Annotated in this window: 50 protein-coding genes and 1 tRNA gene (1 of these 51 running past the window's edge); 29 read left to right on the top strand and 22 right to left on the bottom strand. The window is 64.1% G+C overall.

The annotated features are described in order from the left end of the window. The 3 genes from H7A12_00005 to H7A12_00015 all read right to left on the bottom strand — a co-directional run. On the bottom strand, positions 1–1539 hold a 1539-nt coding region (locus H7A12_00005; GenBank protein MCP5319211.1), incomplete at its 3' end, for a TonB-dependent receptor. A gap of 39 nt (positions 1540–1578) precedes the next feature. Beyond that, positions 1579–1782, bottom strand: coding sequence for a hypothetical protein (locus tag H7A12_00010; protein MCP5319212.1), 204 nt, complete (start codon positions 1780–1782; stop codon positions 1579–1581). Positions 1783–1857: 75 nt separating this feature from the next. Continuing rightward, the gene (locus tag H7A12_00015; GenBank protein ID MCP5319213.1) at positions 1858–3333 is read right to left on the bottom strand and encodes a DUF853 family protein; all 1476 of its coding nucleotides are present in this window, start codon (positions 3331–3333) and stop codon (positions 1858–1860) included. A 476-nt stretch (positions 3334–3809) separates the two neighbouring features. On the opposite strand from H7A12_00015, the gene H7A12_00020 reads away from it, so the two are divergent. Continuing rightward, the gene (locus H7A12_00020) at positions 3810–4397 is read left to right on the top strand and encodes a DUF882 domain-containing protein (GenBank protein ID MCP5319214.1); all 588 of its coding nucleotides are present in this window, start codon (positions 3810–3812) and stop codon (positions 4395–4397) included. Positions 4398–4419: 22 nt separating this feature from the next. Further along, positions 4420–5703: an MgtC/SapB family protein gene (locus H7A12_00025; GenBank protein MCP5319215.1), complete on the top strand. Its 1284-nt coding sequence runs from the start codon at positions 4420–4422 to the stop codon at positions 5701–5703. A 42-nt stretch (positions 5704–5745) separates the two neighbouring features. Here H7A12_00025 and H7A12_00030 read toward each other — a convergent pair whose 3' ends face one another. The 5 genes from H7A12_00030 to H7A12_00050 form a co-directional block, all read right to left on the bottom strand. Beyond that, a complete protein-coding gene (locus tag H7A12_00030; GenBank protein MCP5319216.1) occupies positions 5746–7914 on the bottom strand; it encodes a YgiQ family radical SAM protein in 2169 nt (722 codons plus the stop codon). Positions 7915–8003: 89 nt separating this feature from the next. Further along, positions 8004–8960, bottom strand: coding sequence for a flagellar motor protein MotB (gene motB / locus H7A12_00035; GenBank protein MCP5319217.1), 957 nt, complete (start codon positions 8958–8960; stop codon positions 8004–8006). Next, positions 8957–9808 (bottom strand): flagellar motor stator protein MotA, encoded by an 852-nt coding sequence (gene motA, locus H7A12_00040; protein MCP5319218.1) that lies wholly within the window; start codon positions 9806–9808, stop codon positions 8957–8959. The genes motB and motA overlap by 4 nt, the downstream gene beginning before the upstream one ends. A gap of 218 nt (positions 9809–10026) precedes the next feature. Next, a complete protein-coding gene (folE, locus tag H7A12_00045; protein MCP5319219.1) occupies positions 10027–10587 on the bottom strand; it encodes a GTP cyclohydrolase I FolE in 561 nt (186 codons plus the stop codon). Positions 10588–10637: 50 nt separating this feature from the next. Next, on the bottom strand, positions 10638–12101 hold the full coding sequence (locus H7A12_00050; GenBank protein ID MCP5319220.1) for a wax ester/triacylglycerol synthase family O-acyltransferase: 1464 nt from the start codon (positions 12099–12101) through the stop codon (positions 10638–10640). A gap of 170 nt (positions 12102–12271) precedes the next feature. On the opposite strand from H7A12_00050, the gene H7A12_00055 reads away from it, so the two are divergent. Next, a complete protein-coding gene (locus H7A12_00055) occupies positions 12272–12676 on the top strand; it encodes an STAS/SEC14 domain-containing protein (protein MCP5319221.1) in 405 nt (134 codons plus the stop codon). Between the two features lie 47 nt (positions 12677–12723). Here H7A12_00055 and bioA read toward each other — a convergent pair whose 3' ends face one another. Both bioA and H7A12_00065 read right to left on the bottom strand, forming a co-directional pair. Next, on the bottom strand, positions 12724–14034 hold the full coding sequence (gene bioA / locus H7A12_00060; GenBank protein MCP5319222.1) for an adenosylmethionine--8-amino-7-oxononanoate transaminase: 1311 nt from the start codon (positions 14032–14034) through the stop codon (positions 12724–12726). Positions 14035–14038: 4 nt separating this feature from the next. Next, the gene (locus H7A12_00065) at positions 14039–14632 is read right to left on the bottom strand and encodes an arylesterase (protein ID MCP5319223.1); all 594 of its coding nucleotides are present in this window, start codon (positions 14630–14632) and stop codon (positions 14039–14041) included. A gap of 22 nt (positions 14633–14654) precedes the next feature. Between H7A12_00065 and H7A12_00070 the strand changes: the two genes are divergently transcribed. Continuing rightward, on the top strand, positions 14655–15344 hold the full coding sequence (locus tag H7A12_00070) for an ATP-binding cassette domain-containing protein (protein ID MCP5319224.1): 690 nt from the start codon (positions 14655–14657) through the stop codon (positions 15342–15344). Beyond that, a complete protein-coding gene (locus H7A12_00075) occupies positions 15338–17803 on the top strand; it encodes an ABC transporter permease (protein MCP5319225.1) in 2466 nt (821 codons plus the stop codon). Before H7A12_00070 ends, H7A12_00075 begins: the two co-directional genes overlap by 7 nt. Here the strand turns inward: H7A12_00075 and H7A12_00080 are convergent, their stop codons facing one another. After that, complete coding sequence (locus H7A12_00080; GenBank protein MCP5319226.1) at positions 17804–18595, bottom strand: flagellar brake protein; 792 nt, start codon at positions 18593–18595, stop codon at positions 17804–17806. It abuts the gene before it with no gap. Positions 18596–18693: 98 nt separating this feature from the next. On the opposite strand from H7A12_00080, the gene H7A12_00085 reads away from it, so the two are divergent. Together H7A12_00085 and H7A12_00090 are read left to right on the top strand one after the other, a co-directional pair. Beyond that, the gene (locus tag H7A12_00085) at positions 18694–19479 is read left to right on the top strand and encodes an SDR family oxidoreductase (GenBank protein MCP5319227.1); all 786 of its coding nucleotides are present in this window, start codon (positions 18694–18696) and stop codon (positions 19477–19479) included. Between the two features lies 1 nt (position 19480). Then, positions 19481–20353 carry a hypothetical protein gene (locus H7A12_00090; protein MCP5319228.1) on the top strand — a complete coding sequence of 291 codons (873 nt, stop codon included), beginning with the start codon at positions 19481–19483 and terminating at the stop codon, positions 20351–20353. A 51-nt stretch (positions 20354–20404) separates the two neighbouring features. Here H7A12_00090 and H7A12_00095 read toward each other — a convergent pair whose 3' ends face one another. Further along, the gene (locus H7A12_00095) at positions 20405–21385 is read right to left on the bottom strand and encodes a malate dehydrogenase (GenBank protein MCP5319229.1); all 981 of its coding nucleotides are present in this window, start codon (positions 21383–21385) and stop codon (positions 20405–20407) included. A 178-nt stretch (positions 21386–21563) separates the two neighbouring features. Between H7A12_00095 and ttcA the strand changes: the two genes are divergently transcribed. From ttcA to H7A12_00155, 12 genes are all read left to right on the top strand, one after another. Continuing rightward, entirely contained in the window at positions 21564–22403 is an 840-nt protein-coding gene (gene ttcA / locus H7A12_00100) for a tRNA 2-thiocytidine(32) synthetase TtcA (GenBank protein ID MCP5319230.1), read from the top strand. A 147-nt stretch (positions 22404–22550) separates the two neighbouring features. Continuing rightward, positions 22551–22907 carry a flagellar hook-basal body complex protein FliE gene (gene fliE / locus H7A12_00105; GenBank protein ID MCP5319231.1) on the top strand — a complete coding sequence of 119 codons (357 nt, stop codon included), beginning with the start codon at positions 22551–22553 and terminating at the stop codon, positions 22905–22907. A gap of 34 nt (positions 22908–22941) precedes the next feature. Further along, a complete protein-coding gene (gene fliF, locus H7A12_00110) occupies positions 22942–24642 on the top strand; it encodes a flagellar M-ring protein FliF (GenBank protein MCP5319232.1) in 1701 nt (566 codons plus the stop codon). Beyond that, complete coding sequence (fliG, locus tag H7A12_00115) at positions 24629–25648, top strand: flagellar motor switch protein FliG (GenBank protein MCP5319233.1); 1020 nt, start codon at positions 24629–24631, stop codon at positions 25646–25648. The genes fliF and fliG overlap by 14 nt, the downstream gene beginning before the upstream one ends. Before the next feature lie 22 nt (positions 25649–25670). Further along, positions 25671–26456 carry a hypothetical protein gene (locus H7A12_00120; protein MCP5319234.1) on the top strand — a complete coding sequence of 262 codons (786 nt, stop codon included), beginning with the start codon at positions 25671–25673 and terminating at the stop codon, positions 26454–26456. Between the two features lie 98 nt (positions 26457–26554). Further along, positions 26555–27856: a FliI/YscN family ATPase gene (locus H7A12_00125; GenBank protein ID MCP5319235.1), complete on the top strand. Its 1302-nt coding sequence runs from the start codon at positions 26555–26557 to the stop codon at positions 27854–27856. Continuing rightward, positions 27853–28308: a flagellar export protein FliJ gene (gene fliJ, locus H7A12_00130; protein ID MCP5319236.1), complete on the top strand. Its 456-nt coding sequence runs from the start codon at positions 27853–27855 to the stop codon at positions 28306–28308. Before H7A12_00125 ends, fliJ begins: the two co-directional genes overlap by 4 nt. 149 nt (positions 28309–28457) lie before the next feature. After that, positions 28458–30320: a flagellar hook-length control protein FliK gene (locus H7A12_00135; protein ID MCP5319237.1), complete on the top strand. Its 1863-nt coding sequence runs from the start codon at positions 28458–28460 to the stop codon at positions 30318–30320. Between the two features lie 138 nt (positions 30321–30458). Then, positions 30459–30965, top strand: a complete 507-nt coding sequence (locus tag H7A12_00140) for a flagellar basal body-associated FliL family protein (GenBank protein ID MCP5319238.1) — start codon at positions 30459–30461, stop codon at positions 30963–30965. 38 nt (positions 30966–31003) lie between these two features. Beyond that, positions 31004–31972 carry a flagellar motor switch protein FliM gene (gene fliM, locus H7A12_00145; GenBank protein MCP5319239.1) on the top strand — a complete coding sequence of 323 codons (969 nt, stop codon included), beginning with the start codon at positions 31004–31006 and terminating at the stop codon, positions 31970–31972. Positions 31973–31997: 25 nt separating this feature from the next. Beyond that, a complete protein-coding gene (gene fliN, locus H7A12_00150) occupies positions 31998–32351 on the top strand; it encodes a flagellar motor switch protein FliN (GenBank protein ID MCP5319240.1) in 354 nt (117 codons plus the stop codon). Positions 32352–32359: 8 nt separating this feature from the next. After that, positions 32360–33847 carry a glutamate--tRNA ligase gene (locus tag H7A12_00155; protein ID MCP5319241.1) on the top strand — a complete coding sequence of 496 codons (1488 nt, stop codon included), beginning with the start codon at positions 32360–32362 and terminating at the stop codon, positions 33845–33847. Here the strand turns inward: H7A12_00155 and H7A12_00160 are convergent. The 5 genes from H7A12_00160 to H7A12_00180 all read right to left on the bottom strand — a co-directional run bounded on the left by H7A12_00160 (position 33823) and on the right by H7A12_00180 (position 41145). Beyond that, complete coding sequence (locus tag H7A12_00160) at positions 33823–36966, bottom strand: efflux RND transporter permease subunit (protein ID MCP5319242.1); 3144 nt, start codon at positions 36964–36966, stop codon at positions 33823–33825. The genes H7A12_00155 and H7A12_00160 overlap by 25 nt on opposite strands. 2 nt (positions 36967–36968) lie before the next feature. Continuing rightward, positions 36969–38294, bottom strand: a complete 1326-nt coding sequence (locus H7A12_00165; GenBank protein ID MCP5319243.1) for an efflux RND transporter periplasmic adaptor subunit — start codon at positions 38292–38294, stop codon at positions 36969–36971. Continuing rightward, positions 38291–39523 (bottom strand): TolC family protein, encoded by a 1233-nt coding sequence (locus H7A12_00170; protein ID MCP5319244.1) that lies wholly within the window; start codon positions 39521–39523, stop codon positions 38291–38293. The genes H7A12_00165 and H7A12_00170 overlap by 4 nt, the downstream gene beginning before the upstream one ends. Before the next feature lie 332 nt (positions 39524–39855). Next, positions 39856–40323 carry a hypothetical protein gene (locus H7A12_00175; protein ID MCP5319245.1) on the bottom strand — a complete coding sequence of 156 codons (468 nt, stop codon included), beginning with the start codon at positions 40321–40323 and terminating at the stop codon, positions 39856–39858. A gap of 27 nt (positions 40324–40350) precedes the next feature. After that, positions 40351–41145: a glucose 1-dehydrogenase gene (locus H7A12_00180; protein ID MCP5319246.1), complete on the bottom strand. Its 795-nt coding sequence runs from the start codon at positions 41143–41145 to the stop codon at positions 40351–40353. A 173-nt stretch (positions 41146–41318) separates the two neighbouring features. Between H7A12_00180 and H7A12_00185 the strand changes: the two genes are divergently transcribed. From H7A12_00185 to H7A12_00215, 7 genes are all read left to right on the top strand, one after another. Then, positions 41319–41394: transfer RNA gene (locus H7A12_00185), tRNA-Ala, on the top strand. Between the two features lie 134 nt (positions 41395–41528). Further along, complete coding sequence (locus H7A12_00190) at positions 41529–42908, top strand: DNA repair exonuclease (GenBank protein MCP5319247.1); 1380 nt, start codon at positions 41529–41531, stop codon at positions 42906–42908. Further along, positions 42905–45538, top strand: coding sequence for an AAA family ATPase (locus H7A12_00195; GenBank protein ID MCP5319248.1), 2634 nt, complete (start codon positions 42905–42907; stop codon positions 45536–45538). The genes H7A12_00190 and H7A12_00195 overlap by 4 nt, the downstream gene beginning before the upstream one ends. 406 nt (positions 45539–45944) lie before the next feature. Next, on the top strand, positions 45945–46199 hold the full coding sequence (locus H7A12_00200) for a type II toxin-antitoxin system Phd/YefM family antitoxin (protein MCP5319249.1): 255 nt from the start codon (positions 45945–45947) through the stop codon (positions 46197–46199). Then, on the top strand, positions 46199–46624 hold the full coding sequence (locus tag H7A12_00205) for a type II toxin-antitoxin system VapC family toxin (protein ID MCP5319250.1): 426 nt from the start codon (positions 46199–46201) through the stop codon (positions 46622–46624). Before H7A12_00200 ends, H7A12_00205 begins: the two co-directional genes overlap by 1 nt. A gap of 190 nt (positions 46625–46814) precedes the next feature. After that, positions 46815–47045, top strand: coding sequence for a hypothetical protein (locus tag H7A12_00210; protein ID MCP5319251.1), 231 nt, complete (start codon positions 46815–46817; stop codon positions 47043–47045). Further along, positions 47042–48061: a Fic family protein gene (locus H7A12_00215; protein MCP5319252.1), complete on the top strand. Its 1020-nt coding sequence runs from the start codon at positions 47042–47044 to the stop codon at positions 48059–48061. The genes H7A12_00210 and H7A12_00215 overlap by 4 nt, the downstream gene beginning before the upstream one ends. Positions 48062–48100: 39 nt before the next feature. Here the strand turns inward: H7A12_00215 and H7A12_00220 are convergent, their stop codons facing one another. Beyond that, positions 48101–49198: an ankyrin repeat domain-containing protein gene (locus H7A12_00220; protein ID MCP5319253.1), complete on the bottom strand. Its 1098-nt coding sequence runs from the start codon at positions 49196–49198 to the stop codon at positions 48101–48103. A 126-nt stretch (positions 49199–49324) separates the two neighbouring features. Here H7A12_00220 and H7A12_00225 point away from each other — a divergent pair, with 126 nt between their 5' ends. Then, positions 49325–49669: an IS66 family insertion sequence element accessory protein TnpB gene (locus H7A12_00225; GenBank protein MCP5319254.1), complete on the top strand. Its 345-nt coding sequence runs from the start codon at positions 49325–49327 to the stop codon at positions 49667–49669. After that, positions 49663–50019 carry an IS66 family insertion sequence element accessory protein TnpB gene (gene tnpB, locus H7A12_00230; protein MCP5319255.1) on the top strand — a complete coding sequence of 119 codons (357 nt, stop codon included), beginning with the start codon at positions 49663–49665 and terminating at the stop codon, positions 50017–50019. The genes H7A12_00225 and tnpB overlap by 7 nt, the downstream gene beginning before the upstream one ends. Before the next feature lie 1502 nt (positions 50020–51521). On the opposite strand, the gene H7A12_00235 is transcribed toward tnpB, so the two are convergent. The 4 genes from H7A12_00235 to H7A12_00250 all read right to left on the bottom strand — a co-directional run bounded on the left by H7A12_00235 (position 51522) and on the right by H7A12_00250 (position 56390). Next, the gene (locus H7A12_00235) at positions 51522–53393 is read right to left on the bottom strand and encodes an ankyrin repeat domain-containing protein (protein MCP5319256.1); all 1872 of its coding nucleotides are present in this window, start codon (positions 53391–53393) and stop codon (positions 51522–51524) included. Positions 53394–53475: 82 nt separating this feature from the next. Further along, on the bottom strand, positions 53476–54645 hold the full coding sequence (locus tag H7A12_00240) for a TIGR02221 family CRISPR-associated protein (GenBank protein MCP5319257.1): 1170 nt from the start codon (positions 54643–54645) through the stop codon (positions 53476–53478). A gap of 15 nt (positions 54646–54660) precedes the next feature. Then, entirely contained in the window at positions 54661–56232 is a 1572-nt protein-coding gene (locus H7A12_00245; GenBank protein ID MCP5319258.1) for a CRISPR-associated DxTHG motif protein, read from the bottom strand. Then, the gene (locus H7A12_00250) at positions 56217–56390 is read right to left on the bottom strand and encodes a hypothetical protein (protein MCP5319259.1); all 174 of its coding nucleotides are present in this window, start codon (positions 56388–56390) and stop codon (positions 56217–56219) included. Before H7A12_00250 ends, H7A12_00245 begins: the two co-directional genes overlap by 16 nt. Positions 56391–56609: 219 nt before the next feature. On the opposite strand from H7A12_00250, the gene H7A12_00255 reads away from it, so the two are divergent. Then, positions 56610–57671, top strand: partial view of an IS1634 family transposase gene (locus tag H7A12_00255; GenBank protein ID MCP5319260.1) — the 5' portion only. 579 nt of this gene lie beyond the right edge of the window; only the first 1062 of its 1641 coding nucleotides appear in the window; the start codon lies at positions 56610–56612; the stop codon falls past the right edge of the window.

The following is a 57671-nucleotide window of genomic DNA, read 5'->3' on the forward strand; positions in this document are numbered from 1 at the left end:
GTCCCCGTGCCAGCCGAACTCGATGCTGTCGATACGTTCCGGGTCGATGTTGGCCACGAGCTGACCGGCCTGCAGCCGGTACAGCTCTGCCGACTCGGGGGGCCGCAGGCCGTGCGTGTAGATGAAGGAGATTCGCTGCGTTTCACCGAGAGCCTGGATGGCGGACAGACTGAAAGCGGGTTCGGTGAATTCGTCGTGGCGGTCCGCAGGGCGTGAATAGCGGCAGGGTTGCGGACGAGCCAGCGTGCCACACGGGCGGCCATCGTCGCGTGTGGCGCCGTCGATCATGCGGTTGTCGTAGTCGTACCGCTGCTGCTCCAGGCGTGCGCCGAGCTGTATGCGCGTGCCGCTCACGGGCTCCCAGTCGAGCTGGGTGAATGCCGCGAGATTGCGACCCTCGACCTTGTAGTCGTACTGCTTTCCCTTGGGCAGCACGGGGCTGGCTACCGCGTTGGCCTGGGTCTGTTCGACGCGACTTCGACTCCACTCGCCGTCGAAGCCTGCCAGCAGTCGCAGGTCTTTGCCGAGCGTGCGATGCCAGTCGCCCTGCCAGCCGGTGCTGTCGAAACCGTTTTCCTCCAGAGGCTGGCCGAGCAGGAAGTGCTGCAGGAAACGCATGCGCTGGTAGCGCAGGAACGGGGTGAACGAGAGTTCACCGCCGAATGCATCGAGCGTGAAGCGTCCGTACCAGCGCGCGGTACGGTTGTCGCGAAACGCTTCCGGATTGGGGTTTTCACGCAGGCGATGGCGATCACGGTAGGCGTTCCTGCCGATGACGTAGCCGGCGGTTTCCTGCTTCTGGTTGCCGAGGCTGAGTAGTGACTGCAGCTTTATTTCTGACCAAGCATGATCGTGCCGGTAGACGAGTTTCTGCAGATCGTAGCCCGAATCGTGCTTGTAGCCACCGTCGTAGGTGGTGTTGAGGCTGAGTCGCCACGCGTCGTCGCTGTCACCCTGTCCGTAGCTTGCGAGCAGGCGGGCGTAATCGTGTGGACCGGCGCCGACGCTGATGCTGGCGGCGCGTCCGATCGGCGGTGGCATGCTGATCACATTGATCACGCCGTGTTGTGCGTTGCCGCCATGGACTGCATTGCCCGGACCACGCAACACCTCGATGCGTTCGGCCTGTTCGTAATCGACCTCGGACAGTTCGTTCGCGTTGCATACCCCGGATGGGCGCAGCGGCAGACCGTCCTCGGCAAAATAGAAAGCGCCGCAGCTGCCCGGGCCAGTGAATACCGGCGAGCGGATTGCCGTGAGGTGTTCCTGTCCGTTGCCTCGCTGCACGAAGGCCCCCGGAATGCGCGCCAGGGCGTCGGAGATATGTACTGCGCGCATGAGATCGAGTTCGTGCGTGTCGATGACGCCGATGCTCGAGGCGATGTCGCGCGTGGACTCGGGAACCCGGGAACCGGTGACGACGATGGTTTCGAGTTCGCCCGCAGCCGCTGTCGCGCTGCAGGCAAGTGTCGCGATGGCAGCGCCGAGCCGGTATGCGCGGCTTCGCCACGACGACGGCGTGATGTCTGTGGAAATCATGTTTCTCCCTGGCCGATCCGCAGACGGGCGTCTGGAATTTCAGTCGCTCGCGGCGTCGATGGCGTCGAGCTGCTGGCGGGTCTGATCCTGCATCTGCCGTTCCAGATCCTGCGCCTTCCGGGTGGATTCCTGGTAGCGCACCTCCGGGCGTGCAGCGGTGCTGCCAGACGAATCGTGCGAACCGTGGTTCATCCAGAACGCCACTGCCACGACGACGACCAGAACGATCAGCAGGCGGATCATCGCAACCTCGGCAGTGTGTCGACACCAGCGTGGCGCATGATAGCAGCAGCCGTGTCCGCAGATCCTGCCGCGCACTCAGCGCCGACCGGTGATCGAACCGAGGATGCCGCGCACGATGCTGCGCCCGATGCCGGTGCCTACGGTGCGCACTACGCTCTTCAGCAGTGCTTCGGTCGTGCTCTGCCGGTTCGAGCGGGGTGTCGGCGCTTCCCGCCGGTGTTGCTTTTCCTGCGCGTCGAGCTGCTGCTGGCGCTCGTGCGCGGCGAGCGCATCGCGCGTGCGCTGCTGCAGGACTTCGTGTGCGGATATCGGGTCGTGCACCTTGCCGTAACGCAGGAACAGCGGATCCTGGTTGATCAGTGCCCGGCGTTCCTCGTCGCCGAGAGGGCCCATCCGCGACACCGGTGGACGGATCAGGGTGCGCTGCACCACGCCGGGCACACCACTCTCGTCGAGGGTCGATACCAGCGCCTCGCCGACTCCGAGGTGCGAAATCACCTCTTCGCTGTCGAACGCCGGATTGACCCGGAACGAGCGCGCTGCGACCCGCACCGCCTTCTGTTCATCCGGCGTGTACGCGCGCAGTGCATGCTGGGCACGGTTGCCGAGCTGCGCCAGCACGTTGCCGGGTATGTCTCCCGGGCTCTGGCTGATGAACCAGATTCCCACGCCCTTGGAGCGGATCAGGCGTACGACCTGCTCGACGCGTTCGGCAAGGGCACGCGAGGCGCCGTTGAAAAGCAGGTGCGCTTCGTCGAAGAAGAACACGATTCGCGGCTTGTCCGGGTCGCCGATTTCCGGTAGCTGCTCGAACAGTTCGGACATCAGCCACAGCAGGAAGCTCGTGTACAGGCGTGGCTGGGTGATCAGGCGACGCGCATCGAGCAGGTTCACGATCCCCCGGCCGTCGACGCCTGTACGTATGATGTCCGCGAGCTGCAGTGCCGGTTCGCCGAAGAATCCGCTGCCACCGGCGCTTTGCAGCAACGTCACGCGACGCTGGATTGCCGCGATCGACTGACGCGACAGTGCGGTGTACGCGGCCCCAAGCTGGCCTGCGTTCGCATACAGGTAGGCGAGGGCCGATTCGAGGTCTGCCATGTCGAGCAGCAGCAACCCTTCGTCGTCGGCAAAGCGGAACATCAGCGCCAGCGTCGACTCCTGGGTATCGTTCAGCTCCAGCATGCGCGCGAGCATCTGCGGACCCAGCTCCGAGACGCTGAGCCGCAACGGCGTTCCCGCCTCGCCGTAGACGTCCCAGATCGTGACCGGGCAGGCAGTGAACGGCGGCTGCTCGGCACCGATCTTCTGCCAGCGAGCGGCAATCCGCTCGTTCGGCGTGCCTGGGCGGGCCAGACCGGCCAGATCGCCCTTGACGTCGGCCACGAACACGGGAACACCGGCTGCGGAAAAACCCTCCGCGAGGCACTGCACCGTGATCGTCTTGCCGGTACCGGTCGCGCCGGCGACCAGCCCGTGACGGTTCGCGACACGCAGTGGCAGCGTGACCGGCTGTTCCCCGGCACCGATGAAGATCGGGTTGGTATCCATGCTCAGTCACTCCGCAGGCGGTCGAGCGCGGCCGGCAGTGCGGCATCACGATCGTAGTAGATGTCGCGCTTGAAGATCATGGTTGCGTCCTTCGCGACGGTGGCAGTCCGGTAGTAGAGCAGAATGGGTACCGGCTTGGCGAGATTGACACGCCGTCGTGCACATGGCCGCCCTCGAAGCCGGCGCTATCGACGAGCATGCAGGTGGGCGGCCGGGTCGTGCAGCATGCCGGCCAGAGTGCCGTCCGCCGGCGCCGGAATGGCAAGCAGAAAAGCCGGCGATACGGCTGACCAGGCTGGGATACGGCGGCGATGCATGGAGTCGAGCAAGGAGTCGAGCAAGGAGTCGAACAAGGAGTCGAGCAAGCTTTACCGATCAGTGCTTTACCGCTATTTTGGCGAGGTGTCGGCAACGGTACGTCGCTCCCGGCCGGCGCACTTTGGCACTCTCCGCACAATGATCGCCAAGGAGTCGTCATGGCGTATTCCCACACTTCCGCGCCGCGCGCAGCGCGCACCGACCGGCGCGTGTTCCTGAAACGGCTTGTGCTCGCAGGCGCTGCCGGCATGCTGGCGACACCGGTACTCGGCAGTGTGCCGGCACCGGCGCGCGCGCAACCCGGGGTTCGTGAACTCGGTTTCCTCAACCTGCATACCGGCGAGCGTCTGCGCGTTCCGTACTGGGAAAACGGTCACTATGTCGATGATGCGCTCGGGGCGATCTATCGCGTGTTGCGCGATCACCGCGCGAATGTGGTGCATGCGATCGATACGCGGCTGCTCGATCTGCTCGCAAGGTTGCAGGCGACGGTCGGCAACCTGCGTTCGTACGAGGTGATCTCGGGTTATCGCGCACCGTCGACCAACGAGATGCTGCGCACCCGCAGCTCCGGTGTCGCGCAGGGCAGTCTGCACCTGCAGGGCCAGGCGATCGATATCCGGCTGCCGGGTTCGGATCTGCTCGCGCTGCACAAGGCCGCAGTGAGCCTCAAGGGCGGCGGTGTGGGTCTCTATCGCTCCTCGAACTTCATTCACGTAGATACCGGAAGGGTGCGCTACTGGTGACGACGGTGCGGCGCTTGCGCTGATGATCGGTATCGACCTCGATGTGGCGCGCGATTTCCTGATCGCCTTGCTGATCGGCGCACTGGTTGGCGTCGAACGCGAGAAGAGCCAGAGTGCCAGCGGTCACCGTACGATTGCGGGGCTGCGTACCTTCATCCTGCTGGCCCAGCTGGGTTCGCTCGCCGCGTGGGCTTCCATGCAATACGGCGGGCCGGCGTTGTACGCGGTTGCGTTGGCGCTGGTGGGGCTTGCGGTGATCAGCGGACACGTGCTCGAGAGTCGTGTGCGTCCCGATGCGCCGGGTCTGTCGACCGAGTTCGCGGCACTGACGGTGTTCCTGCTCGGCGGTGTGGTGATGTACGGTCATGCCGAGGTTGCCGTCGCGCTCGGCATCCTGACCTCGGCGGTGCTGGCATTCAAGCAGCCGCTGCACGGTCTGGTGGCGCGCGTCGCCACCGACGACATCTATGCGGTACTGAAGCTGCTGATTGCAAGTTTCATCGTTCTGCCCTTGCTGCCGAATCGTGTCATCGACCCACTCGGTGTGCTGAATCCGTATCTGTTGTGGCTGCTCGTGATCCTGATTTCCGGGCTCTCGCTGGTTGGCTACGTCGCGGTTCGTCTGCTCGGTGAAGCGCATGGCACCGTGGTAACCGGATTTGCCGGTGGCCTCGCCTCGTCGACGGCGCTGACGCTGGGGTTTGCGCGCCAGAGCCGCATCGATCCCACTTCCACCGGGGCCGATGCACTCGCTGCAGGTATCCTGACCGCCTGGGCGGTCATGTTCGTGCGTGTGATCATCACGATCGCGATCGTCAACACGGATCTGCTGCCCGCAACGATCAAGAGCTTCGGTGCGCTGACGCTGGTGACCGGACTGCTTGCCGCCTTCTTTTACCTGCGTGGGCTGCGGCGGCGACCGGTGACCACGAGCGGTGAGGTCGTGAGTGTCAGCAACCCGTTCAACCTCGTCTCGGCGGTGCAGTTTGCCCTGCTGTTCGCCCTGGTGCTGGTGGTGGTCGAGTTGACGCGACAGCATGCACCCGAGGGGGGGATCTACGTCGTGTCGGCAATTGCCGGACTGACCGACGTCAACGCGATCACGCTGTCCCTGGCGCAGCAGGCGAGCGATGCGGCGGGGTTCGAGATCGCCGCGCGCGCACTCGGTATCGCCGCACTGGCCAATACGCTGGTTAAATTCCTGCTGGTTGCGATGCTCGGGCGCGGTCCCTTGCGTCTGCGACTGGCGGTGGCAACCGGGGTGCTGTTCCTCGCCTGGTTGCTGCTGAGCTGGTTCGTGTTCTGACGGGAACAGCTCAGTCGCGCGACCGGGCCGATCGACGCATCATCAGGGCGGGGTGCGAGGTTTGCGCGCTGGCGGCGGGCCGGACCCCGCGTTGCGGCGTCGTGCACACGGTCGTCTTTCGGCAATCGCGCCAGCGTTTGTGTTGCGTGCCGGCTGGTACGCTGGCACCAGATGCCGTTTGCCGTTGCCGATCAGATCGGCGCGCCCCATGCGCTTCAGCGCCTCGCGCAGCAACGGCCAGTTCTCCGGGTCGTGATAGCGCAGGAACGCCTTGTGCAGGCGGCGCATGCGCGGTGTGCGCACCGTTTCCACCCGTTCGCCGTCGCGGCGTACGCGCTTCAATGGATTGCTTCGCGTGTGGTACATCGTGGTCGCGAGGGTCATCGGTGTCGGCAGGAAACTCTGGACCTGGTCGAGGCGGAAATCGTTGTGTTTCAGCCACAGCGCGAGGTTCAGCATGTCGTCATCGGTGGTGCCCGGATGTGCGGCGATGAAGTAGGGGATCAGGTATTGTTCCTTGCCTGCTTCGCGTGAGAAACGGTCGAACATCTCCTTGAAACGGTCGTAGTTGCCGATGCCCGGCTTCATCATCTTCGACAGTGGCCCTTCCTCGGTATGCTCGGGAGCGATCTTGAGGTAGCCGCCGACGTGGTGCTGGGTCAGCTCCTTCACGTATTCGGGTGAACGAACCGCAAGGTCGTAACGCAGACCCGAGCTGATCAGTACCTTCTTCACTCCCGGCACTGCCCGTGCCTTGCGGTAAAGTGCAACCAGTGCCGAGTGATCGGTTCCCATGTTCTCGCACACGTCGGGGTAGACGCACGACAGCCGGCGGCATGCGCTCTCGATCTCGTGCGACCGGCAGGCGAGGCGGTACATGTTCGCGGTAGGTCCGCCGAGGTCGGAAACCACGCCGGTAAAGCCTGGCGTGCGATCGCGTATCTCCTCGATCTCGCGCAGCACCGAAGTTTCGGAGCGGCTCTGGATGATCCGTCCCTCGTGCTCGGTGATCGAGCAGAAGGTGCAGCCGCCGAAGCAGCCGCGCATGATGTTGATCGAGAAACGGATCATCTCGTAGGCCGGGATGCGTGCATCACCGTACGCCGGGTGCGGGCGGCGCTGGTACGGCAGTTCGTAGATCGCATCGATCTCGGCGGTGCTCAGTGGCAGCGGTGGCGGGTTCAGCCACACGTCACGATCGCCGTGTTGCTGCACCAGCGCCCGAGCGTTGCCCGGATTCGATTCGAGGTGGAACGTGCGCGAGGCGTGTGCGTACAGCACGGGGTCGTCACGCACGGTCTCGTAGGAAGGCAGCCGCACCACGCAGCGCTCACGGTCGATCCGCCGCTTCTCGGGAGACGCGAAACGCAGGACCTGGGCTGCGGTGTCAGCCGGTGCCGCCGGCTGCGATCGTACCGGCGGTGACGATGTTTCCGGTACCGGCGCCCCCATCGCATAGGGGTCGGGCTGGCGCATCGGCGGGCCGGGCGTGTCTACAGCACTGGAGTCGATTTCGTTCCAGTCCGCTCCGGGTTGCCAGCCGTGCGTCACCATGAATGCACTGCCCCGCAGGTCGCGGATCGCAGCCACCGGCTCGCCCGCAGCGAGCCGATGTGCCAGTGCGACCAGCGCGCGTTCGGCATTGCCGTAAATCAGCAGGTCGGCCTTCGAGTCGGCAAGCACCGAGCGGCGTACCTTGTCCGACCAGTAGTCGTAATGCGCGATCCGCCGCAGGCTGGCTTCGATCGAGCCGATCACGATGGGTGTGTCGGGGAACGCTTCGCGCGCCCGTTGCGCATAGACGGTGAGCGCACGGTCCGGGCGCCGGTTCGGCTCGGCGCCGGCGGTGTAGGCGTCCTCGGAACGGATCTTCCGATCCGCCGTATAGCGGTTGATCATCGAATCCATGTTGCCGGCCGTGATGCCGAAAAACAGATTCGGCCGACCCAGGGCGCGAAAATCTTCCGGTGACTGCCAGCGCGGCTGGCTGATGATGCCGACCCGAAACCCCTGTGCTTCCAGTGCGCGCCCGATCAGTGCCATGCCGAAACTCGGGTGATCGACATAGGCATCACCGGTGACGATCACGATATCGCAGGAATCCCAGCCGAGCGCTTCCATCTCCTCGCGCGACATCGGCAGGAAAGGAGCGGTACCGAAGCGCCTGGCCCAGTATTTGCGGTAGCTGAAAAGCGAAGGTGCCTGCTGCATGGCGCGCATTCTAGCGCCGTGTACTGCGAACGACGCGGTGCAATGTCAGGGCATATTCCCTGCCGCACGCCGCGTCGGGTGGTCCGCTGTCATTGCGCCTGCGGAGCGACGGGTCTGGTCTGGTCCAGGAACTCGGATTGGGTGCGCGAGACCAGCGTGACTCCCTTCAGCGCGTCCTCGATCTCTCGGCGCAACACCAGGATCACGATCCTGCGGTTGCTCGCGGCGGTAGGATTGTCGGTGATCAGTGGCACCGAGGCGCCCATTCCCTGCACGGTGAAGATCTTGTCTTCGGGGTAGCCCCCTTCGATCAGCGCACGCCGCGCACTGTTCGCCCGGTCGGCCGACAGCTCCCAGTTGCTGTAGTCGGAACCGTCGCGGTAGGCAACCGAATCGGTATGACCGTTGATGCTGAGGCGGTTCGCGACCACATCGAGGCGTGGTGCGAGCGCGTGCAGCACCTCGCTGGCGTAGTCCTGCAGTCGGCTCTCGCCGCGATCGAACATCGGGCGGTTGTCCTTGTCGACGAGCTGGATGCGCAACCCCAATGCCGTCTGGTCGATGAGGATCTGGTCGCGCAGCTTGACGAACGCCGAATCCTGTTTGCCGAGCTCTTCCTCCAGCGCCTGCTGCAACTCGTCGAGCGAACGCTTCTCGCGCGCCTGCTGTTCGGCACGCACGGCTGCGTCGCTCGCTTCGGCCAGTGAAGGTTCGCTCTCGATCGGTTCGGCCTGGCTGACCGGATTGTCGAGCGAGATGGCACCGGTCTGGATGCCGCCGGGGCCTATCTGTCCGACGCCGGGAGCATCGAGTCCGCCACCCTGGCCGGCGATCGTCCCGCGCGGGTCGTTGAAATAGCCCTGGATGGCGGTGCGCTCCTCTGGCGACGTCTGTGCGAGCAGCCACATCAGCAGAAAGAAGGCCATCATCGCCGTCACGAAGTCGGCGAATGCGACCTTCCACGAACCACCATGGTGGCCGTGCGCGACGACCTTCTTCTTGCGGCGGATGATGATCGGCGCGGTGGCGCCGTCGGTCACATTCATTTCTGCTTCACACGTTCTTCGACTTCGGTCCAGGTCGGACGGATCGCGTGATAGACGATCTTGCGGCCGAATTCGACCGCGAGCTGCGGCGGGGCACCCGAGAAGCTCGCCATCATCGCGACCTTGATGCACTCGAAGAACTTCGCTTCCTCGCGTGCCAGATGCTCCAGGTACGTCGAGGTCGGACCGACGACGCCGTAGGAAAGCAGAATGCCGAGGAAGGTGCCGACCAGCGCCGCGCCCACGTGCTGGCCGAGTTCCGCCGGAGGGCCACCGATGTGCGACATCGTGATCACGATCCCCATCACGGCAGCGACGATACCGAAGCCCGGCAGTGCATCGGCAACCTTGCTCAGCGCGCCTGGAACGAGGTGCGATTCGGCATGGTGCGTCTCGAGTTCGGCGTCGAACAGCGCGTCCAGATCGTGGGTGGCGACACCGCCGAGAGTCATCACGCGCAGGTAATCGATGATGAACTCGCGTGCGCCGTGGATACGGTCGATCCCCGTATGCTTGCTGAAGATCGGGCTGCCTTCAGGGTCGTCGATGTCCTTCTCGATGCCGAGCAAGCCTTCGCGCCGCATCTTGTTGAACAGGTCGTAGAGCAACCCGAACAGCGCAAGGTAGGTCTCCTTGCCGAAGGGCGAGGGCTTCAACAGCGTCGCGCCCGACTTCAGCACGTTGACGGTCACCCCGAGCGGATTGGACATCACCATCGCACCGAGTGCAGCGCCGCCGATGATCAGCAGTTCGAATGGCTGGAACAGGGCAAGCAGCTTGCCGCCGGAGAGCATGAAGCCCGCGACGCACGATGCCAGCACGACCACCAGTCCGATCACTACATTCATTTGCAGTCCTGACTCCCCGGTCTTGCCCGGCCGCTGCGCGGGCAGTTCATGAAGCACGCGATGACGCAAAGCAGACTAGCACAGGGTTTGCGATCTCACACGGCACGGCGCAGCGCCGGGGTGTTCGCGTTCAACCGGCGTTCTGCAGGATTGCTGTTCCCGGGCGTGCTGCCGCAGAGTGTGCTCGTTTGCGAGACGTTGCGAAGGAGGTTGTGAGGCTACGAGCAGCCACGTACCAGCGACAGGAATTCCTGCCGCGTGGCGGCACTGTCGCGCATGCGCCCGAGCATCACCGAAGTCGTCATCTCCGAGTTCTGCTTCTGTACGCCGCGCATCATCATGCACATGTGGCGTGCCTCGATCACCACACCGACGCCCTTGGCGCCCGTGACTTCCTCGACCGCGTTGGCGATCTGCAGTGTGAGGTTCTCCTGGATCTGCAGGCGGCGCGCAAACATGTCCGTGATGCGGGCGATCTTCGACAGCCCGAGCACCTTGCCGGACGGCAGATAGCCGACGTGGCAGCGACCGATGAAGGGCAGCAGATGATGTTCGCACAGCGAGTAGAGCTCGATGTCGCGCACCACGACCATTTCGTCGTTGTCCGACTGGAACACCGCGTTGTTGACGATCTCGTGCAGGTTCATCCGGTAGCCGTCGGTCAGGAAAGTCATCGCCTTCGCAGCGCGCAGCGGCGTGTCGCGCAATCCCTCGCGCCCGGGATCCTCGCCGAGGGCTTCGAGAATGCGGTGATAGTTCGCAGCGAGCTCGTCGATCATCTACGGTTCTCCGGAAAGGCTTCGGTATACGCAGGCGCGCGTGCGGCGGATCAGTCGCGGCGTGGGCGCCGGCTGCGCCGGCTGCCACTGCGGCGACGACCGAGGGCGCGGGCCGCAGTGTTCAGTTCCTCGAAACTGTCGTGGATGCAACCGCCGTAGACGGTCGGATCGGGCAGCATGTCGCGACACGCGGTGAAGCCGATCGAGATCCCGTTGTGGTAGCTCGGTACCAGGTGGACCAGACCCATATCGTCGAGCACCGCTCCCAGGCCCGCGCTGCACAGCAGGCGTGCGCCACACAGGTAGAGCGGAACCTGGGCGCCGGGGATATTCGAGATCACCGTGTTGATGGGTGCTGCGCCTTCGGACATCAGCATCGTCTGGCTCGCTGCCCGCAGTCCGAGCGATCCCCGGCGTGGGGAAACCGCCTGGGTCAGATCGGTCAATGCACGTGCACCAGCGGCATGGGCGTACTCCTTCGACGCCAGGCACTCCTCGTGCACCTGGTGCAGGCGCTCCACCGGATCGGCGATGTCCGTATACAGCGTCAGGGTCATCATCTGCACCCTGGTGCCGTCGGCGTCCTCCGGCGTGCGGATGTTGATCGGGGCGCCGGCGATCAGGCTTGCCGGTGGCAGTTCGCTCGTAGTCAGCAGGTAACGTCGCAACGCTCCGGCAATCAGCGTGACCACGACGTCATTGATGGTGGCACCGGGCGCAAGGTTGCGGATGTTGTGTATGGCTGCGAGTGGATAGAAGCGCGCATCGAAGCTGCGGTGTGCGCTGACGGTGCCGTTGAAGCGGGTCAGTGGGCGTTCACGCGTGGCCAGCAGGCGATGGCGTTGCAGTGCATCGCGCAGTCCGGAGATGCCCGGGGCGTTGCTGACCAGTGTGTGCGCGAGCCGGGACGGTTGGCGCAGGGTGTTGAGCCACGCGCGTGCGAGCAGGCCGCTCGTGGCAGGGATCGTCTCGGGACGCCAGCGTGGTGGCTGTGCACCCGTCGCTTCGCTGGGGTCGGGGCTGGTGTCGTGGATCACTCCAACGATATCGGACGCCGGTGCGGGATCGATCGCAGCATGGTGCAGCTTCAGCAGCAGCGCGAACGAGCCGCGCGGCAAGCCTGCGATATTGTCCAGACCCTCGATCACGTACGCCTCCCACAGTGGCCGGGAGCGATCGAGGATACGGGCATGCAGTCGTGCGACCTGGATGCATAGCTGGCGCCAGTCTCCCGGCTTTGGCAGTGCGATGTGTCTGACATGGAACTCGAGGTCGAAATCGGCAGTTTCGACCCAGTACGGATAGTCCAGTCCGAGCGGAACTTCAGCCAGGCGCCGGCGCAGTACCGGCGCCATGTGCAGCCGGCTTTCGAACAACTGCAGGATATCCCTGAGACGAACCCGGCCACCCGGTGTGCTCGAGGGGTCGTAGATCTGCAGACGCGAGATATGCAGCGGTGTGCGCTCCGTTTCGCGGCTGAGGAACAGGGTGTCGAGTGCCGAAAGCTGCTGCATCATTGCGCTCCGCAATCATCGTCATCTGGCTGGAGTATAGAGGGTGATGCTCGACGGGAGCGCTGCTTGTCGGGGTGCCGCGAGCGTCTGATAATGCGGGGCGTGCCCACGGAAGGGCAGCGGGGATGCGATCGGGATGGCATCCCCTGGCACAGGGAGGCAAGCAGGACATGATCGAGATCAAGGCCGGTGTGTCGCGCCCGTGGATGCGCGTCACGCTGATCGGCTGTATCCACGCGTGCGATTTCAGCGACAGGGTGATGCCTGCTGCGGAGCGCCTGCACGAACGCGACGGGCGCATCGGGTATCTGGTACTCGACGTCAGGCGTTTTCATGGCTGGAGCGGCGGCGGGACCTTTGCGGCGCAGATACGCTTCCTGCATGCTTTCGGGCGCAGTGTGGAACGCGTTGCAGTGCTCGGACCGCGTGCATGGAGCGGCGCAGTACCGGCGATTGCCGCGCTGTTCGTGGCAGCCGAAGTGCGCAGTTTCACGCCGGGGCAGGGCGGTTTGTTGCGCCGTTGGTTGCGCCAGCGCAGCTCCGGTGGGGCGGGAGTCCGTCGCGGCAAGTCCTGAGTGCCGTGCGGCAACGGTTGCATCGAGGGCATCGTGAAATCCCCTCGTCAGCGCGCGAGGCAGTGCGCCAGGGTTCCGACGATGGCCTGTGTGAGTCGTTCGAGTTCGGCATCGTCGATCACGAACGGTGGCATCGTATAGACGAGTCGACCGAATGGACGCAGCCACACGCCACGCTCGACGAACGCAGCAGTGATCTCGCGCATCGGGACCGGCTGTTCGGTCTCGATCACGCCGATTGCGCCGAACACGCGCACATCACGCACCGCAGGCAACTCGCGCGCCGGGGCAAGGCCGGTGCGCAGTCCCGCCTCGATGCGTGCAACCTCGCGTGACCACGGCTGCGCCAGCAACAGCCGCGTACTGGCGAGCGCGAGCGTGCAGGCCAGGGGATTGCCCATGAACGTGGGGCCATGCATCAGTGCCCCTGCTTCACCGGCGCACACCGTGGCAGCGATGCGATCACTGGTCAGCGTGGCCGCCAGTGACATATAGCCACCGGTCAGCGCCTTGCCCACGCAGAGGATGTCGGGGGCGATGCCAGCGTGCTCGCAGGCGAACAGCTTGCCGGTGCGCCCGAAGCCGGTGGCTATCTCGTCGGCGATCAGCAGCACTCCGTGCGCAGAGCACAGGGCGCGTACGCGGGCCAGGAAGTCGGCGGAGTAGAAATGCATCCCGCCGGCGCCCTGCACCACCGGTTCGAGGATGACGGCGGCAATGCGCGCTGCGTGCTGGTCGAGCAGGGTTGTGAACGCGCTGATGTCCTCTGCGCGCGCGGGATCCCCTGGGCCGCCTCCGGGGCGCGGTGCGAACAACTGTCGTGTCAGCACGCCGTCGAACAGGCGGTGCATCCCGGTCAGCGGATCGCAGACCGACATCGCCATGAAGGTGTCGCCGTGGTAGCCACCGGCGAGCGCCAGCACGCGCGTGCGTTCGCGCTCGCCGCGACTCTGCCAGTACTGCAGGGCGATCTTGATCGCGACCTCGACCGCCACCGAGCCGGAATCGCACAGGAACACCCGTTCGGGTTGTCCCGGCGTGATGCGTGCAAGCAGCGCGCAGAGCTCGGCTGCCGGTTCGTTCGTGAGTCCGCCGAACATCACGTGGGCCATGCGCTGCGCCTGTTCGTGCAGGGCACGGTTCAGTACCGGGTGGTTGTAGCCGTGAATCGCCGACCACCACGAGGCCATGCCGTCGATGAGTTCGCGCCCATCGGCGAGCTGCAGGTGTACGCCTCGTGCCGATGCCACCGGATAGACCGGATCGGCTGCGATCGCGTGCGCGTACGGATGCCACGCATGACGCCGGTCCAGTTCCAGCCACGCGGGCTCTGCAGGCAGTTTCCGCTGATCTGCCATATGTTCAGTCCCGCAGCAGCGCGGAAAGTGCAGGCAATACGTTGGCGAGAATCAGCGGCTGTGCCGCCGCATTCGGGTGGATGCCATCCTCCTGCATGAGTTCCCGGTTGATCGCTATGCCTTCGAGCAGGAACGGAACCAGTGCACTCGTGGTCTGTTCGGCGAGCGTGCCGTAGATCGCGTGGAACGCCGTCGTATAGCGTGGTCCGTAGTTCGGCGGTATGCGCATGCCGAGCAGCAGTACCTTCGCCCCGGCGTGCCGGGCATCGGCAATCATCTGTGCGAGGTTGGCGTGGATCACGGCCGGAGCAAAGCCGCGCAGCCCGTCGTTGCCTCCGAGCTCGAGCACGACGATGCGGGGGCGGTATTCGGCCAGCAGTTGCGGCAACCGTGCCTTGCCGCCTTCGGTGGTTTCGCCGCTGATGCTGGCGTTGACCACTGCGCAGCCGTCGAGCCGTTGTGCGAGCAGGCTGCCCCAGCCCTGCTCGACCGGAACGCCGAACCCGGCGCCGATCGAATCGCCGAGTATCAGCACGCAGCCTGCGTTGCCGCGCGCCGCCAGCGTGACGAATAATGCCAGCACGAACAGTGCCGGCAAGGAGAGCAGTCGGGTGCGGGTCATGGAGCCGTTGATCGTCGTGAGAGGGGTCGGCAAGGAGGTCGTTACTGCAGAGGGATCGCTCGGCATCTTGCGAGGGATCGATCTGGAAATCAACCACGGTGAGGCAGTGGCCGTGGTCGGTGCATCCGGGTCCGGGAAGTCGACGCTGCTCGGTCTGCTGGCCGGTCTGGAGTTGCCGAGCTGCGGGACGATCAGCCTCGATGGCGAGGATCTCACCCGTCTCGACGAGGATGGACGCGCGCGTCTGCGGGCGCGGCTCGTGGGTTTCGTGTTCCAGTCGTTCCAGTTGCTGCCCGGGCTGACTGCACTGGAAAACGTCATGTTGCCGCTCGAGATCCGCGGCGACCGCGCAGCCGCTTCGCGTGCACGCGAGTTCCTGCAGCGCGTCGGGCTCGAGGCGCGTACCGGGCACTACCCGCGTCAGTTGTCCGGTGGCGAGCAGCAGCGTGTCGCGATCGCCCGCGCCTTCGCGTGTGCGCCGCGCGTGCTGTTCGCCGACGAGCCGACCGGCAACCTCGACGCGGCGACCGCGGCGCGTGTGATCGATCTGCTGTTTGCGCTGCAGGCCGAACACGGAACCACGCTGGTGCTGGTGACGCATGACGCGCGGCTCGCGGCGCGCTGTTCGCGCCAGCTCACGCTGGTTGGGGGCGAACTGGTGGATGCTGCCGGAGAACTCGTGTGCTGAGGCTCGCGTGGCGGCTGTTCCGGCGTGACTGGCGCAGTGGCGAGCTCGGCATACCGTTCGCAGCGTTGGTGCTCGCGGTCGCGATCGTCAGCACGCTCGGTCTGTTCGTCGATCGCCTGCAGCGGGCCGTCGATCAGCGCGGTGCGACGTTCATGGCCGGCGACCTGGTGCTGCGCAGCAATCGCGCTGTCGATCCCGACTGGATCGTTGCGGCGCGCAGCCGCGGTCTGCGCAGTGCCGGCGTGCTCGAGTTCGTGACGATGGTCATGCACGACGACGCGATGCAACTGGTGAGCGTGAAAGCCGTGGATGCGGCCTATCCGCTGCTCGGCAGGATCGCGGTTGCCGATGGTGATGGCAGCGTGGTGCGTGAGCTCGGGCACGGCCCCGCCGGTGGTGAAGTCTGGGTCGACGAGCGCGTGCTGCCGTTGCTGGGGATCAGGATCGGAGACCGCATCGTGGTTGGTGAGCGCGAGTTGCAGGTCGCGGCCTTGCTGGTGCGTGAGCCGGATGCCAGCGCCAATCTGCTCGCGCTGGGGCCGCGGCTGATGATGAGCCAGGAGGATGTGGCAGCGGCGGGAGTCGTGCAGCCGGGCAGCCGCGTGCAGTACTCGTACCTGTTCGCCGGTGATTCGCGAAGCCTCGCGGTGTGGCGTGCGACGATCGAACCGCATCTGGCCGCAGGTCAGCGCTTCGTGTCCGTCGAGGATGGCCCGGCGCGCGTTGCCAATGCGCTCGCGCGTACCGAGTCGTTCCTGCTGCTGGGCGGATCGTTCGGGGTGGTGCTCGCCGGTGTCGCGCTCGCGATGGCGGTGCGGCGCTATGCAAGCCGGCACGCGGCGCATGTGGCGGTGCTGAAGACATTGGGTCTGGTGGCGCCGGCCATACGCTGGGTGTACGCACTGAACATGATCTGGTTGCTGCTGCCCGGCACCTTGCTCGGCTGGTTGCTGGCGTGGTCGCTGCAGGCGGCGGCCTTCGCGCTGCTGGCGGGCGTGTTCGTGGACGCTGTGCCAGCACCGGGGATGCGCGCCTTGTGGCTGGGAGCCGGTACGGGTGCACTCGGCCTGCTGGGACTCGCCACGCCACCGCTGCTGGCCATGACCAATGCCGCACCGGCCGGGGTGTTGCGACGCGAGGCGATGCCGCGTACGACTTCCGCCGTGCTTTATGGATCGGCATTGGCAACGCTGGTCGTGTTGCTGCGCTGGTACAGCGGCGACTGGAATCTGACCGTCGGTGTGCTTGGTGCACTGGCGGGCATCGCTGCCGTGGCAGGCGGCGTCAGCTTCGTACTGTTGCGGCGAGCGCGTGTACCCGGTGCCGGGGCACGCGGCATCCTTGGTCTCGCGCTGGCAGGCTTGCGACGCCACGCGGCGCTGAATGCGCTGCAGGCGCTGGTGGTCGCGGTTGCGTTGATGCTGGCGCTGGTTCTGTTGTTGGTACGTACCGTGCTGATCGATGACTGGCAGCGTGGTCTGTCCCCGCAGGCGCCGAATCGTTTCCTGCTGAATATCGCGCCGCATCAGGTCGGCGCAGTGCAGGCGTTTCTTGCCGAGCGTGGTGTCACGACTGCCGGGATGTATCCGATGGTCCCGGGGCGCATCGTCGGTGTGGATGGTGCGTCGCCCGAGCTGCGTGAAGGTGAGAGGCTCGATCTCGACCGGGACCTGAACCTGACGTGGGCAGACGGGCTGCCCGAAGACAACACACTCGTTGCCGGTGCGTGGTGGGGCAGTGCGGCGCGCGACGAGGTTTCGGTCGAGTCCGGCATGGCACGCGCGCTCGGCTTGCACCTGGGCAGTGTGTTGACGCTGCAGATCGGGCCGAAGCGCTTCGACGCGGAGGTCACCAGCATCCGCGCTCTCGACTGGGACAGCATGCGTCCGAACTTCTTCCTGATGTTCCCGCGCCATCTGCTCGAACGCGAGGCGGCGATGTGGCTGACCAGTTTTCATGTCGATCATGCGCATACCGGGGTACCGGCAGCTCTGTTGCGTGCCTTCCCTACGCTGACCCTGCTCGAGGTCGATGCGCTGCTTGCGCAGGTGCGCGCGATCACGACCCAGCTCGCGTGGGCGATTTCACTGGTGCTTGCCTTGCTCGTACTGGCTGCTGTACTGGTCCTGGTGGCGAGCGTGCGGGCCGGACTCGACGCCAGATTGCACGAGGCGGCGATGTTGCGGGTGCTGGGTGCGTCACGCCGGCTGGTGCTCGGAAGTCTCGTGATCGAATTCGCTCTGCTCGGTGCCTTCGCCGGTGCGCTTGCTGCGACAGGTGCCGAGATCACTGCGTGGGCAGTGCAGACGCGCGTACTGGATCTGGAGTTCCGCATGCACCCGCTCGCGTGGCTGGCCGGCCCGTTGCTTGGTGCGGCGTTGTCGGCGTTGCTCGGCCTGCTCGGCTGCCGTTCTGTGGTGCGCACGCCACCGCTGGTGGTGCTGCGCGCCGTGGACTGATCAGGCGCGGGCCGTCTCGCGGCGTTGGTGACGCTGGGCAAGCGCCAGGAAATGCTCGAGCTGGCGTGCGGCCGCCGGCGGCAACGCCTCGATGCGGGCTCCGACGATGGTATGGCGTGTCGGGCGCTTGCGGAACTCGAAGCTGCGGACCTCCAGATCACACGCGATTTCGGGCAGTCCGGGGACGGTCAGCAAGCACTGCTGCAGGCGTGCGTTCTGACGCAGCCACTCGCTCAGGTTGCCGGGGCAGTCGAAGCCGAGCCCGGTCTGGGACAGGTTCAACACCGTGCACAGCAGCCGGTCACCCTCGGGACCGCGCAGCCGCAGCCGCACCGCGCTGTCGCCATCCAGCGCGAGGCGGAAATGCGCCCGTCGCTGCTTCGCTTCGACCGTATCGGGGAGCGCGAGACGATACGCGGGCAGCCCATCGGCCTCGTCGATGCTGATGGCCTTGACCCAGGTCGTGAAGCGCACCGGCAGGCCGCGGCGCACGCTGGTGATCTCGACTTCGTCGCCGGGTGCGATGAAGAACTGCCCATGCGCAGGGAACAGCTCGTCGATGAGAACATGGTGTTCGACCGGATCCACCTTGAGGATCAGGCTCTGGTAGGTGCTGCCACTGCGCTCGGGGAAGCGCACATCGACGAAGCAGCGCTCCTCGACGAGTTGTTGCAGGCGGATCACCGTCTGTTCGAAGCTCGAACCGGTATCGGCACCGTTTTCTGATACGGGTTCCGGCCGCTGGCGGTGCAACAATCCGCTGAGGATCTTCCTGAGTCCGTGTTCGGCCATGCGTTGCGCCTGCTGTGACGAGTCGGTTGCGAGTATAGACCAGCGTACCCTGTGGTAGTCTCTGCGCCGTCGTCTACAGGGCAGGCGGAGCGTCGGAAATGGATCTGGGTGTGCAGGGAAAGGTGTTCCTGGTTGCGGGAGCGAGCAAGGGGCTCGGTCATGCAATTGCACGCTGTCTTGCCGCAGAGGGTGCTGGCGTGGCGATCGCGAGCCGTGACGCGCAGGGTATCGCGTGTGCCGCACGTGAGCTCGGCGCGCTGAGCGAGGCCGGCGTAACCGGTACCGCTTGCGACGTGCGTGACGCCGCTGCACTCGGCGCCTGGGTCGATGCAACCGTACAGCACTTCGGGCGTCTCGACGGGGTGGTCACCAATGCCGGAGGGCCACCGCCAGGCGGCTTCGATGCCTTCGACGATCATGCCTGGCAAGCGGCGTACGAACTCACGCTGTTGAGTGCCGTGCGTCTGGTGCGTCTCGCGTTGCCGCACCTGCGCGTGCGCGGCGGTTCGATCCTGATGTTGACGTCATTGACGGTGCGTGAACCGGCGGAACAATTGCTGCTGTCGAGCGTGATGCGCTCCGGTGTGGCGGCGCTGGCCAAGAGTCTTTCGCGTGAACTCGCGGTTGACGGCATCCGGGTGAACAACCTGGTTCCGGGACTGATCGCGACCGATCGCATGCAGCAGCTCGATGCGTTCCAGGCGCAAGGCAGCGGGATCGACGCGCTCGAAGTGCGGCGCCAGCGTGAACGGTCGATACCGCTCGGACGTTATGGCGCAACGGAGGAGTTCGGCCGTGCCGGAGCTTTCCTGCTTTCCCCGGCGGCGAGCTACATCAGTGGTGCCACGCTGGTGGTGGATGGCGCCAGCATGCGAGCGCTGTAGCGTGCTGCGCTGGTTGCCCGTACTGCAACTCGCCTGCGCCATCGTGTTCTCGATCACGGCCCGCGCCGATCCGGTCTCATCCGGGCGGGACTGGCGTCACATCGAACTCGAGGCGCGCAAATTCCTGCTGGTTGCCAGATCCAGTGTCACGGTCGAGGCGCAATCGGCGGAGCAAGCCACGTCGCAGTTGGTCGATGTTGCAGGGCAAAGGGCACTTGCAGTGCCCGCGTCCGGCGCCTGGCGCATCGATGCACGCAGCAGCGCACCGGGTGCCAACTCGCATGTCACCGTCTGGCTGGCACGTGACAACCTGCAGTTGCTGCAGCGCGAGCGCCTCGATTCCATTCAGGGCGGGCGCTACAAGCTGACGCGCATCCTCGAGGACGGCAGTTACGGCTGGCAGCGCCGCGGCAGCGCCGCAGCGCGTGGCACCGCGCCCCGGGACTGGCCGCTGAAGCGCGAGCGCCTGCATCGGGCAGTGCGTACCGGTGATTGCACGGATTCCCTGGGCCTGTTGTTGTTGTCTGCCGATCTGGTGCGCAGTGAACGCGTGCGCTCGCTGGCGCGCGTGTGCACCGATGAGGGGGCGCTCGACGTCGCGCTCACACTGCAGGGGGATGCGCGCCAGAGGATTGCCCACACACGTGTCCAGCGTGGCCTGCGCACACGGGTCGAGTCCGAAACCGTGTGTCGACGGGTGGGTATGGCGGTCGAGAACGGTGCACAGAACGCCGACGATTTCCGGTTGCTGGGACTGACGGGGCGCTTGCAGGTCTGTGTGGATCTGGAAACCGGAGCGCCGTTGCAGTTGCTCGGAACCGAACCGATGCTCGGGGAATTCCGCATCGATGCAACGCTGATCGAAACAGATTAGCGAAAGGGGGGGGTGGACACGGAACCCTGCGGGGTTCCGTGTCGCTGTCGATCAGGGCAGCAGGTGCGCGACGGCGTCGCGTTCCTCGCTGAGTTCCTGTTCAGTGGCCTGCATCTTTGCGCGCGAGAAATCGTTGATCGTGGCACCTTGCACGATCTGCCAGTCGCCGTCCTTGCACGTGCATGGGAACGAGTAGATCAGACCTTTCTGGATGCCGTAGCTGCCGTCGCTGTAGACACCCATGCTGACCCAGTCGCCTGGTGCCGTGCCGAGTGCCCAGCTGCGCATGTGGGCAATCGCGGCGTTGGCCGCCGAGGCAGCACTCGAGGCGCCACGTGCCTTGATCACGGCGGCGCCACGCTGCTGTATCGTCGGGATGAAGTCGCTTTCATACCAACCGCGATCGACCAGCTCGAGTGCGGGCCTGCCGTTCACTTTGGCGTTGAACAGATCCGGATACTGGGTCGAGGAGTGGTTGCCCCAGATCGTCATGTGCGTCACGGCGCTGACCGGGTTGCCGGTCCGGATCGCCAGTTGTGTGAGGGCGCGGTTGTGGTCGAGCCGCGTCATCGCGGTGAAGTGCCGCGGATCGATACCCGGTGCGTTGCGTTGTGCGATCAGTGCGTTGGTGTTGGCGGGGTTGCCGACGACGAGCACGCGAATGTCGCGTGAGGCAGCGGCATCGATCGCCTTGCCCTGGACCGAGAAGATCGCCGCGTTGGCTTCGAGCAGATCCTTGCGCTCCATGCCGGGACCGCGCGGGCGGGCGCCGACCAGCAGTGCGTATTGTGCGTCTGCAAATGCCTCTTCGGGCTTGTCGGTGCACACCATGCCGGCGAGCAGCGGGAATGCGCAGTCGTCGAGTTCCATCGCCACGCCCTGCAGTGCGCCGAGCGCCGGAGTGATCTCGAGCATCTGCAGGATCACCGGTTGGTCGGGACCCAGCATCGCACCGGAAGCGATGCGGAACAGCAGGCTGTAGCTGATCTGGCCGGCGGCGCCGGTGACGGTTACGCGAACGGGTGTTTTCATCTCGAGGCTTTCCTGTAGTGTTGAAAAGATGAGCGTGGGGAGCAGGGCTCGGATTGTAGCGGCTGGGCCGGGATGCCGCCAACACGGGCGAGCGTCGGTATCGCGAAGGTGTGTGCATGACCATCGGCGTGAAAGCCCGTAGAATGCGCGCCCCGAACCGTTACCAGGAGGCGTTGTCGTGGCCCCGGCCGATCCCCGCAGGAGTCGTACCGAGTTCAACAAGCTGCAGAAGCGGCTGCGGCGCAACGTCGGGCGTGCGATCGAGGACTTCGCGATGATCGAGACCGGCGATCGTGTGATGGTCTGTCTCTCCGGCGGCAAGGATTCCTACGGGATGCTCGATATCCTGCTGAATCTGCAGAAGACGGCTCCGGTCGCCTTCGATCTGGTCGCGGTGAATCTCGATCAGAAACAGCCCGGATTTCCCGAGGAGGTCCTGCCGCGCTACCTGGAGTCGATCGGGGTAGAGTTCTACATCCTCGAGCGTGATACCTACAGCATCGTGAAATCGGTGATCCCCGAGGGCAAGACCACCTGCAGCCTGTGCTCGCGGCTGCGCCGTGGCAACCTGTACGGCTTTGCTCGCGAGATCGGCGCGAGCAAGATTGCGCTCGGTCACCATCGCGACGACATCATCGAGACGCTGTTCCTGAACATGTTCCACGGTGGCAAGCTGAAGGCGATGCCGCCGAAGCTGCTGAGCGATGACGGAGACAACGTGGTGATCCGGCCGCTTGCCTATTGCCGCGAAGAAGACCTCGCGGCGTACGCGACGTATCGGGAGTTTCCGATCATTCCGTGCAATCTGTGCGGTTCGCAGGACAACCTGCAGCGCAAGGCGATCAAGGAGATGCTGCGCGACTGGGAACGCCGCTTCCCGGGGCGCATCGACTCGATCTTCGGCGCGATCGGCAACGTGGCGCCGTCACAGCTCGCCGATCCCCGCCTGTTCGATTTCCGCTCCCTGCGCGCCCGCCCTCCGGCGAGCGACCGTATCCGTGCGATCAACGTAGGTTGACCACGGCCTGCTCCAGGGCGGGATCGAATCCGTCCTTGTGTATACGTTGGCCCGAAATGTGCACTCGCTGCTGCGTGGTCAGCAGAACGAGTCGCTGCGCCAAGAATCCGTCGCATGACGTGGATCGCTTTCGGGGAGGAGCCGGTGATGGTCGAGCGGGCCGATATCGCACAGGTACTGGCGCAGATGCGCTCGATCCAGGCGCAGATGCACCGCCCGGTGCACGAGGCGATGCCGGGGCAGATCGAACCCGGGCAACTGCTTCGCCCCCAGGAGGACGCGCCGGTCTTCGGTACGCTGTTCAGCCAGGCGATCGAACGCGTGAATGCCGTGCAGCAGGAAGCGAACGTGCTGCGCGAAGGCTATGAACTCGGAACGCCCGGAGTCAGTCTCACGCAGGTGATGATCGCGGCAGAGAAGTCGAGTATCGCGTTCGAGGCGATGACGCAGGTGCGCAATCGCCTGGTCGACGCGTACAAGGAAATAATGAACATGCCGGTCTGATACCTGAGGTATCACCGGCGGAGGCACGGCGAGCATGGCAGAACAGGAAGTGCAGGGCGGAGCACAGTTGCCTGCGGTGAGTGGCGGTGCGGCCGCTGCGACGCTGACTCCCTATATCGCCGGCATTGCCACCCTGTCGATTCCGCGCCAGGTCGGGGTGATCGTCGGCCTGGCGGTCAGCATCGCGCTCGCCGTATGGCTGGTGCTGTGGTCGCAGGGTGCCGACATGCGTCCGCTCTACGGCAGCATGGAAAATCTCGATGCGACTGCCGTGACAGGCACGCTGGAGTCGCGCGGCATCAAGTACCGTATCGACGCTGACAGCGGTGCCCTGCTGGTCGAGTCTTCGCGTCTGCACGAAGCACGGCTGGCGTTGGCGCAGGCCGGCGTGCCGAGTCAGCGCGCGGTGGGGCTCGAGATGCTCGAACGCGATCAGGGTATCGGCACCAGCCAGTTCATCGAGACGGCGCGCTATCGGCGTGGTCTCGAAAACGAACTCGCACGCACGATCGCGAGCATCAACGGGGTACGTGGCGCGCGTGTCCATCTGGCATTGCCGGAGCGTTCGGCGTTCGTGCGCGATCAGCGCAAGGCAGCAGCTTCGGTACTGCTCGAGGTGCAACCCGGACGCGTGGTCGAGGAAGGGCAGGTGCGGGCGATCGGCAATCTGGTCGCCTCCAGCGTGCCCGGACTGGAGTTGGCCGCAGTGACGATCGTCGATCAGCACGGCAAGCTGCTGTCGGACTTCACCGAGGACGCCGAAGCGGCGGCTGCGAATCGCCAGCTCGAATACACGGCCCGGCTCGAAGACCAGCTCGTGCAGCGGGTACACCGCATTCTCGACCCCATCGTCGGCAACGGCCACTACAAGGCAGAAGTCACTGCGGACGTGGATTTCACCGCGGTGGAACGGGCCGATGAGATCTACAACCCCGACTTGCCGGCGCTGCGCAGCGAACAGCGCCTCGACGAGCAGCGTACAGGCGGAGCTGCCGGCGCCGGTATCCCGGGCGCACTCAGTAACCAGCCGCCGGTGGGTGGGGTGGCACCGGAAGTCGTGCCCGGTGCGCAGCCCGCTGGCGCGGCGCAACCGGCCGAACCGCGTGATGTACGCAGCCAGGCGACGCGCAACTACGAACTCGACCGCTCGCTGAGCTACACCCGGCACCAGGTCGGCAAGGTGCGCCGGCTCACGGTTGCCGTCGTGCTTGATGATCGCACGCGCCTCGATGCCGAAGGCAAGCGTGAAAGCGTGGCCTGGGATGAGGGGGCGCTGGCGAGGATCACCACGGTGGTGCGTGACGCAGTGGGTTACGATGCGGCGCGTGGTGACAGCGTCAACGTCGTGAATGCGGCCTTCTTCAGCCTGGGCGCTGAAGACGCGGCGATCGAGGACGACCCGTTCTGGCGCCAGGACTGGTTCCTTCCGCTGTTGCGCCAGGTGCTGGCGGCCGTTGCGTTGCTGGTATTGCTGCTGGTGGTGGTGGCACCCGTGCTACGCTCGTTGAGCAGCAATACCCGTGAGCTGCGTGCCCTCGAGGAGAGGCAGCAGGCCGAGCGCGCACGGCTCGAGGCCGGGCAGGCGGGAGCAGGAGGCGAAGGAGCCGAGGCACTGCTGCTACCGGGGCCGGCGCGCGAGTACCAGCGCCGCCTGTCGGCGGTGCAGGCGATGGTCGAAGGGGATCCCGAACGTGTGGCGCAGGTGATACGCAGGTGGGTGCGTGACAGCGACTGAAGAAAAGCAGGGTGCGGATCTCACGCCATTGGAGCAGGCGGCGATCCTGTTGCTGTCGGTCGGCGAGGCGAACGCTGCACGCATCCTGCGTCACCTCGGTCCCAAGGAAGTACAGAAGGTCGGCGCGCAGATGGCCAGCATGGGTGACATCGAAGCGCGCGATGTCTCGCGGGTGATGGAGCGCCTGCTGCTCGAGGCCAACACGGCCAGCGGTCTGGGTGTCGGCACCGAATCGTACATCCGCAATGTGCTGATCGAGGCACTCGGCGAGGAGCGTGCCGGCACGCTGATCGATCAGATCCTGATGAGCGACAAGACCAGAGGGCTGGAGGCCCTGCGCTGGATGAATCCGAAGCTGGTCGCGAACACGATCGGTGGTGAACACCCGCAGATCCAGGCGGTGATCCTGTCGTACCTGCATCCGGACCAGGCAGCCGAGGTATTGACGTACTTCCCGGACAAGGCGCGTGCGGACCTGCTGATGCGCGTGGCAACCATGGAGTCGGTGAATGCCAGCGCGTTGCAGGAGCTCAATCGCATCGTCGAGGGGGAACTCGCCGGTTCCGGATTGCCACAGGGGCAGTTCCGTGGCGGTATCAAGTTCGCAGCCGACATCATGAACAACCTCGAGACTGCAACCGAACAGGCGCTGATCGAGCAGATCCGCGAGGCCGACGAGACGCTTGGCAGCCGCATCCAGGATCTGATGTTCGTGTTCGACGACCTGAAGACCATCGACGACCAGGGCATCCAGTCGCTGCTGCGCGAGGTGTCGTCGGAGGTGCTGGTGCTGGCGCTGAAGGCGGCCGACGACGATCTCAAGGCCAAGATCTTCGGCAACATGTCGAAGCGCGCCGGCGAGTTGCTGCGTGACGACCTCGAAGCGAAGGGGCCGGTGCGCGTCAGCGACGTGGAGAATGCGCAGCGCGAGATTCTCGTGGTGGCACGGCGCATGGCCGACGCCGGTGAGATTTCGCTCGGTGGCGCTTCCGAGGCAATGATATGAATCCGTCGTCGGTGCGTGTCGCATGAGCCGCCAGCGCCGCATTCCGGCCGGGCGTGCGACCCCCTACGCCAACTGGTCGTTGCCGCCGGTTCCCGCCGGGGCAGTGGTGCGGGCAGAGAGCGCGCGCATGCGCCAGCGCCGCGTCGCCGAGGTCGACACCGATGCGGTGCCGTTCGGCAGCGCGGGGCTGGAGCAGGAACTCGCGGCAAACGTGCGCTCGGGACGCTTCTCGCCCGGAGTCGGTGCGCGTGAGGTGGAGTCGATCGTCGCGGCAGCCGCAGAGGAGGGGCATCGCGACGGGTTTGCCGCCGGTCATGCCGAAGGCCTGGTACAGGGGGAACGCGCAGGGCGCGCGGAAGGCCTTGCCGCCGGACGCCGCTATCTGGAAGAGGCAGCGGGACGTTTCGCGGGATTGCTCGAAGCGCTGCAGGCGCCCCTGCACGGGCAGGAAGATGCGCTGCGTGATGCCTTGCTTGCAGCGGTGCTGCAGATAGCGCGGGTGGTGCTGCGCGTCGAGACGCAGTTGCAGCCCGGGCATATCGCCCAGGTGCTCGACGAGGCATTGGCCGCGTTGCCGATCGGTGCACGTGCGGTGCGGGTCTTCGTCAGCGCAGCCGACCGCGAGTTGCTGGAGGATTTCGGTGGCGGCGAGGCGGTGCCTTTGCTGCTGGTGGACCCCGCTCTGGCAGCGGGTGACTGCCGGGTCGAAGCCGAGGATTCCCTGGTCGACTTCACGCAATCGGCACGTTTTGCCGCGATTGCGGAACAGTTTCTGGGGCATGTGGGCGCTGGCCCGGAGAGCCGGTGAGCATATCTTCCTACGCTGATTGCGTGCGCGCAGCGGCGGCACGCATACGTCACGATTGCGCACCGGTCGCCGAGGGCCGTCTGACCCGCGTGATCGGCATGACGCTGGAAGCGACCGGCCTCGATTGCGCGTTGGGGCAACGCTGCCTGATCCGCCTGCACGATACGAGCGTGGCAGCAGCCGAGGTGGTTGGTTTCAGCGGCGAGCGGGTATTCCTGATGCCGGCGGCGCGTACCGGCGGCCTGCGCCCGGGTTTGCGGGTGCGGCCGCTGGCGTCGAACGTCGAGGTGCCGTGCGGGGAGGGTCTGTTCGGGCGCGTACTCGACGGTGCCGGACAGCCGATCGATGGCAAGGGACCGCTTGGCAGTGTTGATTTCGTGCCGCTGGACGGGCGCCCGATCAATCCGCTGCGACGTGCGCCGATCCGCACGCCGCTCGATGTCGGCGTGCGGTCGATCAACGCGCTGCTGACCGTGGGCCGCGGGCAGCGGCTGGGGATCTTCGCCGGCAGTGGTGTCGGCAAGAGCATGCTGCTCGGCATGATGACGCGCTTCACCGAGGCCGACGTCACGGTGGTGGGTCTCGTTGGCGAGCGGGGACGCGAAGCGCGCGAGTTCGTCGAGGATATCCTCGGCACCGAGGGCATGCGCCGTGCGGTGGTGGTGGTCTCGCCTGCCGACGATGTGCCGCTGATGCGCCTGCGCAGCGCGCGTCTGGCCACGCGCATCGCCGAGGATTTCCGTGACCGTGGTCGCCATGTGCTGTTGCTGATGGACTCGCTGACACGCTTCGCCCAGGCGCAACGCGAAATCGGACTTGCGGTCGGTGAGCCGCCGGCGACGCGTGGTTACCCGCCCTCGGTGTTTGCACGTATCCCCGATCTGGTCGAACGTGCGGGCAACAGCGAGATCGGGCAGGGATCCATCACCGCGTTCTACACCGTGCTCACCGAAGGCGACGATCTGCAGGATCCGGTTGCCGATGCCGCACGTGCGATCCTGGATGGCCACGTCGTGCTTTCACGCACGCTGGCCGAGGAAGGGCAGTATCCGGCTGTCGATGTGGAAGCGTCGATTTCGCGCGCGATGCCGTCGATTACGACGACGGTACATCGCGGTGCGGCGCTGGAGTTCAAGAAACTGTATGCGCGCTTCCAGCAGAACCGCGACCTGATCAGCGTGGGCGCGTATGCGCCGGGGAGCGACGCCGATACCGATCGGGCCGTGGCGCGCATGCCCGTGATGCGCCAGTTCCTGCAGCAGCAGATCGACGAACGCGTGCCGTTTGCCGACAGCGTTGCGCAACTCGACGGACTGTTCGGGGATGCGGCCGGCGAGCAGTCGCTCGTGCGTCGCAACGCGCGCATGCAGGACGCAGGCTCCGGCGGGATTGTTCCGTGAAACCCCGTTCTGCCCGCCTGCAGACGCTGGCGCAGCTCGCGGCGCTTGCCGAACGTGACGCCAGGTTGCGGCTGGGGCGGGCGAATGCCGAACTGCACCGGCGTGAGGCGCAGCAGTCGCAGCTCGAATCCTGGGCGCAGGAGTACGCAACGCAGTGGTTGCAGGCCGGGCAGAGCGGAATTCCGGGGCATGCGCTGACGCGGCTGGCGGCGTTTTGCGCCAGCCTGGACGGCACGCTGGAGACTCAGCGGCAAGCGGTGCTGCAGGCGCGCGACGCCAGTGCGCAGGCCGTGACTCGATGGCACGGTGTGCGCAATCGCCAGCGAGCCTTCGACGAGCTGGCGGCGCGCCTGCGTCGTGACGAACAACAGGCTGCCGCACGCCAGGAGCAACTCCGCCTCGACGAACTGGCGGGCATTGCAAGCCGGGCAGGACTTTCTGAGGGTGGTTGAAGAGACTGTCGCAAAAGGCTCTCGAGCGCTGGCATGGTCCGCGCGTGACAACGCCACCCGTTTCGCGGCGTTTTTGCGCCAGCCTTTGAAACCTGGCGCAGCGCTTGCATCGGGGTGCCTCGTCATGGCGATCATACGTGGAGATCCCGATGTCTTCCGTCACTCCGGCTGGTTCCGGTCCCGGTTCAGCCACTGATCTGCTGTTGCAGTTGGGCGTAACGATCGCGACGCCCGACACGCTGGCGGACGCCGCTGCCGGCTTGCTGCCGGAGTTCGCACAGGTGCTCACATCAGCTCTGCGTGGCCTTAACAAAGCATCGGAACCATCTGATTCAAAAGATTTTGATAAACAAAAAGCAACCACGCTCGAGATCCCGGCAACGGCATCGATCCCCGGTATGGTCGAGCCCGTGATTACGCCCGCCGTATTTCCGGTCCCCGGTCTGAGCGACGCCACCGCCACGCCTGCCAGCAGCGAAGCCGAGGCTGTGGTCACGCACCGGATCATGGCTGCTCCGCTGCAGCGTCGGGCGATGTTCGCAGCCGCACCGGAACCGGCGACAGGCAAGATGTTGCCGGTGCCAGGTGCCGCATTGCCGCCGATGCTGACACCGGATGCGAGACCTGGCAGCGCGGACGATGCGCCCGGTGGGTCCTTGCTCGCCGGCGTTGTGCGCCAACCGGAGCCGGTCGGGTTGCAGCGACGGTCGTGGTTCCCTGCTTCCGGTGGTGCCAATGAATCGATGCGTGGTCCGGATGCAACGCCAGGCAACGCAGTTGCAGCCGTGAGTGTCGATCCGTCGGGCGAAACCGGGGCGCCGGCAGCAGTACCGGCAGATACCGAAACGTCCGAGCTGTCGAATGCAGCCCAGTCCGGCGTGTCGATGGGCACGGCAGTTGTGGACAGCCACGGCGCTGTGGCTCGATCGGGTACCTCGCCGACGGCGGTGACTGCAGCCGTGGTGATACCAGCGGTCCGCGTCAGTAGCCACTACGACCCGGTCGCAACGATCGTTGTGCCCGGTCGGGGCGGGCTGGGCATTCCGGTGGCGGACGGGATTCGCGGGGAGCAGCCCGTCGTACCAGTGCCGGCAACCGGCACAGCAGCACAGGCCGCTGCTGCTGACCCAGCCTCCGGTTCCGTTGCCGCTCCCGCGCAGTCGGTCGTCGTTCCAGGTTCGACGGGCAATGCGCAGCAGGTGTCAGCCGATACGGTCGCCCGACTGCGGGACAGGGCGCTGGCTGACGGGTCCTGGTACGGGGCTGTGGATGCTGCCGGATCCGCTCGGGGGGCTGTGCCCCGAACGGATGGCTCGTCGACGGGCGTGACGGCGGACGCGCTGCCACTCCCGGCCGAGTCCGGTGATCGCGCGCCGGTCCCGGACGAGTCCATACGGGCGATCCAGCGCGAATCGCTGCCGCACGCCTCGCGTGCCACAACCCAAGCCTCGGCGCTGGCCACGTTGGCTGGCGACACTCCGGAAGCCGTGACGGTGCCAGCGGTGAGTACGCACGCGCCACAGCCGGTTGGCCAGGGCACAGCCATTACGGGTGCAGCGGCAGGTGTGCGTGAACCGGTGCTGCCGTTTGCTCCGCTTGCCCTCGGGCGCGACACGCAGTGGGCCGCCGAGCTCGATGCACGGGTGCGCTGGTTCGCCGGGCGCGGCATGGACGTGGCGCAGATCCGCCTCGATCCACCAGAGCTCGGACCGTTGCACGTGACCGTGCACAGCCAGCGAGAAGGTACCAGCGTGCATTTCGCGACGGCCAGCGTGCAGGTGCGCGAACTGCTCGAACAATCGCTGCCGCGGTTGCGTGAACTGCTCGAGGGCGGCGGCATGAACCTGATCGATGTGAACGTCGCTCAACAGCATCACGGCAGCGGCGGGCAGCCGCAGCAGTTTGCCGGCAGCAGGGCGGATGCGTCGGCCGTGGTCCGTTCAGACGCGATCGAATCACCTATCGATCGTCCCGGATCGGCGCACAGCGGGGTCATCGACGCCTACGTCTGAGACAGCCTCTTAAGCCGCCCGCGCCACGCAGGCGTCCGTTGTGCTAAGTTTCGCGCTCCGAAAATCTTGCGACTACGGATCGGCTGGCATGGCGATTGCTCCAGCCGCCTTGGCAGCACACGGTGACGAGATACTGGCATGGCCAAAGCGACAACGAAAAAGGCAAGCGCAGACGCGGGTGGCGGAGGCGGGAGCAAAAAAAAGCTGCTGATCATGGCTGCGGCGGCGATCGTGTTGCTGGTCGTCGGCGTGACTGCGGGTGTGCTGCTTGGCGGGAGAGCGGATGCGCAGAAGTCGGCGGACGAGCGGGCGGAAGCGGCCCCGACGCAGACGATCTACGTATCGCTCGGTGACAAGTTCGTCGTGATGCTGCAGTACGAGGGCCGTCGGCACTATCTGCAGACGATGCTGAGTGTGCTTACGCACGACGGTTCGGTCGCCAAGCAGCTCGAGGTGCATGCGCCGCTGATTCGCGGGCGTCTGGTGGCGTTGCTCGGCGAGCAGGATTTCGCGGCGCTGCGCACCGACGCGGGCCGGCTGCTGCTGCGCGAACGGATCCTGGCCACGATCCGGGAGATCCTGCAGAAGGAGACCGGCGAACCCGGGGTCGAACAGGTTTTCTTCACCGATCTGGTGCTGCAGTGATGCCGCGCCGTACACAACGCTAGCGGAGTTCGCGGGAAGTGCAGGATCTGTTGTCGCAGGACGAGATCGATGCGCTGCTGCACGGTGTGGGCGGTGGCGAGATCGAGCTGGGAGCCGAGCCCGCGCCAGCGTCGCGCGATTTCCAGCACTACGACCTCACCAGCCAGGACCGCATCGTGCGCGGGCGGATGCCGGCGCTGGAGCGCACCAACGAACGCTTCGCGCGTCACCTGCGCAGCGGCCTGCGTTCCCTGCTGCGTCGTGGGCTGGAAATTGGCCACGAGGGCATCCAGATCCAGAAATTCGGTGAGTACGCGGGCACGCTGCTTACCCCGACCAGCATCAACGTGATGAGGCTCGATCCGCTGCCGGGTCACGCGCTGGTCGTGATGGACGCACGGCTGGTGTTCCTGCTGGTCGACAACTTCTTCGGTGGCGGACGTTTCCACGCCAGGATCGAAGGCCGCGAGTTCACGCCCGCCGAGGCACTGGTCGTCGATCGTGTGCTGGAGACCGTGTCTGCCGAACTCCAGAAGGCATGGGGCGGCGAATCCGTGCTGCAAGTCCAGTTGCTGCAGAAGGAAGGCTCGCTGGAAGCAACGGGAATCTTCAACGCCAACGACATCGCCGTCGTCAGCTCGTTCAGCGTCGAGTTCGACGTCGGTGCTGGCAAGCTGCACCTGGTCGTGCCCTATGCCATGGTGGAGCCGATCAAGGCGCTGCTGGATCGTTCGGCGCTCGTCGACGCCGATTCGCGCGGCAATCGCTGGGAGGCAGCCCTGAAGGAGAATATCCAGGGCGCGCCGGTCGGCCTGAACTGCCGTGTTGCCGAGTCCACGATATCGCTGCGCGAGGTGATCGACCTCGAGGTCGGCGACGTGATCCCGATCGACGAGCCACAACCGGTGCTCGGAGTCGACGACATCGCGCTGTTCCGGGTGCGCCTCGGGACGTTGAAGGGAAACCTTGCCTTGCAGGTGCTGGGCAAGCTGGAGCGCAGCGATTGAACGTGCCGGATGGGGAGGCGACGCAATGATTGGTGACGACGAAGCGGTAAGTGGTCCCGGCGCGGCCCGGGGTGGTGGACTGCCGGAATTCGCATCGGGGCCGGCATCACGGCAGATGAATCCGGACCTCGAGATGATCCTCGACATCCCGGTCCGTCTGTCGATGGAAGTCGGCAATACACGGATCTCGATCCGCGACCTGCTGCAACTGGGGCAGGGTTCGGTGATCGAACTCGACCGCCTGGCGGGAGAGCCGCTCGACGTGCTGGTCAACGGCACGCTGATCGCTCACGGCGAGGTGGTTGTCGTCAACGACAAGTTCGGCATCCGCATGACCGATGTGATCAGCGCCTCCGAACGCATCCGCAAGCTGGGCTGAACAGGCAAATGAAGGTTCGTACCCGTATCGCTCCGTCGCCGACCGGTGATCCGCACGTCGGCACCGCCTACGTCGCGCTGTTCAACCTCTGTTTCGCGCGCCAGCACGGCGGCGAGTTCATCCTGCGCATCGAGGATACCGACCGCACGCGCAGCACGCCGGAGTCGGAGGCCGCGATCCTCGAGTCGCTGCGCTGGCTGGGACTCAGCTGGGACGAAGGGCCTGACGTGGGCGGGCCGCACGCGCCGTATCGCCAGAGCGAGCGTGGCGAGATCTACCGCGAGCACAGCGAGCGCCTGCTCGCGAGCGGACATGCGTTCCGCTGTTTCTGCACGCCGGAGCGCCTCGATACGCTGCGCCGCGAGCAGACGGCTGCCCAGCAGCAGCCGGGCTACGATGGCCACTGCCTGGGTCTGGACGCCGCCGAAGTGGCGCGACGCCTCGCTGCAGGCGAACCGTCGGTGGTGCGCATGAAGGTGCCGCGTGAGGGCGTCTGCCGCGTGCAGGACATGCTGCGTGGCGAGATCGAGGTCGAATGGACCCAGGTCGACATGCAGGTGCTGCTGAAGGCCGACGGCATGCCGACCTATCACCTGGCCAACGTGGTCGACGACCACCTGATGGGCATCACACACGTGCTGCGCGGCGAGGAGTGGATCAACTCGGCTCCGAAGCACCTGCTGCTGTACGAATACTTCGGTTGGCAGGCACCGGTGATCTGCCATCTGCCGCTGTTGCGCAACCCCGATCGCAGCAAGCTCAGCAAGCGCAGGAACCCGACCAGCATCCTGTACTACCGCCGCATGGGCTATCTGCCGGAAGCGTTGCTGAACTACCTCGGTCGCATGGGCTGGTCGATGCCTGACGAGCGCGAAAAGTTCAGTTTGCAGGAGATGCACGATGCCTTCGACATCCGGCGTGTCTCGCTCGGTGGGCCGGTGTTCGACCCCGACAAGCTGAACTGGCTGAACGCGCTGTGGCTGCGCGAGGATTTCACGCCGGAACGACTGGCCGATCGACTGGTCGAGTGGGCGTACAACCGCGACAACCTGCTGCGCATATTGCCGCACCTGCAGCCGCGCATCGAACGACTCAGCGACTTCGCACCGGCGGCCGCGTACCTGCTCTCGGGAATGCTGCCGATCGGTGAACACAGCTTCAATGAGGTAAAGCTCGAGCGCGAACGCCTGCTCGCGCTGCTGCAGTTCGCGCAGTGGCGGCTCGAGTCGATCACGCGCTGGGAGCGTGATCTCCTGTTTGCCGCCATGAAGGAACTGGCGGCGCAGATGGAGCTGAAGATCCGCGATTTCCTCGCACCACTGTTCGTCGCGATCGCCGGCACTTCGGCGTCGATCTCGGTGATCGATTCGATGCACATGCTCGGCTCCGACCTGTCGCGGGCGCGCATCCGGCATGCGATCGAGGTGCTTGGCGGCATCTCGAAGAAGCGCATGAAGGACGTCGAAAAGGCCTACGCCGCACTGGGGTCCGCCTGAGGCGCCGCCGGGCGCAGCGAGCGGCGGTGCACGATCGCGTACAGCGCCGGAATCACCGCCAGCGTCAGCAGCGTCGACGACAGCATCCCGCCGACCATCGGTGCAGCGATGCGGCGCATCACCTCCGAGCCGGTACCGCTGCTCCACATGATAGGCAGCAGACCGGCGGTGATCGCGGTGACGGTCATGATCTTGGGTCGTACGCGACCGACCGCGCCCTCGACGATCGCCGCGTGCAGCTCGCCGATCGTGGGACGACGCTGCTCGAGCGCGCAGCGCGCACGTGTGGCCTCCCACGCGTGGTCGAGGTAGAACAGCATCACCACGCCGGTTTCCGCCGCCACACCCGCGAGCGCAATGAAGCCGATCGCCACCGCCACGCTCATCTGGTATTCGAGAGCCCACACCAGCCATACCCCGCCTGCGAGCGCGAACGGTACCGAGAGCATCACGATCAGTGCTTCACCCGCCTGGCGGAAGTTCAGGTACAGCAGCAGGAAGATGATCGCGAGCGTCAGCGGAATCACGATGCGAAGCGTGGCGCTGGCACGCTGCATGTACTCGAACTGGCCGCTCCAGCTCGCGTAGTAGCCGGGCGGGAAGCTCACCTGTTCGGCCACGGCACGGCGCGCGCGCTCGACGTAGCCACCGAGGTCGTGGTCGCGCACGTCGACAAAGATATAAGCCGAAAGCAGCGCGTTCTCGGTCCGGATCGCGGGCGGCCCCGACTCGATGCGCAGCGTTGCAATCTGTCCGAGCGGGATCATCGCTCCGTTCGGTGCGCTCACCAGCACCTGGCGAGCGATCGTATCGGGATCGGAGCGCAGCTCGCGCGGGTAGCGCACGCTGACCGCGTAGCGCTCGCGGCCTTCGACCGTCGTGGTCACCGTTTCGCCGCCGAGCGCGCTGGCGACGGTTTCCTGCAGCGCGTCGATCGACAGCCCGTAGCGGGCCAGCTGCTCGCGTTCGGGTTCGATCGTGAGGTAGAGGCCGCCGCTGAGACGCTCGGCGTAGACGCTGGCGGTGCCGGGAATCGTGCGCACCACGCCTTCGATCTCGCGTGCGAGGTGCTCCAGCTCGGTCAGTTCACCGCCGAATACCTTGACTCCGACCGGCGTGCGTATCCCGGTGGACAGCATGTCGATGCGGCCCTTGATCGGCATCGTCCAGGAGTTGGCGAGCCCGGGATACTGCAGCGCCGCGTCGAGTTCGGCGATCAGGCCGTCCATCGTCAGCCCGGGGCGCCACTGTTTCGCGGGCTTCAGCGTGATGATCGTCTCGAACATCTCGAGTGGCGCCGGATCGGTCGCGCTGGCGGCGCGGCCGGCCTTGCCGAACACCGATTCGACCTCGGGGAAACTGCGGATGATGCGGTCCTGCTGCTGCAGCAGTTGGGCTGCCGCCGTGACGGTGAGACCCGGCGGCGTGGCCGGCATGTAGAGCAGCGTGCCTTCGTTCAGCGTCGGCATGAATTCACTGCCGATGCGCGTCATTGGCACCACGGTCACGCCGAGCATGCACAGTGCGCAGGCGAGTGTTGCCCAGCGGTGACGCAGCACGATCCCGATCAGCGGGCGGTACGCGGCGACGAGAACGCGGTTCACCGGGTTGTGCTGCTCGGGGCGAATGCGTCCGCGCACGAACACCAGCATCAGCACCGGTACCAGCGTCACCGACAGCAGCGCGGCGGCTGCCATGGCAAAGGTCTTCGTGAAAGCGAGCGGGTGGAACAGCCTTCCCTCCTGCGCCTCGAGGCTGAACACCGGCAGGAACGATACGGTGACGATCAGCAGGCTGAAGAACAGCGCGGGTCCGGTTTCGCGGCATGCGGCGAGGATGAGCTGTGGTCGCGGTGTGACACCCGCGTCGCGTTCGATATGGCGGTGCGCGTTCTCGATCATCACGATCGCGGCGTCGACCATCGCGCCGATCGCGATCGCGATGCCGCCGAGGCTCATGATGTTCGAGCCCACGCCCGCGAAGCGCATCGCGAGGAAGGCCATCAGCACCGCAACCGGCAGCATCAGGATCGCGACCAGCGCGCTGCGCAGGTGCAGCAGGAACAGCGCGCACACCAGCGCGACCACGATGCTCTCTTCGGTGAGCGCGGTGCGCAGCGTCGCGATCGCTTCGCGGATCAGTTGCGAACGGTCGTAGACGCTGCGCAGTTCCACGCCTTGCGGCAACCCCGGCGCGATCTCCGCAATGCGTGCCTTCAGCGCGTCGATCACCTCGAGCGCGTGGCTGCCGTGACGCGCGACCGCTATGCCGCCGACCACCTCGCCGTCGCCGTCGAGTTCGGCGATTCCGCGTCGCTCGTCGGGTCCGACCTCGACGCGGGCCACGTCACGCAGGCGCACCGGCACGCCGTCGACGCTGGTGAGCACCACGTTCTCCAGGTCCTCGCGTGTGCGCAGATAGCCCTTGCCGCGCACCATGTATTCGTGCTCGGCCATTTCGATCACGCGCGCACCGACGTCGCGGTTGGCGGCACGGATCGCCTGCTTCACGGCATCGAGACCGATATCGAAGGCCTGCAGCCGCTGTGGGTCGACGCTGACCTGGTACTGCTTCACGAAGCCGCCCACGCTCGCGATCTCGGCCACGTTCGGCGTCTGCGCAAGCTGGTAGCGCAGGTACCAGTCCTGCAGGGAACGCAGCTCGCCGAGGTCGTGCTGCTCGCCGCTCAGCGCGTACTGGTAGACCCAGCCCACACCGCTCGCATCGGGACCGAGCGTCGGCGCCACCCCGGGAGGAAGCTTTCCCTTCACGGTGTCGAGGTATTCGAGCACGCGCGAACGCGCCCAGTAGATGTCGGTACCGTCCTCGAAGATCACGTAGACGAACGAGGCGCCGAAGAAGGAGAGGCCGCGCACGACCCGGGCGCGCGGCACCGAGAGCAGCGCGCTCGACAGTGGATACGTGAGCTGGTCTTCCACCACCTGCGGTGCCTGCCCGGAATAGTCGGTGTAGACGATGACCTGCACGTCGGACAGATCCGGCAAGGCGTCCACCGGTGTGTGCAGCAGCGCGTAGACGCCGGCGATGGTGATGCCGGCGGTCGTGACCAGTACGATGAGCACATTGCGCAGTGACCAGGCGATCAGGGCTTGCAGCATCTTCAGTGCCCTCCGTGGTCGTGGTGCATCTGCGCCGGGGCAGCCGATGAGGACTCACCGGCCGATGCGAGTCCGTCGAGGGCTGCGCGCAGGTTGCTTTCGGAATCGATCAGGAAGTTCGCACGCACCACGACGCGCTCGCCGTCGTGCAGCCCGGAGAGGATTTCGACCAGACCACCGCCACGGCGGCCGGCAACCACAGGGCGCGGCTCGAATTCGCCTGTGGCGTGTTCCACCAGCACCAGTTGGCGCAGTCCGCTGTCGATCAGCGCCGAGTCGGGTACCGTCACTACCGCCTCGTGCTGCGTGGCCTGCAGCACGGCACGGCCATACATGCCCGGGCGAAGCCGCAGCGAGGCGTTCGGCAGTTCGATGCGCACGCGTGTGGTACGGGACACCTCGTCCAGCGTCGGGTAGATGAAACCGACGTGTCCGCTGAAGCTTTCTCCCGGGAAGCCGTCGATCGACAGTGTCGCGGGCTGGCCGAGTCGTACCTCGGCCATGTCCTGCGCCGAGACGTTCGCGACCAGCCATACCGAGTCCAGGTCCGCGATGCGCAACAGCGTGTCGCCAGCCGCAAAGCGCATGCCGGCGACAGCGTTGCGCTCGAGCACCACGCCATTGCGTGACGCACGCAGCGCCACCGTGCGCAGCGGCTCCCGGCGCGTTTCCAGCGCGCGGATCTGCGCGGTGTCCATCTCTGCATTCACCAGACGGGCGCGTGCGCTACGCATCAGCCCGGCAGCGAATTCGCGGTCGGCGCTGGAAGCGGCGTCGAGTGCGATCAGATAGTCCTGCTGGGCGGCGAGCAGTTCGGGGCTGTACGCCTCGAACAGCACGTCACCGCGGCGCACGTGCTGGCCGGTCGCGTTCACGTGCAGCGTGTCGATCCAGCCGGCGAAGCGCGGCGCGACCGTGCTCAGCGAGCGTTCGTCGGCTTCGATCACGCCGAGTGCCGTGACCGAGCGGTCGAGGGGGCGAAGGCTCGCCGCCTCGCTGCGTACGCCGATCTTCTGCACGCGCGCGAGCGGTATGCGCAAGGTGTTCGTGCCGGCACCGGCGTCGTCGGTGGGCTCGTCGGCGTAGACCGGGATGTAGTCCATCCCCATGTTGTCCTTCTTCGGCACCGGAGAGGTATCCGGCAGGCCCATCGGGTTGCGGTAATAGAGCGGTTTGCGGTCTGCGGGCAGCGCGACCGCTGTGGTTGATGCGTCCGTCTGCGGGTGCGCGGCGGAGCCGTGGTCCGTTGTGTTGCCGATCCACAGACCGGTGAGCGCACCGGTGCCGAACAGTGCCACTACGGTGAGGGCGCGAGCAAGGGTATTCATGGCTGTACTCCGGTACGGCGTTCGAATTCGGCGATGGCGAGTTGCTGCTCTACGGCGGCATCGATGCGCTGGCGTTCGGCGTTGCGGATCTGCAGCGCCGCGGTGACGACGGCGTCGAAGTCGAGCTGCGCATTGCCGTAGCCGGCCAGCGCCGAGCGGTAGCCGAGGCGCACTTCGGGCAGCAGTTGCGTGGTGATCAGGTGCTCGGTCTGGCGCGCTGCCCGGTAGTTTGCGCGTGCCGAGGCTGCTGCCGTGCGCACGGCGAGCACGGTGGCGCGCTGGCGCTCTTCGGCTGCGACGTACAGCGCCTGTTGCGTGCGCTCGCGTGCGCGTGCGCCGCCGTGCAGCGGCAGCGTGACGCCGAGCATCAGCTCCCAGGTCTCGAAGCGGCTGCCGGTCTGCACCGGCGAAATGCCGACCGTGAGATCGGGGTAGCGCTCGCGGTCGGCCAGGCGGTGCTCACCGCGGCGCTGTTGCAGTTCCTGGTCCACGATCTCGATTGCCGGCGCGTCGATGGCTTCGCTGTTCATGACACGCTCGCTGCTGCTGTCGAAGGCGGCGCTGGCAGGCAGCGTGGCCGGAGGCGCCAGCGGGGCATCGAGCGGCTGGCTGGTGAGCGCATTCAGTGCGATGCGTGCGCGGTCGATGCGCCCGTGCAGCGTTTGCGCTTCGATCAGCAGGGCGCTCTGTTCCGTCTGCGCGCGGATCAGGTCCTGTTGCGGTGCGAGGCCGTTTGCCTGGCGCTCGCTCGCGCTGCGCAGCGCCCGCACGAACAGCGTGCGCGTTGCCTCGTTGATTGCAAGCTCGGCGCTGGCAGCGTAGTACTCACTGAATGCGATACGCAGTTGTGCGCGCAACTCGGCCAGCGTTTGTGCCGCACGTGCAGTGGCGGCCGTGTGCGCCGACGTTGCCGCTTCGCGTCGCAGTCGACGCTTGCCCCACAGCGGCAGGCGTTGCTCGATGGTGTATTTGGTGGTGCCGACCTCGTCGGGGCGCAGATCGGCGTCGTGGATGTCCATCAGCTCGAGCCTCAGCTCCGGGTCCGGCAGTGCAGTGGCAGCGCCGACCGCCTCGCGGGCTGCGTCGGCTTCGGCCTGCATCGTGCGATATTCCGGATGGCTCGCGCCAAGGCGTGCGAGCAGTGCTTCGTAGCTGATCGATGACTCGGGCGCCGTGTCGGCGCCGGCGTGGCCTGCCACCAGCAGCAAGGCAAGCAGTAGGTTTCTCATGGTCTGGTTCATTGCCTGTGTTCTCGTCTCGCCCGTGAACCGGCGGCAGCGTTCATCCTCCGTGGCAGGCGGGTTGCCGCACGCGAGGAGGGCGTCATTGACGGACAACGAGCGACCGCACTGCGGTTCGGCTCGGCGACGTCGCCGGTTCGTTACGAATGGGATCCGGGGTCGTTTCCGCGCGTACGCACGGAATTTCCCTTCCGTAGGTCGGGATTCATCCCGACGTATGGGAGTTTCCGCGTGTGCGCACGGAATTTCCCTTTCGTAGGTCGGGATTCATCCTGACGTATGGGAGTTTCCGCGTGTGCGCACGGAATTTCCCCAGGGACTCAGGCGGGAGGACGAAGCGGAAGCAGGGTGTGTGCCGGAGCAAGCGCTCCGATCAGCGGCAGGCCGTCGAAGCCGGATGTTGGCCGGGCCGGGTGCAACACGGTGTCCGTTGCAGGCAGCGCACTGCCGGTGGCAGCACAGTGGGCCGCACAGCCCATGCCGTGCGTGACGGGGTGCGAACAATCACCGCTGTTTGCACCGGCACAGCAGGGATGGGCGTCTGAGTCGGCATGAAGCGAGCCGTGTGCATCCTGGCTCGGGTTGTCATGGACATGCGATGCGTGCGCCGGGTGAGCGCGCGAGGCCTGCGCGGCTGGTGGTGCATCGATGTTGCGCACGAAGCCGTATGAGGGCAGCGCGAAGCATGTCCACAGCGCGAGGAACAGGGTCAGCAGCGGTCTGTGCATCGGATGGACGGAGCCGGCACGTCGGATACGGTTGCCGCCAGTCTGTGTCGGGTGCTGCATCGTGTCAAATCGCCGCAAGTCTGCTGCTCAGGCGAATGCGCGCGGCAGTGGCAGGTTCAGCGCAGTCAGCCCGCCGTTCACGGCAATGATGTCGCCGGTCACGTAGGCTGCTGCCGGCGATGCCAGATAGAGCGCGCAGGCAGCCACGTCCTCGATCTCGCCGAGCCGGTTCATCGGCGTCAGTTCGATCATGCGTCGTTCGATTTCGGGGTTCTGCAGCACCGTCAGCAGCGACTCGGTACGCGTCGAGCCAACCGCGATCGCGTTGACGCGGATCTTCGGAGCGAACTCCTGCGCGAGTTCCTGCGTCAACAGCGACAGCGCGCCCTTGGCGGTGCCGTAGGCGGCGAATCCGGGCGCGGGAAAGTTACCGGCAACCGAAGAGATATTGATGATCGCACCACCGCCGGCGGTCGTGACCATGCGCGGTGCCGCGATACGTGAAAGCGCAAACGCGGTGCCTACATTGAAGCGGAAGGCATTCACGAACTCCGCAGTCGATGTCTTCAACGCCGGGCCGGGCGGAAAGCCGCCGGCGTTGTTGACCACGATGTCGAGTCGCCCGTAGGTGTCGATGGCTGCATCGACCAGGGCCGCGAGCTGCTCTTCGCGCATCACGTCGGCAGGCAGTGCCAGCGCGTTGCCGCCCGCAGCGCGAATCTCTGCGGCAACCGCGTCGATCTGTGCCTGCGTGCGCGCACCGATCACCACGCTGGCACCGGCCTCGGCAAACGCACGCGCACAACCGGCGCCGATACCGCGCCCGGCGCCGGTGACCAGCGCCACCTTGCCGTCGAGTCGGAACAGGTCGAGGATGCCCATGATGCGTCACCTTGCTGGCGTGCAGGCGGCGAGGCTAGCAGCTTCGCCCGTCCGTGCCAAACGAGTCTCTTTATTGCGCCGCCTTTTTGGCTGCCTACATGAGTGCTGGCCGTTGTGTGCTGGCCGTTGTTGACAGCCCCGGGGGGCATTCCTAAACTGCGCGCTCCTTTCTGGGGGCCATAGCTCAGCTGGGAGAGCGCTTGCATGGCATGCAAGAGGTCGCCGGTTCGATCCCGGCTGGCTCCACCAACACCACTTTTCCTCCATACAAATACCGTCTGATCGCGGTGCCCATGGGCGAGCGCCGATCCATGGGCGACCGCCGGTCGCCCGTACGGGCGATCCGCGATCGCCCAAGCGCCGATTGGCACGCACGGCCCTCCATGGGCGAGCGCCGCTCGCCCCTACGGCGTGATGCGATGTGCAGGCCCGTACCGGGCGATCCGCGATCGCCCAGGCGTCGATTGGCATCTATCCCCTGTATGGGCGAGCGCCGCTCGCCCCTACGGCGTGATGCGATGTGCAGGCCCGTACGGGCGATCCGCGATCGCCCAGGCGCCGATTGGCACGCGCCGGCATGGAATCGATCACCCAAGGGCACCTATGATTCGGCCTTCCGCAACAGGAGCAAGCCGATGCCACGGTTCCTGCATACCGCCGACTGGCAGATCGGCCGCCGTTACAGCGCCTTCGAGGCGGAAGACGCTGCCGCGTTGTTCGAGGCGCGTTTCGCCGCGATCCGGCGCATTGCCGAACTGGCCGCGAGCGAACGCGTCGATGCCGTGCTGGTTGCCGGCGACGTCTTCGACAGCCAGTTCATCGCGCATCGCGACCTGCACCGCACCTTCCAGGCCATGCAAGCATTCGCGGGGCCGTGGCTGATGATCCCGGGCAACCACGATGCCGCACTGGCAGAAAGTGTGTGGGAGCGGGCGGCGCGCATCGGGGCCGTTCCCGCCAATGTGCATATCTTCACCAAGATTGGCGTGTATCTTTTTGAAAAAAATGGCTTTGCCGTGCTTGCTTCCCCGCTCACGCAGCGCCATACACACGACGATCTGACGGACTGGTTCGACCGCAGCGACACACCCGCCGGTCTGCTGCGCATCGGCCTTGCGCACGGCAGCGTCACCGACGTGTTGATGGAGGCTGCCGATTCGGCGAATCCGATCGCCGCCAACCGGGCGCAAACGGCCCGGCTCGACTATCTCGCGCTGGGTGACTGGCACGGCACGAAGTGCATCGACTCGCGCACCTGGTACAGCGGCACGCCGGAGCAGGAACGCTTCAAGGACAACGACCCCGGCAATGTGCTGCTGGTGGATATCGCCAGTCCTGGCGCGGAGCCGGAAGTTTCTGTGCATCGAGTGGGCGTTCATCGCTGGATCAGGCTCGAGCGTACACTCAGCGTGTCCAGCGACCTGGATCGACTGCTGCAGGAGCTTGGGGGCCTGGACGAAAACGCCGTCATCGACCTCGACGTATCGGGCCAGCTCGATCTTGCCGACCAACAACGATTGCAGCACGCCGTTGACCAGCTTGCCGCCCGCCATCGTTCGTTCACCTTCAACGACGATGATCTTCATCTCGAACCCAGCGACGAGGACATCGTCGGCCTGGGTGCCGATGGCTATGTCGGCGAAGTCATTGCCACCTTGCGCGAGCAACAGAAGGAAGACTCGGATGAGGCGGCAATCGCTCGTGATGCGCTGGCCATCCTGACCACGTTATTGCGCGAGCACGGCAGGGAGGCAAGCCGATGAAGCTGACCCGTGTCGAAATCGCCCAATGGCGCCAGTTCGGCGAGCCGTTTGCACTCGATGATCTGCAGCCCGGCATCAACCTGTTCACGGGGCCGAACGAAGCGGGCAAGAGCACACTGGTCGAAGCGATCCGGGCTGCGTTCTTCGAGCGGTACAAATCCGGCAGCGTCAAGCAGTTCCAGCCCTGGGGTGACAGCGGCGCGGAGCCGAGCGTCGCGCTCGAATTCAACTGGCAGGATCAGCGCTGGAAGCTGGCGAAGCGCTTTCTGGGTCATCAGCGCTGCGATCTGGACGTCGGCGGCAGGAAGCTGAGCGGTGACGAGGCGGAAGAACGCCTGGCCGGGTTCATGGGCTACAGCTTTGCCGGACGTGGCGCGAGCCGGGCGGAACTTCATGGCATTCCCGGTCTGTTGTGGGTGGAGCAGGGCACCATCCAGGAGGTCGACAAACCGGTAGAACACGCGGGCGAGCACCTGCAGAAAGCGCTCGGCCAGGACCTGGATGCGGTGACCAGCAGCAGTGGTGATTGGCTGCTTGCCCGGGTGGGCGAACAACGCGCCGAGTTGCTGACGAAGACCGGCAAGGCGACGGGTGAGTACAAGAAAACGGAAGACGATCTGGCACGAAGCGCGGATGAACTCGACAAACTGAACCAGCAACTTGCCAGTTACGAAGGCAAGGTGGACGAACTTGCGCGCCTGCAGGAAGAACGCAAACAAATCGACGCCGGCAAGCCGTGGGAAGCGCAGCGCCAGCGCGCGAAGGAAACACAGGCCCGGCTGGATGACATCAACAAGCTCGTCGAGCAGCAGGATCAGGCGCGGCGCGAACTCGGTGACTGCGTACGACAGCTGGAACTATTGCAGGACAGACTGCGCAATTTCGAGGATCAAAGCCGGCAGCTTGCCGAGCGCGATCAGGCACGCACTGCGGCGCAAGACGCGCTGAACAGGCTGCTGGCGAACGGCGAGGCCATCGAGGCACGTCAGCATGAGGCGAATGAAAAGCTGCAAGTTGCCGATCTGATTTTCCGTCTGGCGCGCGAGCAGGCGTATCGCCAGCGCCTGGAAAACACCCGGACCGAACTGCAGAAGTCACTGCAGCATCACAGACAAACTCTCGCCACGCTCAGGGAACAGCAGCAGGAGCTGCGGGATCGACGCGAGCAGCGCCAGCAAAAGGCCATCGATCCGCAGAAACTCGAATCACTGCGGCGTTTACAGAAACAGCTCGACGCACTGCTTCTGCGCAAGGAAGTCGCGGCAACACGACTCGTCTGGCAACTGGAACCCGGCAGGACTTTCACCGTCGACGGGGAAGAACTTGGCGATGCGGGCGAGCGGCTGCTGCTGCAAAGGACCAACCTCACGATCGCAGGGCTGGGCAGCTTGCACATCACACCCGGCGGCAAGGATGCAGGCCAGCTTGCGCAGGACGAGGCGCGTCTTGCGGCTGATCGGGCCAGCTTGCTTGCCGAGCTCGGGGTGCAGGATCTGGTCGAGGCAAACGCCAGGGCGGAGGAGTGCGGTCGTCTGGATCGCGAGATCGAATTCCTGAATCGACACTTGCAGGATCGTGCTCCGCAAGGTGTGGATGCCTTCGTCGATCAAATTCACGACAACGAAAAGCAACTCGAATTCCTCGACGAGCAACTCCAATCTTGCCCACCCGCACAGGAGGGTATTCCCGCCGAAGACGAGGCCGCGAGTGCGCGCGATTCGGCAGACGAGGCGTTCAAGGCGGCTGACGAGGCGTTTCGCACACATCGCGAGCAACTCATCGGGGCACGAAAGGCGCACGAGAATGCCAACAACGAATGGCTGCGGCTCAAGGAGTCGATCGACAACCCCGACCGCCGGCAGACACAGCTTGAAACCACTCGCAACCTTGTCGAACAGGAGCGTCGGCAGAGGGAACTGCAGTCCGAACTTGACCAGCGCCAACAAGAAATCGACGCAGCAAATCCTGTTGTGCTGAAAGACGACATCGAGCGTTTCGAAAATTCAGCCAAGGCGCTGGAAGAGACTGCACGCAGGCGTGAACGCGATAGCGATCGCCTGCAAACCGAACTGGAGACTCTGGGCGCCCCGGATCTGGAAGAACGGCGCGATGTGCTGCAGCAGCGTGTCGAGGCGCTGCGGCGTCGCCACGCCCAATTGCATGCCCGCGCCCGGGCGCTGGATCACCTGCTCGGACTGCTGCAGGAGCACAGGCGGTTGTTGACGCTGCGCTTGCAGGCACCCCTGCAAAAACACCTGACGCACTATCTCAACCTGCTGTTTCCCGGCGCGAGCATCGCGGTGGACGAGAACCTGATTCCCCGGGTGTTGCAGCGCAATGGTGCGCACGGTGATCTGGCCGATCTCAGCTACGGTGCGCGCGAACAACTCGGCCTGATCTCTCGCCTGGCCTATGCCGATCTGTTGCGGGAGGCGAACAAACCGACGCTCATCATCCTCGACGACGCGCTGGTCCACAGCGACAGCGATCGGCTCGATCGGATGAAGCGCATCCTCTACGACGCAGCCAGGCGCCATCAGGTGCTGCTGTTCAGTTGCCACCCCGAGAAATGGGCTGACCTGGGAGTACAGGTTCGGGATTTGCAGCGTATGAGGGCGTCCATTGCGTGAGGTGCCATCGCCGGATCCGTAGGGGGGGGAGCCGCCGATTTGTACGGGCGAGCGGCCGATTTGTACGGGCGAGCCGCCGATTTGTACGGGCGAGCGGCGGCTCGCCCCTACGGGCACGATGCCATCGCCGAATCTGTAGGGGCGACCGCCGGTCGCCCCTACGGGCATGATGCCATCGCCGGATCGGCACGCCCGTTCGGTTCGTGTGTACGGGCGAGCGGCGGCTCGCCCGTGGAGCGCTGCTGAAGACACATATCCAATGCGGTGGAAATCCGTAACAGATGATTTTTCGGTATATCGCCTGATGTCGGCATGGCATCTGTTGCCACCGTCTTGATCAGCAGTTTGTCTCCCTGTCAATTTTGTAACAACATAACTGCATTGTGTTTGCTGTAGAGGGCACTCCATGACCATCACGACCCTGTCCAGTCGAGAGTTGAATCAAGACGTGACGCGAGCGAAGAAAGCCACCAAGCACGGCCCGGTGTTCATCACCGATCGCGGTAAGCCGGCTCACGTGCTGTTGAGCTTCGAGGACTATCAGCGGCTGACGAAACAGCGACGCAACATCGCCGATGCACTGGCGATGCCGGGTGTTGCAGACATTGAGTTTGAGCCGCCGCGTGTGATCATCGAAGCCCGGACGGCTGATCTCTCATGATGTACGTGCTCGATACCAACGTGCTGTCCGAGTTGCGCAAGGTACGGCTTGGCAAGACCGACGCGAATGTGACGATATGGGCGGAAAGCGTCGATGCCGCCGACCTTTTCGTGTCGGCCATCACCATCATGGAGTTGGAGCTTGGCGTTCTGTCGATCGAACGCAAGGATGCCGCCCAGGGAGCCATGCTGCGTTCGTGGCTGGAACAGCACGTACTGCCCGAGTTTTCCGAGCGCACGTTGCCTATCGACACCGCTGTGGCGTTGCGCTGCGCTCGGTTGCGTGTGCCAGACAAACGCTGTGAGCGTGATGCGCTCATCGCCGCGACGGCACTGGTGCACGGCATGACGGTGGTTACGCGCAACGTGGCCGACTTCAAGCCGACGGGAGTGACCATCGTCAATCCGTGGGAGCCGTTGACATGACGCCCTCGCGTCTTTGTACGGGCGACCGCCGGTCGCCAACGGATGTACGGGCGAGCGGCTGATTTGTACGGGCGACCGCCGGTCGCCCCTACGGGACGATGCCCTGACTGGATTGTAGGGGCGAGCCGTGCTCGCCCGTGGGGCACGATGCCATCGGCGAATCTGTAGGGGCGAGCGGCTGCTCGCCCTGATGGGCGTGACCACAAACGCGGCCAGCATCAGCAGCAAGGATGGCATCTCGGCGCCGACCCTGTACGCTTGGAAGCGTCTTTTTCAGGAACAAGGATGCGTCGTGACCAAACGAGCGGGAAATCCCGAGCACTGGGATGGCAAGGCCCGGGTGGCCACGCTCAACCAGACCGCAGCGATGAATGAAGCCGAGCATGGTGGTTGGTGTCGCGAGGGTGGGGTGTTGGCATGAGCTATCAGCCGCCTTATCTGATCACGCCTGAAATCGTCAGCCTGATAGCTGAAATTGGCGAGATCATTGGTCGCTATACCCTCCTGGCCGAACAACGGATGACGCCGCGTCTGCGACGTGCCAATCGCATACGCACCATTCAGGCGTCTCTGGCCATTGAAAACAATACACTCACGCTCGAACAGGTCACCGCGGTAATCGAAGGCAAACGTGTATTGGGGCAACCCCGTGAAATCCAGGAGGTGCGTAATGCCTTTGCGGCTTATGAATCACTGGAGAGATGGTCACCTATCTCGGAGCAGGACCTGTTGGCGGCACACGCAACCTTGATGCGTGGGCTGGTGGATGAAGCGGGTTGTTATCGAACCGGTGGCGTTGGCGTATTTCGAGGCGAACACTTGCTGCATATGGCCCCTCCGGGGGGACGCGTGCCCATACTGATGGCCGATCTGTTGGGCTGGCTGTCCACTACCAATGAACACCCCTTGGTGACGAGTTGCGTTTTTCACTATGAGTTCGAATTCATCCATCCCTTTGCCGATGGCAATGGACGTATGGGACGTTTGTGGCAAACGTTGATCTTGCGACACTGGAAACCGCTGCTGTCATATCTGCCGGTCGAGACACTCGTTCACGAGCGACAGACTGCGTATTACCAAGCGCTCGCCGTAGCGGATCGACAATCCAGTGCGACACCGTTCATTGCATTCATGCTGGCATCCCTTAGGGATGCCTTGATCGAGGCCACGGCCAACACTCATATCGGCGACCAAGTAACCGACCAGGTAGGCGACCAAGTAAGTCGACTACTCCATACCATTGGTAACGGCACGATGTCTGCGAGTGCCCTGATGCAGGCTCTGGGGCTCTCACATCTGCCAAGTTTTCGGAAAACCTATCTCAACCCAGCTCTCGATGGTGGCTGGATCGAGCGCACCCAGCCAAATGCACCTCGCAGCCCGACCCAGCGTTATCGCCTGAGCAGCAAGGGCGCGAACTGGTTGGGCCGACGGTAAACCAGAGCGTGTTCGAGCATCAAGTGGCTGGAAGGCGAGTTATGTCCTCGGCAATTTGATTCCGTGCACGGACAGTAATTGCAGGATATTGTCATCAGTGTCCTCCGCAACTCGATCAACTATATCCGCAACGGTTTCCCGACCTTTTGGTACTCCTTGTTTGAACAACAATTTGAGAATATCGACAATGCTTCCTTCTCGCTCATCCTCGTCCTTTTCAACCCAGGACCTCAATGCCAGTTCCAGTGCAGAGCCTGCAGCAGAACCATAGGCGCCTGGATCGCTGCCGGAACGCAGCAACAGGTTCACCATGTCCGTATGTTCGCCTGTGACAGCGTTATGCAGTGCGGTTTCGCCATCTTCGTCCTTCAGGTTGGGATCGGCCTTGTGAGCCAACAGAAGGCGGGCAATATCAACATTCCCGTCGGCAGCGGCATCCATGAGTGCCGTTTTTCCGGATGTGGCGAAGAAAGAAGACTCACGCCATTTTGACTGGACATTGGGATCAGCTCCGTGCTTGAGCAGCAACTTGACAATATCCGTGTGTTCCTGGGTTGTAGCGTTCATCAGCGGTGTGAAATTGTCATGGTCAGCGATATTCGGATCGACGCCAGCCTTGAGCAGAATCTTGACCACGTCCAGAGACCCCATGTAGGCGGCACGCTTGAGTGGGGTGAATCCATTTCGTCCGGTCCTGTTGACGTTTGAGCCAAGTTTCAATAATTTTTTGATGGTGCCAATGTCTTGATTGCCTACTGCAATATATAAGGGTGTGACGCCACCTAGCTCATCGGAACCTTCCCGCAGTATGGCTTCGGCAGGTGGAATTTCAAAATCCACCTTGGCACCTTGCTTCAACAAAAAATCGATTATTTCGTCATGACCGTTATTGATGGCAATGCTCAGTGGAGTCGCACATATATCATTCATGGCGTCCAGATCAGCACCATGCTTAAGGAGCAACCGACACATTTGAAGGTTTCCAGTGGCCGCGGCTCCCCAAAGTGCAGTGCAGCCACCAACCCCAATTTCTTCATGGGGGAAGGTAGAGGTGCCATTTACGTCTGCACCAGCACTCAGGAGCACCTTAACGAGGTTTTCATTATCGATGAAAACAGCCAGGAGTACAGGTCTCACGCCCTTGTTGTCAGGCTGTTCGATGTCTGCGCCATGCCGTAACCGTCCAAACCACGCCGTTCTGTTATCCCGTCTGAACCTTCGCGATGCTCTGCTTCAACGAAGTGGTGTTGGAGGAGTATCGCCATGGGTTCGGCATCGACGGGTTCAGGTTCTGTGCGCAAGTATGCGCGTCACAGCGCGGCACGGTGGCGCGCGTTGATCAGCGAGTTCGAGGCAAGCGGTGTTTCGCAGCAGGCGTTCTGCACCCGCCACGGCCTGGCGAAGAGCACCTTCGAGCTGTGGCGGCGCAAGCTGCGCGGAGCCCAGAGCGCCGATATGGCGAGTGTTCGGCCCGAAGCGCTGTTTGTCGAGCTGACCGCGCCGGTGGTCGACAAGACCGAGGTGCTACCGACCACACCTGCGTGGGAGGTAGAGCTCGACCTGGGTGCGGGCGTTGTGCTGCGGCTGCGCCGGGGCGCGCCATGCTGAGCGTCAGCAGCGCATCGCGCATCTGGCTGTGTCTGGAGCCCACCGACATGCGCTGCTCGTTCGATGGGTTGTCGGCGCGGGTGAAGCAACACCTGGGAGAAGACCCACTGGGTGGCAGCCAATGGTTCGCGTTTCTCAACCGTCGCGCCACGCAGATCAAGGTGCTCGGCTTCGAGGCGGGCGGCTACTGGATCTGGTCGAAACGACTCGAGCGCGGACACTTTGCACGCCTGATGACACGTGATGGACGCGTGAAACGCGCGCTGTGCGCCACCGAGTTTCTGGCGCTGCTCGAAGGCGTCGACGTCGAGATAAAAAGGCAGCGAAAACGCTACCGAACAGCGGCATGAACAGGGGCATTCCGGTACAATGGCGGCACGGTTTTCCTGCAGTATTTTCCGCCCTTGAACACCGCTTCGCGCATCGCCGAACTCGAACACACCAATGCGCAACTCACGGTGCGGATGGCCGCGATGACGCAGAAATTTGGCGCGGATCTCAGCACACTGAAGCAACAGTACGGCGCCGAGATCGCAGCGCTGAAGCAGCAGCTCGACTGGTTCAAGCGTCAGCTCTTCGGGCAGAAGAGCGAGAAGCAGCTGAGCATCGATCCTGCCGTGCAGGGCAACCTGCTCGATGCACTCGGCGTGCTTGAACCTCCGCAGAAGTCCCCACCGCCTCCCGAGCAGTCGATTACCTACACGCGCCGGCGCAAGGTGCGCGATGCGGCGGTGAACGACTCGGGACTGCGCTTTGGTCCGGATGTCACCCGCGACGTGGTCACCATCGTCGATCCGGCGATTGCTGGCGTACCCGAGGCGGCGCGTGCTGGTCTCCGAGCGCGTCAGCTACCGCCGGCGCAACGCCCGGGTAGCTACGGGATCATCGAGTACCACTACCAGACCGGAAGCTGGTCGAAGAGCAGCGCATCGTCAGCACCCGGCACCGGCAAGCGTGCTCGAGCGCTGCGTGGCCGATGTGAGCCTGCTGGCCGGAATGCTCGTCGACAAGTTCTGCTACCACCTGCCGCTGTATCGCCAGCACCAGCGGATCGCCCAGTGCGGCATCCAGCTGAGCCGTACCAGCCTCAGCAACTGGAGCGGACGGGCCATCGATCTGCTGCGCCCCATCGCAGCGGCCCAGCACGCCCACATCCTCAGCGGATCGGTGGTGGCGATGGACGAGACCCGATCAAGGCGGGACGCGAGAAGCAGGGCAAGATGCGCGGGCCTACCTCTGGCCGATCTACGGCGAGGACGACGAGATCGTCTTCCACTACGCGCCGACCCGGGCGCACCACCATGTCGAGAAAATCACGGGGCCGGACTTCCGGGGAACGCTGCTCTCGGACGGCTACGCCGCCTACAGCGCCTATGCGGCACGCAAAGGTGGCGTTACCCACGCGAGTTGTTGGGCGCATTGCCGCCGAGGCTTCGAGCAGGCACAGGATGCCGAACCGCAGGCGGCGGCCGAGGCGCTGGCGATGATTGCCGCGCTGTACCGGCACGAGCAGATCATCCGGGAACAGAACCTGGACCGGGAACACAAGCTCGCTTACCGAACACAGCACAGCGAGCCGATCGTCGACCGCTTCTGGCACTGGTGTGACGACCAGTGCCACCGCATGGATCTGTTGCCAAGTAACCCGCTTGCCAAGGCGATCCAGTACGCGAAGGCGCGGGTGGCGAGTCTGCGGGTGTTCTTGTCGGATCCGGATGTGCCGATCGACACCAACCACCTGGAGCGCAGCCTGCGGGCGGTTCCAATGGGACGGCGCAATTGGCTCTTCTGTTGGACCGAGGTCGGTGCCGAGCGGGTGGCGGTTATCCAGAGTCTGCTGGTGAGCTGCCGCCTACAGGGCGTGGACCCTTACACCTACCTGGTCGATGTGCTGCAGCGCATCAGCGTGCATCCAGCGAGTCGGGCGGTCGAGCTCACGCCACGCGAGTGGAAGGCACGCTTCGCCCACGATCCCATGAAATCCATACTCGCCTACGGAAAGATATAACGGCGTCGTTTGACCGCTTACGCCATGCCTGACGAGCAGTTTCGCGAGCTCTTCGCTTTGTGCATCAATAGCTGCAAGCAAGGCTGTTTCACCTTGTTCGTCCATCAGGTTTGGATCGGCTTTTTGAGTCAGCAAAAGGCGTGCAATGTCGATGTTCTGGTGAGCTACAGCGATCATCAGCGCCGTTCTTCCCCCTCCAGACTGGAAGTTGGGGTCAGCGCCGGCTTTGAGCAGAATTTTCACAACGTCAAGATATTCGTTGTCCACGGCATACTGAAGTGGTGAGAAACATTTTCGTCCACCCCTGTTGACGTCGGCACCACGCTTCAACAATTTTTTTATTGTGCTGATATCTTGATTAGCAACCGCAAAGAATAGGGGAGTTACTCCCCCCAATTCGGTTGATTCGCTCGACAAGGCAGGTTCGGCGGGCGGTATATCAAAATCCACCTTGGCCCCTTGTTTCAAAAGAAAATCGATCATTTCATCATCGCGGTTATTAATGGCAACGCTCAACGGGGTCATGCAAATATTATTCATGACATCCAGATCTGCTCCATGTTTCAGAAGGAAGCGGCACATCTGGATATCCCCGGTAACAGCAGCGCTCCAGAGTGGAGTACAATCCTCAAGCGTATACTCCTCATCATGGGGAAAGTTAGATCTGCCGTTCACATCCGCTCCGGCATTTACCAGGCTCTTGACGATATGTTCATTTCGGAAACGGACGGCAACGTGTAAAGGCAGTATGCCATCGTTGCTCGGTTGCCCTGGGTCCGCACCGAAATTCAGGAGTAAATCTACGAGTTCCTCGTTTCGATCCTTTACTGCCACAAGCAGTGCCGTGATACCGCTCGATTCAGCTTCATTGATATCGGCACCAGAACGGAGCAATGCGCGTACTGCCTCTGGGTCATTGTCAGTAACGGCCGCAGTCAGGGAATGCTCCCGAGGATGCAACGATTTGCCAGATTCGTGATCGACATCATCGCTTTCATCGTCATCGTCATCGTCATCGTCATCGTCATCGTCGTCCTCGACTTGATCTTCTTCCAGTACGGACCACGTCTCGAGGCTTTCATATGCTTTCCGCAACACTGCTTCCATGAAATCGATATCGAAAATGGTATCGGATTGTGTGAAAAGCGCCTCGACGACCTTCAGATCTTGAAATAGCCTGTGCGAATCTATTTTTCCGAATTTCTTCAGATCCGCTGACAATACATCTGCCGAGCCGCCAAGCTGTTCATTGAGACGTAAAAATGCCTCTGCAGCAACTTTAAGACGTTTTTCTTCAGGCGTATCTGGCCAGCCATGATCGCCTATGGCCTCACGCCACTGAGCCTGCGATGAATCACGAACTGGAAAATAGCGAACAAACAGGAGCTCGATGTCAAGTTCATCGGAAATCTCGCATTTTGTAACCATATTTGGTTCGAATACAAACTCGTCCTGACTGAAATTCCAGAAGGGCGGGATGTTATATAGTTCGCCATCCGTATCTACTGCTCCGCAGAGGTAACAATCCACCTCGATCAGGAATGCTGCCTTCGCCAAACCTTCCTTATCGGTCTTCCAGGCCGGGTGTTTTTTGCGTGCTTCTTTAAGTATTTCGTCACCGTCCTGCCTTGCGCAATATGACTGTTTTTCATAGAACTCATTGAGATAGTGTTGGATTCCAGAGAGTATCCCATTAAATATTTCTTGCTGATTCATCTTCGTCCTTCCTTGAATGCTCAGGCTGATGTGACAGAGGCGGATTTATTGTTGTCCATTTCAAATCCTCGTGAGAAAAATGTTACGAAAGCAGTGATCGGATCAAATCGTGCAGGCCCTTGTCCAGTGATTCCGCGCTTTGCAGCATCTTCTTGACGGGGCCCTTGTGGGATTTGATTCCGTGGACCAGTTCATTGCGCAGTGCAAACAGTAGTCGTGCAGAACTGTTTTCATCGAGGAGGCGCTTGCGTGCATCCTCACGGTTGTCGTACTGGTCGGCGTCGCGTTCCGGCAAGGCACGTGTGATGACCGCTTCCTGGGCGAACAGGGCGGCGCGCAGGTAGTCGCCACGCTGCAAATTTTCTCGCGCCAGGGTTGCTTCGCGTTGCCATCGTTCGGATTTTTTCCACCAGATGAGACGGCGCTCCAGCTCCGGCAGGAAAAGTGCGGCCAAAGGATCATTTTCGGCAGTGGAAAGATCGAGGCCGTTGAGCTTCTGGCGAGCTACCACGTGGTTTGTGATCCGTTCAAGACGACTGGCCTCGCCGAGCCTGGTGGTTTCTTCCTTGCTTGTCCCCGCTTTTGCGAGCAACGACCCGAAGACGGCGTAATCACCACTGGCGTCGTAGGCGGCAAGCGCCTGCACCCAGTCGAGCACTCGCAGCAGGCCGTTCAGGCGCAATACCGGAACTGCCCCGTCGGCATTACGCATGTCGAGCGCGCCGTAGACGATATCGGTTACCCGCACCTGTCTGACGCGTTCCAGATAGTGCGCAGCAGCCAAAGCGAGCATCGGCAGATGTCGGAAGCCGTGCGTGACGTCGATGATGATCTCGTCACCGGGTTGCAATGGCGCCGCAAGCGTGCGGAGCAAACCCGCTTGCTCGACATCAGTGCGCGCATAGTCGATCACGCGCAGACGACATGACAGGCCCAGATGATCCGACAGGACTTTCTCGAAAGGTTCGAGCACTTCGTTGCTTACTTGTTGCGACTCGGCGCTTTCCAAGAGGGCGTATTGCTGTTCCCCGCTGACTGCCTGCGATGACACGGGGTCATCGAGCAAGAGATCCCACATGCTGCCCGATGTCCCCAGAATCCAGAGTTCCTCTGGGCGTTCTTGTGCGGCCAGCGCCAGTCCGAGAAAGGCACTCTCGATGATGTGTCCATCGGAGATGGCGTAGCGCACCTTCTGATAACCCGTGCGCGGATCCTGTCGGGCACGTCCCAGGAAGCTGAATTGCCGTCTCATCCCATTCTCCAGAATTCATGCATCTACGGATTCACTCTCGGCATCGCAGTCATCATCGGGCCAATGCAGCTCCGACTCGACCCAGGGGGCATTGCGTTGTTCTTCGGCCTGGCGCTTGTCGATCAGGACGAAACGTCGGCAAGGCCGCTGGTCGTTTCTGGCCTGTTCTGCGAGGGCTTGCACCACCACGCCCATGATTGTGGTTCCTCCCGTCAGGTTGACGAATACCTCGTCCGCATCGATCAGCAGCTTGCGCACGCTCCCTCTGATGCGCGAGGTTTCCTTGATACCGTTGAAAGGGTCTTCCATGATGGCGTATTCGAGTTTCCCCATGAAACCCGCTTGACGTATTGCTTCTTCAACGCCTGGTTTTGCTTCGCCTGAGCATAGCGCAACGACCGTACGGGGAGTGACCTTGCGTATCGCAGAGTACAGAACGCCTGGACTCATGCCCACTGGCGAGACCAGGACGCGACCGCCTCCGCCCCCAAGTGGTTGCCAGCAATGGTCTGCGTTGCTGATTTTTTTCCAGTGGTTTCGAATCTTTGCCGAGTCTGGTTTGACCTCATCTTCTTTCATGCCGCAGTGGGCAATCTGGTTACGTTGCTCCCCGAGTTGGTTCCAGAACTCTGACCACTCTTTCTGCGCGTCGTCGAGGTAATCCTTTAACTCCCGCAAGGCCAGTGCACCGATGTTTCGTTCGATGCGCAAGCGTTCGTTACGCTCGAGCCACTGGTCTCGATTTCCGTTGTGGTAGATGCCCAGAGACACTACCCATTCCCGCATCAGGCTCAGCCCCAGCGCGCTCTGCTCGCGCTCCAGGTACTGATCGATGATCCTGGCCTGTCGCTGCAGTTCGTCCTGCGTTAGCGTGACACTACATTTCCACTTCTTGGATTTTTGGCCGCCTGACAACGCTTCGTTACCGGAAAATCGCAGTGGTATCGCGCCCTCTCGTACCAACTGACCAAGTTCGGATGCCAGCGGCAGCTCGAGTCCGACCATTTCGTGCAGGGGATATTTGTCGAATCTGGTCGCAATGGCGCCCGCGGCAATACCCAGTTCAAGGGGTAGTCCGATCTCGTATGGCACGGCAAACTGCCGCAGTATCTTGGCGGTTTCCTTCGGTGCACCTCGAGCGGGTCCTTGCAGCTTGCTGACATCGACGCCGTCGAATCGGCTTGCCAGCGCGGTTGTGGACCCCGTTTCCCGAAAGATCTCGACGGCATGGAACCATCGCGGCAGCTCCAGCAGTGGCTTGAGGTTGATCAGTGGCTTTGTCGGCAAGCTGGTTTCCAGCTTGCCGTACCAGGCGCCAGCGATGGCGACCTCCCTCAGGCTGGACAGGTACAGGGCCAGCGCGTACATCACGATCGGCACGTGCCGCAGTCCGTGCGTGATGTCGATGGTGAGCCGTGCCCCTGGCTCGATGAGAACCGCGACCTGGTCGATGATGTTCGCAATCTCTTCGGTGCTGTCGCCGTTGGGGATATCGATGGCCTGTGCCTTGGCCCCATCGGTTTCGATCTCGCGCTTGAAGTCCTCCCAGCATGCCTTGCGCGCTCCATCTGTCAGCAGGCACAGCACGACGTCGGGCGTTGGTCTTTCTCGGTGAGTTGCATCAGGGCTACTGGCGCGAACTCGGCAGACTGCTGTTGGGTGCCTATGCTGTAGGTGGTCTTGCGCGCCTGTGTTCCCAGTGATGTGAGCAGGTAGTGCTTGCGTTCGTTCTTGCTGTCTGGCACGCGGTGTCTCCGTGGACGATGAAGTTCTTGCAAGGATGCTAATCGCTGCTCCCAAGTTCCGCACTTCGTGCCCGGTTTTGGCGGGGTCGCCGCTAGCCACACTCCATGATTTCAACGACTTGGGCGTGCCGCAAGCCCGATTTCCAGACAATCGTGTTGTGTCACGCCTTAACGTTTTGATGGCTTTAATGGCGGGTTGGCATGTGATAGCGTTGACACATGTACACGCGCATCACCCGCTCCGGCGGCCGGAGCTACCTGCAACTCGTCGAAGGCTTCCGCACCCAGGCCGGGGTGCGCCAGCGCGTGGTCGCCAACCTCGGTCGCCTGGATGAGCTGGACGGCAAGAAACTCGATCCACTCATCCACGGCTTGCAGCGTGCGCTCGGTCGCGTGCCGATCTCGGCACCCGTGCCGGAGTACGACTCGGCACGGGCGCTGGGCGATGTGCATGCCCTGAATGAACTGTGGTCGAGTCTGGGTTTGGGCGATGCCGTACGTCAGGCCCTGCGCTCCTCGCGCCGCGCATTCGATGCCGAGGCGATGGTGCGGGCGATGGTGTTCAACCGCCTGTGTGCACCCGATTCCAAGCTCGGCTGTCTGGAATGGCTGGAGACGGTGGCGATCCCGGGCATGCCCGAGGCGGTCTCGCACGATCACCTGCTGCGCACGCTGGATGCGCTGATGGATCGCGCCGGGAAGGTCGAGGCGAAGGTGGCCCAGCTGTTGCGGCCGATGCTCGATCAGCAATTGTCGGTGGTGTTCTACGATCTGACCACGGTGCGCATCCACGGCGAGGGCCATGTTCCCGAGGATGTACGTGCCTATGGCATGAACAAGGAAACTGGCGGCATCGCCCGGCAGTTCGTGCTGGGCGTGGTGCAGTCGGCCGAGGGTTTGCCGCTGATGCACACCGTGCATGCCGGCAACGTTGCCGAGACCGCCACCCTCAAGGCCATGCTCGAACAGGTGCTGGCGCGCTTCCCGGTCGAGCGGGTGATCCTGGTCGCCGACCGCGGTCTGCTCAGTCTGGACAACATCGCCCAGATCGGCGAGCTGGCCCGGCAGACCGAGCGCAAGTTGCAGTTCATCCTGGCGGTGCCGGCACGGCGCTACGCAGAGCTGGGCGGCACGCTCGATGCGATGAGCTTCGGCGAGGGTCTGGCCGAAGGCCGCTTCGCCGAGCACCGGCTGGTGGTCGCGCACGATCCGACCCGAGCGGCCGAGCAGACGGCCAGCCGCCACCAACGCATCGCCGAACTGGAAGCCTTCGCCGACCAG

Source organism: Pseudomonadales bacterium (assembly GCA_024234165.1).
Taxonomy (GTDB): Bacteria; Pseudomonadota; Gammaproteobacteria; order Pseudomonadales; family UBA5518; genus UBA5518.

Coding starts and splice junctions, on each gene's coding strand:
- H7A12_00010 (MCP5319212.1), bottom strand. CDS start 1,782: ATGATCCGCCTGCTGATCGTTCTGGTCGTCGTCGTGGCAGTGGCGTTC.
- H7A12_00015 (MCP5319213.1), bottom strand. CDS start 3,333: ATGGATACCAACCCGATCTTCATCGGTGCCGGGGAACAGCCGGTCACG.
- H7A12_00020 (MCP5319214.1), top strand. CDS start 3,810: ATGGCGTATTCCCACACTTCCGCGCCGCGCGCAGCGCGCACCGACCGG.
- H7A12_00025 (MCP5319215.1), top strand. CDS start 4,420: ATGATCGGTATCGACCTCGATGTGGCGCGCGATTTCCTGATCGCCTTG.
- H7A12_00030 (MCP5319216.1), bottom strand. CDS start 7,914: ATGCAGCAGGCACCTTCGCTTTTCAGCTACCGCAAATACTGGGCCAGG.
- motB (MCP5319217.1), bottom strand. CDS start 8,960: ATGAATGTGACCGACGGCGCCACCGCGCCGATCATCATCCGCCGCAAG.
- motA (MCP5319218.1), bottom strand. CDS start 9,808: ATGAATGTAGTGATCGGACTGGTGGTCGTGCTGGCATCGTGCGTCGCG.
- folE (MCP5319219.1), bottom strand. CDS start 10,587: ATGATCGACGAGCTCGCTGCGAACTATCACCGCATTCTCGAAGCCCTC.
- H7A12_00050 (MCP5319220.1), bottom strand. CDS start 12,101: ATGCAGCAGCTTTCGGCACTCGACACCCTGTTCCTCAGCCGCGAAACG.
- H7A12_00055 (MCP5319221.1), top strand. CDS start 12,272: ATGATCGAGATCAAGGCCGGTGTGTCGCGCCCGTGGATGCGCGTCACG.
- bioA (MCP5319222.1), bottom strand. CDS start 14,034: ATGGCAGATCAGCGGAAACTGCCTGCAGAGCCCGCGTGGCTGGAACTG.
- H7A12_00070 (MCP5319224.1), top strand. CDS start 14,655: ATGGAGCCGTTGATCGTCGTGAGAGGGGTCGGCAAGGAGGTCGTTACT.
- H7A12_00080 (MCP5319226.1), bottom strand. CDS start 18,595: ATGGCCGAACACGGACTCAGGAAGATCCTCAGCGGATTGTTGCACCGC.
- H7A12_00085 (MCP5319227.1), top strand. CDS start 18,694: ATGGATCTGGGTGTGCAGGGAAAGGTGTTCCTGGTTGCGGGAGCGAGC.
- H7A12_00095 (MCP5319229.1), bottom strand. CDS start 21,385: ATGAAAACACCCGTTCGCGTAACCGTCACCGGCGCCGCCGGCCAGATC.
- fliE (MCP5319231.1), top strand. CDS start 22,551: ATGGTCGAGCGGGCCGATATCGCACAGGTACTGGCGCAGATGCGCTCG.
- fliF (MCP5319232.1), top strand. CDS start 22,942: ATGGCAGAACAGGAAGTGCAGGGCGGAGCACAGTTGCCTGCGGTGAGT.
- H7A12_00120 (MCP5319234.1), top strand. CDS start 25,671: ATGAGCCGCCAGCGCCGCATTCCGGCCGGGCGTGCGACCCCCTACGCC.
- H7A12_00125 (MCP5319235.1), top strand. CDS start 26,555: ATGACGCTGGAAGCGACCGGCCTCGATTGCGCGTTGGGGCAACGCTGC.
- H7A12_00135 (MCP5319237.1), top strand. CDS start 28,458: ATGTCTTCCGTCACTCCGGCTGGTTCCGGTCCCGGTTCAGCCACTGAT.
- H7A12_00140 (MCP5319238.1), top strand. CDS start 30,459: ATGGCCAAAGCGACAACGAAAAAGGCAAGCGCAGACGCGGGTGGCGGA.
- fliN (MCP5319240.1), top strand. CDS start 31,998: ATGATTGGTGACGACGAAGCGGTAAGTGGTCCCGGCGCGGCCCGGGGT.
- H7A12_00155 (MCP5319241.1), top strand. CDS start 32,360: ATGAAGGTTCGTACCCGTATCGCTCCGTCGCCGACCGGTGATCCGCAC.
- H7A12_00160 (MCP5319242.1), bottom strand. CDS start 36,966: ATGCTGCAAGCCCTGATCGCCTGGTCACTGCGCAATGTGCTCATCGTA.
- H7A12_00165 (MCP5319243.1), bottom strand. CDS start 38,294: ATGAATACCCTTGCTCGCGCCCTCACCGTAGTGGCACTGTTCGGCACC.
- H7A12_00170 (MCP5319244.1), bottom strand. CDS start 39,523: ATGAGAAACCTACTGCTTGCCTTGCTGCTGGTGGCAGGCCACGCCGGC.
- H7A12_00175 (MCP5319245.1), bottom strand. CDS start 40,323: ATGCAGCACCCGACACAGACTGGCGGCAACCGTATCCGACGTGCCGGC.
- H7A12_00180 (MCP5319246.1), bottom strand. CDS start 41,145: ATGGGCATCCTCGACCTGTTCCGACTCGACGGCAAGGTGGCGCTGGTC.
- H7A12_00190 (MCP5319247.1), top strand. CDS start 41,529: ATGGGCGAGCGCCGCTCGCCCCTACGGCGTGATGCGATGTGCAGGCCC.
- H7A12_00195 (MCP5319248.1), top strand. CDS start 42,905: ATGAAGCTGACCCGTGTCGAAATCGCCCAATGGCGCCAGTTCGGCGAG.
- H7A12_00200 (MCP5319249.1), top strand. CDS start 45,945: ATGACCATCACGACCCTGTCCAGTCGAGAGTTGAATCAAGACGTGACG.
- H7A12_00205 (MCP5319250.1), top strand. CDS start 46,199: ATGTACGTGCTCGATACCAACGTGCTGTCCGAGTTGCGCAAGGTACGG.
- H7A12_00210 (MCP5319251.1), top strand. CDS start 46,815: ATGGGCGTGACCACAAACGCGGCCAGCATCAGCAGCAAGGATGGCATC.
- H7A12_00215 (MCP5319252.1), top strand. CDS start 47,042: ATGAGCTATCAGCCGCCTTATCTGATCACGCCTGAAATCGTCAGCCTG.
- H7A12_00225 (MCP5319254.1), top strand. CDS start 49,325: ATGGGTTCGGCATCGACGGGTTCAGGTTCTGTGCGCAAGTATGCGCGT.
- tnpB (MCP5319255.1), top strand. CDS start 49,663: ATGCTGAGCGTCAGCAGCGCATCGCGCATCTGGCTGTGTCTGGAGCCC.
- H7A12_00235 (MCP5319256.1), bottom strand. CDS start 53,393: ATGAATCAGCAAGAAATATTTAATGGGATACTCTCTGGAATCCAACAC.
- H7A12_00240 (MCP5319257.1), bottom strand. CDS start 54,645: ATGAGACGGCAATTCAGCTTCCTGGGACGTGCCCGACAGGATCCGCGC.